42 protein-coding genes (1 of these 42 running past the window's edge) are annotated in these 53720 nt (G+C 41.2%); 23 read left to right on the top strand and 19 right to left on the bottom strand.

Features of this window, described 5'->3' with window-relative positions; all coding sequences use genetic code 11:
- Window positions 1-748: 748 nt before the first annotated feature.
- Window positions 749-1906: a DcaP family trimeric outer membrane transporter gene (locus ORI98_RS04010; RefSeq protein WP_261298500.1), complete on the top strand. Its 1158-nt coding sequence runs from the start codon at window positions 749-751 to the stop codon at window positions 1904-1906.
- A 78-nt stretch (window positions 1907-1984) separates the two neighbouring features.
- On the opposite strand, the gene ORI98_RS04005 is transcribed toward ORI98_RS04010, so the two are convergent.
- The 3 genes from ORI98_RS04005 to ORI98_RS03995 form a co-directional block, all read right to left on the bottom strand.
- Complete coding sequence (locus ORI98_RS04005; protein WP_261298501.1) at window positions 1985-2245, bottom strand: GrxA family glutaredoxin; 261 nt, start codon at window positions 2243-2245, stop codon at window positions 1985-1987.
- 238 nt (window positions 2246-2483) lie between these two features.
- Window positions 2484-4271 (bottom strand): DEAD/DEAH box helicase, encoded by a 1788-nt coding sequence (locus ORI98_RS04000; protein ID WP_306134330.1) that lies wholly within the window; start codon window positions 4269-4271, stop codon window positions 2484-2486.
- Between the two features lie 50 nt (window positions 4272-4321).
- Window positions 4322-5173, bottom strand: a complete 852-nt coding sequence (locus tag ORI98_RS03995) for a LytTR family DNA-binding domain-containing protein (RefSeq protein WP_306134329.1) — start codon at window positions 5171-5173, stop codon at window positions 4322-4324.
- Window positions 5174-5362: 189 nt separating this feature from the next.
- Here ORI98_RS03995 and ORI98_RS03990 point away from each other — a divergent pair, with 189 nt between their 5' ends.
- Both ORI98_RS03990 and ORI98_RS03985 read left to right on the top strand, forming a co-directional pair.
- Window positions 5363-5881 carry a DUF2141 domain-containing protein gene (locus ORI98_RS03990; protein ID WP_261298504.1) on the top strand — a complete coding sequence of 173 codons (519 nt, stop codon included), beginning with the start codon at window positions 5363-5365 and terminating at the stop codon, window positions 5879-5881.
- A gap of 67 nt (window positions 5882-5948) precedes the next feature.
- Window positions 5949-7463 (top strand): carotenoid oxygenase family protein, encoded by a 1515-nt coding sequence (locus tag ORI98_RS03985; protein WP_306134328.1) that lies wholly within the window; start codon window positions 5949-5951, stop codon window positions 7461-7463.
- A 247-nt stretch (window positions 7464-7710) separates the two neighbouring features.
- On the opposite strand, the gene acs is transcribed toward ORI98_RS03985, so the two are convergent.
- Window positions 7711-9663 carry an acetate--CoA ligase gene (gene acs, locus ORI98_RS03980; RefSeq protein ID WP_306134327.1) on the bottom strand — a complete coding sequence of 651 codons (1953 nt, stop codon included), beginning with the start codon at window positions 9661-9663 and terminating at the stop codon, window positions 7711-7713.
- A 278-nt stretch (window positions 9664-9941) separates the two neighbouring features.
- Here acs and ORI98_RS03975 point away from each other — a divergent pair, with 278 nt between their 5' ends.
- The 6 genes from ORI98_RS03975 to ORI98_RS03950 all read left to right on the top strand — a co-directional run bounded on the left by ORI98_RS03975 (window position 9942) and on the right by ORI98_RS03950 (window position 19069).
- Window positions 9942-13373 (top strand): PAS domain-containing hybrid sensor histidine kinase/response regulator, encoded by a 3432-nt coding sequence (locus tag ORI98_RS03975; RefSeq protein WP_306134326.1) that lies wholly within the window; start codon window positions 9942-9944, stop codon window positions 13371-13373.
- Window positions 13374-13426: 53 nt separating this feature from the next.
- The gene (locus ORI98_RS03970) at window positions 13427-14029 is read left to right on the top strand and encodes a glutathione S-transferase family protein (protein ID WP_261298508.1); all 603 of its coding nucleotides are present in this window, start codon (window positions 13427-13429) and stop codon (window positions 14027-14029) included.
- A 528-nt stretch (window positions 14030-14557) separates the two neighbouring features.
- Window positions 14558-14905, top strand: a complete 348-nt coding sequence (locus tag ORI98_RS03965) for a hypothetical protein (protein ID WP_306134325.1) — start codon at window positions 14558-14560, stop codon at window positions 14903-14905.
- 87 nt (window positions 14906-14992) lie between these two features.
- The gene (locus ORI98_RS03960) at window positions 14993-15226 is read left to right on the top strand and encodes a MerR family transcriptional regulator (RefSeq protein WP_306134324.1); all 234 of its coding nucleotides are present in this window, start codon (window positions 14993-14995) and stop codon (window positions 15224-15226) included.
- A gap of 164 nt (window positions 15227-15390) precedes the next feature.
- A complete protein-coding gene (locus tag ORI98_RS03955; protein WP_306134323.1) occupies window positions 15391-17715 on the top strand; it encodes a methyl-accepting chemotaxis protein in 2325 nt (774 codons plus the stop codon).
- Window positions 17716-18229: 514 nt separating this feature from the next.
- Entirely contained in the window at window positions 18230-19069 is an 840-nt protein-coding gene (locus tag ORI98_RS03950) for a 4'-phosphopantetheinyl transferase family protein (RefSeq protein ID WP_306134322.1), read from the top strand.
- On the opposite strand, the gene ORI98_RS03945 is transcribed toward ORI98_RS03950, so the two are convergent.
- Complete coding sequence (locus tag ORI98_RS03945) at window positions 19066-20652, bottom strand: S10 family peptidase (protein ID WP_306134321.1); 1587 nt, start codon at window positions 20650-20652, stop codon at window positions 19066-19068. The genes ORI98_RS03950 and ORI98_RS03945 overlap by 4 nt on opposite strands.
- 423 nt (window positions 20653-21075) lie before the next feature.
- The gene (queF, locus tag ORI98_RS03940; protein ID WP_306134320.1) at window positions 21076-21930 is read right to left on the bottom strand and encodes an NADPH-dependent 7-cyano-7-deazaguanine reductase QueF; all 855 of its coding nucleotides are present in this window, start codon (window positions 21928-21930) and stop codon (window positions 21076-21078) included.
- Window positions 21931-21984: 54 nt separating this feature from the next.
- On the opposite strand from queF, the gene syd reads away from it, so the two are divergent.
- Entirely contained in the window at window positions 21985-22635 is a 651-nt protein-coding gene (syd, locus tag ORI98_RS03935) for a SecY-interacting protein (RefSeq protein WP_306134319.1), read from the top strand.
- 10 nt (window positions 22636-22645) lie between these two features.
- Here the strand turns inward: syd and ORI98_RS03930 are convergent, their stop codons facing one another.
- On the bottom strand, window positions 22646-23419 hold the full coding sequence (locus tag ORI98_RS03930) for a Zn-ribbon-containing protein (RefSeq protein WP_306134318.1): 774 nt from the start codon (window positions 23417-23419) through the stop codon (window positions 22646-22648).
- A complete protein-coding gene (locus ORI98_RS03925) occupies window positions 23419-23745 on the bottom strand; it encodes a hypothetical protein (protein WP_261298516.1) in 327 nt (108 codons plus the stop codon). The genes ORI98_RS03930 and ORI98_RS03925 overlap by 1 nt, the downstream gene beginning before the upstream one ends.
- Window positions 23746-23923: 178 nt before the next feature.
- On the opposite strand from ORI98_RS03925, the gene ORI98_RS03920 reads away from it, so the two are divergent.
- On the top strand, window positions 23924-24310 hold the full coding sequence (locus ORI98_RS03920; RefSeq protein ID WP_261298517.1) for a DUF3192 domain-containing protein: 387 nt from the start codon (window positions 23924-23926) through the stop codon (window positions 24308-24310).
- A 5-nt stretch (window positions 24311-24315) separates the two neighbouring features.
- On the opposite strand, the gene ORI98_RS03915 is transcribed toward ORI98_RS03920, so the two are convergent.
- A complete protein-coding gene (locus ORI98_RS03915) occupies window positions 24316-24555 on the bottom strand; it encodes a DUF2789 domain-containing protein (protein WP_261298518.1) in 240 nt (79 codons plus the stop codon).
- A gap of 153 nt (window positions 24556-24708) precedes the next feature.
- Between ORI98_RS03915 and ORI98_RS03910 the strand changes: the two genes are divergently transcribed.
- From ORI98_RS03910 to ORI98_RS03900, 3 genes are all read left to right on the top strand, one after another.
- A complete protein-coding gene (locus tag ORI98_RS03910; protein WP_261298519.1) occupies window positions 24709-25335 on the top strand; it encodes a GNAT family N-acetyltransferase in 627 nt (208 codons plus the stop codon).
- Between the two features lie 10 nt (window positions 25336-25345).
- Window positions 25346-25675 (top strand): DUF962 domain-containing protein, encoded by a 330-nt coding sequence (locus ORI98_RS03905; RefSeq protein ID WP_306134317.1) that lies wholly within the window; start codon window positions 25346-25348, stop codon window positions 25673-25675.
- A gap of 160 nt (window positions 25676-25835) precedes the next feature.
- On the top strand, window positions 25836-26741 hold the full coding sequence (locus ORI98_RS03900; RefSeq protein WP_306134316.1) for a LysR family transcriptional regulator: 906 nt from the start codon (window positions 25836-25838) through the stop codon (window positions 26739-26741).
- Window positions 26742-26745: 4 nt separating this feature from the next.
- On the opposite strand, the gene ORI98_RS03895 is transcribed toward ORI98_RS03900, so the two are convergent.
- Complete coding sequence (locus tag ORI98_RS03895) at window positions 26746-27633, bottom strand: TIGR01777 family oxidoreductase (RefSeq protein ID WP_306134315.1); 888 nt, start codon at window positions 27631-27633, stop codon at window positions 26746-26748.
- Window positions 27634-27708: 75 nt separating this feature from the next.
- On the bottom strand, window positions 27709-28080 hold the full coding sequence (folX, locus tag ORI98_RS03890; protein ID WP_261298523.1) for a dihydroneopterin triphosphate 2'-epimerase: 372 nt from the start codon (window positions 28078-28080) through the stop codon (window positions 27709-27711).
- A gap of 88 nt (window positions 28081-28168) precedes the next feature.
- Between folX and ORI98_RS03885 the strand changes: the two genes are divergently transcribed.
- The 9 genes from ORI98_RS03885 (at window position 28169) to ORI98_RS03845 (ending at window position 37384) form a co-directional block, all read left to right on the top strand.
- Window positions 28169-29299: an AI-2E family transporter gene (locus ORI98_RS03885; RefSeq protein ID WP_306134314.1), complete on the top strand. Its 1131-nt coding sequence runs from the start codon at window positions 28169-28171 to the stop codon at window positions 29297-29299.
- Between the two features lie 89 nt (window positions 29300-29388).
- The gene (locus ORI98_RS03880) at window positions 29389-30297 is read left to right on the top strand and encodes a class I SAM-dependent methyltransferase (protein ID WP_306134313.1); all 909 of its coding nucleotides are present in this window, start codon (window positions 29389-29391) and stop codon (window positions 30295-30297) included.
- Window positions 30298-30695: 398 nt separating this feature from the next.
- Window positions 30696-30854, top strand: coding sequence for a periplasmic nitrate reductase, NapE protein (locus ORI98_RS03875; protein WP_261298526.1), 159 nt, complete (start codon window positions 30696-30698; stop codon window positions 30852-30854).
- A gap of 37 nt (window positions 30855-30891) precedes the next feature.
- The gene (locus tag ORI98_RS03870) at window positions 30892-31149 is read left to right on the top strand and encodes a chaperone NapD (protein WP_261298527.1); all 258 of its coding nucleotides are present in this window, start codon (window positions 30892-30894) and stop codon (window positions 31147-31149) included.
- A gap of 2 nt (window positions 31150-31151) precedes the next feature.
- Window positions 31152-33641 carry a nitrate reductase catalytic subunit NapA gene (napA, locus tag ORI98_RS03865; RefSeq protein WP_306134339.1) on the top strand — a complete coding sequence of 830 codons (2490 nt, stop codon included), beginning with the start codon at window positions 31152-31154 and terminating at the stop codon, window positions 33639-33641.
- A gap of 11 nt (window positions 33642-33652) precedes the next feature.
- Window positions 33653-34123 carry a nitrate reductase cytochrome c-type subunit gene (locus tag ORI98_RS03860; protein ID WP_261298528.1) on the top strand — a complete coding sequence of 157 codons (471 nt, stop codon included), beginning with the start codon at window positions 33653-33655 and terminating at the stop codon, window positions 34121-34123.
- A gap of 20 nt (window positions 34124-34143) precedes the next feature.
- The gene (locus ORI98_RS03855; RefSeq protein ID WP_261298594.1) at window positions 34144-34731 is read left to right on the top strand and encodes a cytochrome c3 family protein; all 588 of its coding nucleotides are present in this window, start codon (window positions 34144-34146) and stop codon (window positions 34729-34731) included.
- Window positions 34732-34899: 168 nt separating this feature from the next.
- Window positions 34900-36672 carry an ABC transporter substrate-binding protein gene (locus tag ORI98_RS03850; RefSeq protein WP_371931109.1) on the top strand — a complete coding sequence of 591 codons (1773 nt, stop codon included), beginning with the start codon at window positions 34900-34902 and terminating at the stop codon, window positions 36670-36672.
- Complete coding sequence (locus ORI98_RS03845) at window positions 36659-37384, top strand: ABC transporter substrate-binding protein (protein ID WP_306134312.1); 726 nt, start codon at window positions 36659-36661, stop codon at window positions 37382-37384. Before ORI98_RS03850 ends, ORI98_RS03845 begins: the two co-directional genes overlap by 14 nt.
- A 40-nt stretch (window positions 37385-37424) precedes the next feature.
- On the opposite strand, the gene ORI98_RS03840 is transcribed toward ORI98_RS03845, so the two are convergent.
- From ORI98_RS03840 to ORI98_RS03805, 8 genes are all read right to left on the bottom strand, one after another.
- A complete protein-coding gene (locus ORI98_RS03840) occupies window positions 37425-38429 on the bottom strand; it encodes a D-alanine--D-alanine ligase (protein WP_306134311.1) in 1005 nt (334 codons plus the stop codon).
- 265 nt (window positions 38430-38694) lie between these two features.
- On the bottom strand, window positions 38695-40728 hold the full coding sequence (gene recD / locus ORI98_RS03835) for an exodeoxyribonuclease V subunit alpha (protein ID WP_306134310.1): 2034 nt from the start codon (window positions 40726-40728) through the stop codon (window positions 38695-38697).
- 1 nt (window position 40729) lies between these two features.
- The gene (gene recB / locus ORI98_RS03830; protein WP_306134309.1) at window positions 40730-44491 is read right to left on the bottom strand and encodes an exodeoxyribonuclease V subunit beta; all 3762 of its coding nucleotides are present in this window, start codon (window positions 44489-44491) and stop codon (window positions 40730-40732) included.
- A gap of 81 nt (window positions 44492-44572) precedes the next feature.
- Complete coding sequence (gene recC, locus ORI98_RS03825) at window positions 44573-48190, bottom strand: exodeoxyribonuclease V subunit gamma (protein ID WP_306134308.1); 3618 nt, start codon at window positions 48188-48190, stop codon at window positions 44573-44575.
- Between the two features lie 236 nt (window positions 48191-48426).
- Window positions 48427-50526, bottom strand: a complete 2100-nt coding sequence (locus tag ORI98_RS03820) for a DUF3488 and transglutaminase-like domain-containing protein (RefSeq protein WP_306134307.1) — start codon at window positions 50524-50526, stop codon at window positions 48427-48429.
- Window positions 50516-51592: a DUF58 domain-containing protein gene (locus ORI98_RS03815; RefSeq protein ID WP_306134306.1), complete on the bottom strand. Its 1077-nt coding sequence runs from the start codon at window positions 51590-51592 to the stop codon at window positions 50516-50518. The genes ORI98_RS03820 and ORI98_RS03815 overlap by 11 nt, the downstream gene beginning before the upstream one ends.
- Window positions 51593-51604: 12 nt before the next feature.
- Window positions 51605-52516, bottom strand: a complete 912-nt coding sequence (locus ORI98_RS03810; RefSeq protein ID WP_306134305.1) for a MoxR family ATPase — start codon at window positions 52514-52516, stop codon at window positions 51605-51607.
- Window positions 52517-52550: 34 nt separating this feature from the next.
- Window positions 52551-53720, bottom strand: partial view of a transglycosylase SLT domain-containing protein gene (locus tag ORI98_RS03805; protein ID WP_306134304.1) — the 3' portion only. The gene runs 768 nt beyond the window's last position; 1170 of the gene's 1938 nt are visible here — the last part of the coding sequence; its start codon lies beyond the right edge, outside the window — the gene reads right to left on this strand; the stop codon is at window positions 52551-52553.

Genomic DNA, 53720 nt, shown 5'->3' with positions numbered 1-53720 from the left:
GTTAGCTCAGTCGGTAGAGCAGTTGGCTTTTAACCAATTGGTCGAAGGTTCGAATCCTTCACGACCCACCACTTTTTTAAATCGTGGCTAAAGAATTTAAATCAATCACTGCAGTTAATATTTCATCAAGTCGTTACCGTCTTAATATTTTAATACCCATTCCTAAATTCAAATCAATATCTCTTAATAAGTTTTAGTCCTCAATACTACAAAACCGATAAACTTCAAATAACTCCTTTCATTCTTTAATTATTAAACTATCTAATTTTCTAAGATTAAATTCGTTTCACCACTGGTTAACAATCTGAATGACTTTAGACGTCGATATTCAAGATTTTAGATTTAACCTTAAATTTTACGCTGTTAATTAAGTTGAAGTTACGTATCAATAGCAAAGTTCACCTAGGTGAACTTTGTTTTTTGGCATAAGTTTCTGTTTTATAATGCTTTATATATTTGATTGCGTTGGTTGTGCATTCTGTATATTCGTTGCTGCTTTACCAAGCTCCCAGCTTTGCTTAATGGCAAATCGACATTCCTACCGAACCAGCATCAGACTGGTTAAGATTACGTTTGTTGAAAAATAAATGGCTAATTACAATTGATAGCTATTTTTGTTGATTTGCGTATTTTGTCCTAGTTTAGTGTTTACTTCTCTACTTTTGTCTTATAGACCTATTGCTAATGTTTCATTTTTGTTAATTAAGACATATTGCTCAAGATTAAAACAATAATTTGGAGAGCACGGATGAAACATCTTAAACTTGCAGCATTGATTTCTGGGGCGATGCTGGCTATGACAGGTACTGCGTATGCTAAAACTGACATGACCTTTGGTGGCTATATTAAAGCGGACGTTATGTTCAGTGATTACGGTAATGGCGCACCGGATTCAGGCAGTTTATCTCGCCAGTTTTATGTCCCAGGTACTATTTACGGTGAAAAAGGTAATGGCAAACAGGTTGTCGACTTTCAAGCTCGCGAATCACGCTTTAATTTTAAAACCGTCACGGATTTGGAAGGTGGTCACTCGTTAACGGGTTTTATTGAGTTAGACTTTATGACTCATACCGATGGTAACGAACGTGTATCAAATAGTTATTCTCCTCGGATCCGCCATGCTTTTGTGACGTATGACAATTGGACCATAGGCCAAACCTGGACCACATTCCAAAATCCGGGTGCTTTGCCTGAAAACTTAGATTTTGTTGGCGCAGCTGATGGTACGCCTTTTGTTCGCCAAGCATTGATTAAATACACTAGCGGTAATTTCCAAATCGCATTAGAAAACCCCGAAACTACACTGACCCCTAATAATACAGGTGGTGCACGTATTACAAGTGGTAGTGGCGTTGTTCCTGATGTGATCGCCCGTTATAACTTTTCTCAAGAAGGTGGCGCTGCGTATTCATTAGCGGCTATTGTGCGCCAATTGAATGTTGAAGAACTTCAAGGCACAACACAGTTAGATTCTACTGATGTGGGTTATGGTGTTAGCTTTGCAGGTGTGATCCCCGTAGGTAAAGATGATTTTAAATTTACCGCGACTTATGGTGAAGGCTTAGGCCGTTACATGGCCTTAAACTACGCTAACGCGGGTGTGCTAGACAGTAATAATGAAATCCAAACCATTACTTCATATGGTGGTTTTGTTTCTTATCGTCACTGGTGGAGCGAACAATGGCGTTCAAGCTTTACTCTATCAGGTTTCTCTGCCGATAATGATGTCAACTTAACTGGTGGCAGTGTTAACAAAGAAGCGTATTCTGGATATGTAAACTTACTGTACTCTCCGTCTAAGCCATTAACCTTTGGTGTTGAATACATGCACGCATTAAATGAAAGAGAAGATGGTGTTGATGGCGATTTAAATCGCATTATGTTCTCGGCTAAATATGTTCTTTAATCCCTTCAGGGGAACTCTTTAAAGCCATAAAAAAAGGACCCTAACACTGTTAGAGTCCTTTTTTATTATCAATAAGTCTTAATCAAGCAAGCCATTTTGACGAACATATTGATCAAAATCCGTGTATCCGCCAATTGGAACTTCATCAACAAAAATCTGTGGCACGGTTTCAACCGTTTTGCCGACACTTTTAGATAAATCTGCTTTAGAAATCCCTTCTGCGTGAATATCCACATACTTAAATTTAAAATCTTCACGGTGTGCAGTTAATTTTTCAGATAATTCAACTGCACGAACACAGTATGGACAGCCTGGGCGACCAAAAATAACAACAAACATAATAACTCCTACTTTTCGATTTGTTGTGTTTATAGCACAACTATTTTCCAATTCATAACCTGATGAAGTGAATTTGGCTTAACCTTCGTCTAGGCAGATCAAATGTGGATGCAAAAACAGCAATTAAGCGTAATAGAGATTGCTTGGCTACGCACATACGTTGATTTTTAGAAACGGATTGGTGCGAGTCATTAATTGTCATTTTTAGCCAATCACTCTAGGCCAAGGGGCATTACCGTTAACTAAAATCGGTTTTATATTTACCTTGATAGTCAAAAAAGAGATCAACTAATTTCCAATGCTGCTTTTGTTTTTTCAGTAATAATAAATCAGGCTGTCTGAATCTAAGTTGATCGGCTAAAACTTGTCCAACATTATCATATTTAGGATGGGGCATCCCAGGTGTACGAGTATGACTAAGCACAAATGCAGCATAAAAAGCTTTCTTTTGTGGTGATGTGTCAAACTTGAAATGTTGCTTAAAATCATTACCTTCAATATCAATGTATTGAATGACTAGGCAATTCTTATCTTGGGTAAACAGCATTTGCTGACACTTAAATAAGTGATGGTGTTGTGATTGTAAAACTTGCTTAAGTCGCTTATCTGGATCGATTAAGGTTGAGTTACAGTTTTGGCATATTCTGGCGGCAATATCATTTTCAGCACCGCAATCTGGACAAGCTTTTGAACGAAAGCGAAAGTCGCATTGTATTGCAATGTTGGCTTCATCAGTCATTAATCCCTGACAACGTCGTCCAAAATGTTCAATGATATCGCCATCGTTATCTACCAGTCCCCAAAAAGTGTTGGCAAATTGGCAGACTGGACAATGCACCTGCACTGGCACGGATTTACTATTGGGTTTTATCTGGCCCACCTCAGGAAAATATAAATCGAAACCATTAGCCGCATAATCAATTACCAGGCAATCAGCTTTATCTGGTGCTAAACGAAGCCCACGCCCCACCATTTGCTGAAATAAGCTAACTGATGCTGTCGGTCTTAAAATAGCAATTAAGTCCACATGGGGCGCATCAAAGCCTGTGGTGAGAACGGCGACATTGACTATGTATTTAATCTGCTGCGCTTTAAAGGCATCAATAATGGTGTCGCGTTCATTATGGGGAGTAGCAGCAGTGATTAATGCCGCTTTGGTTGGCGTGGCGGCATTGTCGATAAGCTTGTTTAATAAGCCAATAATTTCCTGCGCGTGACGCACCGTTGCAGCAAAAATAATTACCCCTTTACGAACATTTGCCAGTTGGACGATTTGTTTGACTATCGCGGTTGTGGCACGACCTTGATGGTTGAGTATCGATTCCACTTCTTGCTGATTAAACTCGCCGCTTTCTGTCGGTTCAAGTTGACTAAAATCGTACTGGGCACTGAGGCCATCAAATAACTTAGGCGCAGTTAAAAAGCCTTGCTTGATAAGCGGGCGCATGGGTAATTCAAAGATACATTTATCGAACACAGCATTGTCAGTGTTGCCAACTTTACCGTGGTAATGGTGATGATATATCCAGCCAATGCCCAAACGATAAGGGGTCGCGGTGAGCCCTAGAATTTTAATCGCAGGGTTTTGCTTTTTTAGGTGTTGTAGAATTTGCTGATACTGGCTGGTTTTTTCATTACTGACACGATGGCATTCATCAATAATCACCAGCGAAAAAGGCTGGTTGAATTTATCTAATGCCCGCGCTGCTGACTGTACGCTGGCGACGACGGTTTTGCCGTTAGCTTTTTTCTGGTTTAATCCGGCAGAGTAAATATTGGCAGCCTGGGTGAGTAAGCCGACTTTTTCAGCATTTTGCGCAACTAACTCTTTTACATGGGTAAGTACTAATACATTGCCGTTGGCGATGCGAGCCAGTTCAGCAATTACAATGCTTTTACCTGCACCCGTTGGCAAAGCCAATACGGCAGATTGTTGGCTGCTGCGAAAGTGCTTGATGGCGGCGTTAACCGAATCCTGTTGGTAATCGCGCAGTTGCAAAGTAGGTGCGTCAGTAGAAGCTTTCAAATATTAGGTTCAACATACATTGGGTTAGCTATGGTTGGATAATATCATGGTTATAGGGCCAGGTTAGCTTTAACGGCTTCAACAAAGGTTCTGGAAACTGGCACTTCAAGGTGATTGGTTAACAACAATGACATTTTTCTATTTTCTTTATTGACCGACACCACGGCATGGTTTGCTACCCACCAGGAACGATGTGTTTGCAAGCCAGGAAACCCTTCTAGCTGCATTAAGGCATCTTTTAAGCGCATTAACAGCATATGTTGGCCTTTATCTGTGTGTACTTTTAAATAGTGATCATCCATTTCTAAACACAGCAATTGTCCGCGCTTTTCTAATGGTAATAAGCCCATAAACTGTTCAATTTGAATGGTATCTATATCACGACTTTGTTGATGCTGTTCAATGACCTTTTGCGATTGCTCAATGACGTGTTTTGATTGTTCAAGTTGCTGTTTTTGATGATTAACATGATTTTGTAACATGCTGACAAAGGTAATAATGCTGCCAATAACCAGGGTGTTAGGCAGCGCGAGTAGAAAATTATCAGCTAATTGTAATGTGTGTTCAAAAAACAGCCAGCCAATAAAAGGCACAATTAGACTCATTATTAGGCTGGCTAATAGTGATGATATTGCTACCCGTTGCCAGAGCGTAGTGATGCTTTTTGCTAAGTATTTATGGCCTAAATTGATCAGTGGCATATAAATTAAATAGCCACAAATACAGGTAAACACCCAGTAACTCATCGACAATAATAGGGGGAATTGATCCATGCCGAAGGGGCGCATAAAGCCAATAAATAATCCAATAAACACCACAATAAGCAGTTGGCGCAGTAATTTGTTTTTAGTGGGCTCAGATTTTAGTTGTTGATTATTTGAGGGTATTTCACGATTCGTCAAAGGTACACATTCCTTTTTAGTTACATTTTACGAAGTTTTTGGGTCACTTTACGAAAAGCGACTTTGATTTTTTATCGCACCATTCTATCGTCTTTTCAACACGAAGCAATGGCGAGGTTGGCTCGGTTTATGTCGAGGCTAACGGCCATTTGAAATAGCACATTTATCACAGACGATAGGAATATAACAATGCCGATATTCGCGACTAAACTGGCTCGACCATTGACACATAATGAAGTGACGTTATTGACTCAAACCAAGGGCGGCAAAATGGGTAAATCATCCTTATTAGCGCTTTCGGTGTTATTTGCATCTATGTGGGTTAATTCCTCCACTTTTGCCGCAGATATTAAGCTTGAGATTGCAGGGGTAAATGCCCAGCAAAGTAAGATTTATGTGCAGCTGTTTAAGGGTGAAGATAATTACTTAAATGACAATGCGCTAACTGCGACTTACATTCAGGCTAAAGCGGGGCTTAATTTTGTGTCTTTTACCGATGTTCCGGCTGGGGAGTATGTGGTGCGCTTTTATCAGGACGAGAATAATAACGGCACGTTAGACACCAATTTATTTGGCATGCCATCTGAAGGGTATGGTTTTTCCAACAATGCTAAACCTAATTATGGCCCTGTTGCTTATACGGACGCTGCTTTTACGGTCACTGAAGACCCATCAACCCAGATTAACCACACACAGATCATTTATTAAGCCACTCATTTTGAAGATGACAATTTTGCAGATGGTAATTTTGAAGGTGACAATTTTGGAGATGAGCATGCAACGCAGACAATTTTTAAAAGGGATGAGTGTAATAGGGGCATCAAGCATGTTGCCCGGTGCAATGAATGCGCTGGCATCATCTGCCCCTGTTGTGGTGAATATTAAGCAGCAATTTAATCAGGCGCTGGCACAGCACCCTGAGTTAATTGGTTTTGCTAATGTTGAAGCCAATTTTGAGCCGCAACCGCTGACGATTGAAGGGCGTATACCTGCCGACTTACAAGGTGTTTTTTATCGTAACGGCCCTGGCAAATATGAGCGTGGCGACATTCGTTATTTACATGCCTTTGAAGGCGACGGTATGTTGCAGCGCTTTGAGATTAGCGACCAAAAAATAGTCCACCGTGGCCAATTTATTAACACGCCTAAGTTTGCTAAAGAGCAGCAGGCACAGCGGTTTGTTTACTCGGGTCCTGATACTAAAATTGCCCATGCTTTGCCTGTGACCAACGCTGATATGGTTAATACCGCGAATACTAATATTATTGCTGTGGGGGATGATCTTTGGGCGCTGTGGGAGGGAGGATCACCGTCTCAAATTGACCGAGATACCATGCAATATACTCAACAGGTTAATTTAGGCGCGGGGTCAAAATATGAAAACAGCTTAAAAGGACTGCCTTTTTCAGCGCACCCTAAAATTGACCCTAATGGGGATATTTGGAATTTTGGGTTGCATCCATCAGGTCAGGTGGTGATTTATCAATTAGCGGCTAATGGCAAAGTTAAAAATGTAGGGCTAATTAACAGCCAATACCGTGGCGGTATGCTGCATGATTTTTTGATTACCGATAAAAGTGTGCTAATTATTTTACCGTCATTGTTTGTTGATAAGGCGATTGAAGGCCATTTTGCCCGCACTCAATATAATCGCGATATGTCAATGAGTGTATTGGTGATCAATAAGCAGTCTCTTAAGGTGACTAAACGCTTTGAGTTACCCGCAGGTTTTGCATTTCATTATGGTAATGCGTGGGAAGAAGCCAATGGCACCATTCACTTTGACGCTAGCTTGTATCCTAATGTTGATGTGCTGCATAAGTTGGCGAATGTGATGCAAGGTAAGATGTCGCAGGCAAGTGTTAAGGCGCAAACAGCGCTGTTTAGTTTATATATTGATGGCACTTATGATATGCAAACCGTGGGCGATAGCAGTGAGTTCCCGCGGGTATGCGACCATCTTGTGGGGCTTAAAAATCAGTATTTGTATCACTTGTCAGCTAAATCTAGCAGCTTATGGAGCGATACCTTGTCGTCTTTGCACATTGATACCGGTGCAACGCAGCATTATCATTTTGGCGATGATTATTTAGTTGAAGAGCATGTTAGTGTGTGCCCAAAAGGGGTTGAAGGCAGCGGCTACTTAATGGGCACCGCATTGCATGTGCCGAGCAAACGCACTTGCTTGAATATTTTTGCGGCGAATGACTTAGCATCCGGTCCTTTAGCTCGTGCCTGGCTTTCTCATCATCTGCCACTGGGCTTTCATGGTAATTTTGTCGCGGGTTAACAAAACTAACTCATATCTAACTGATTAAAACATAGCTGGGCAGGTGTGCTGTCAGGTTTGTGCAGGTTATCAATTTGCAGAATCAAATAAGCACTAGCCAAAAAAAGCCCCTCATAATGAGGGGCGAAAAAGAGAAACTGGTTAGTATTTCTCTAGGGTGGATGGAAATAACAAATGGAAATAAGCCGATCGTGTTTATGCGAGCAAAAGGGTTGAACAGTGGGTTTCTGTTCAACTCAGTTTGTTGCTACTCAGTTTTGTTTAAACGCGTTTCAATTAAGGTATCAATAACCGCTGGATCGGCCAGTGTTGAAGAATCACCTAAATTGGTTACCTCGTTAGCGGCAATTTTACGTAAGAAACGACGCATAATTTTGCCTGAACGGGTTTTAGGTAATCCTGTTGCCCACTGAATTAAATCCGGTGTAGCTAACGCGCCAATTTCTTTACGAACCCATAAACGCAACTCTTGACGTAACTCTTCAGTAGGTTCGACATCACGCGTTAAAGTGACGTAGGCATAAATACCCTGACCTTTAATGTCATGTGGGTATCCCACTACCGCGGCTTCTGCTACTAGTTCATGTGCAACTAAAGCGCTTTCAACCTCAGCGGTACCTAAACGGTGACCTGATACGTTAATGACGTCATCCACACGACCAGTAATCCAGTAATACCCGTCCTCGTCACGGCGAGCACCGTCACCAGTGAAGTACATACCACGGAAGGTTTTAAAGTAAGTTAGAGCAAAACGATCGTGGTCGCCATAAATGGTACGCATTTGTCCTGGCCATGAATCTAAAATAACTAAATTGCCTTCTGTTGCACCGTCAACAATGTTACCCATGTTATCGACTAGGGCAGGTTGCACACCAAAGAAAGGACGTGTTGCGGAACCAGGCTTAGTATCAGTGGCACCCGGTAATGGGCTAATCAAAATGCCACCGGTTTCAGTTTGCCACCAGGTGTCTACAATTGGGCATTGCTCATGTCCAATCACTTCATGGTACCAACGCCATGCTTCAGGGTTAATTGGTTCACCAACTGAGCCCATAATGCGCAGTGAATCACCTTTATAGTCACTGAATTGCTCTTTACCTTCAGCCATTAACGCACGAATTAACGTGGGTGCAGTATAAAGAATATTCACTTGATGACGGTCAATCATTTCACCTAAACGAGAAGGTGTAGGTGAATTAGGCACGCCTTCATGTATTAGCACAGTGGCGCCATTAGCGAGAGGACCATAAACCATATAGGAGTGGCCCGTAATCCAACCCACATCGGCAGTACACCAGTAAACTTCACCAGGTTTATAATCAAACACATATTCATGGGTCATTGATGCATAAACCATGTAACCACCCGTGGTGTGTAACACACCTTTAGGGTTACCGGTTGAGCCAGAGGTATACAGCAAGAATAGTGGGTCTTCTGCACCCATTTCTTCATATTGGCAATGTTCTGATGCAACATCCATCAATGCATTCCACCAGATGTCACGGCCTTCAACCCAATCGATGTCTCCGCCGGTACGGTTAAGTACAATGACCTTTTCAACACAGTTCACATCTGGGTGTGCAATTGCTTCATCGACACTGCGTTTAAGTGGAATTTTACGTCCGCCACGAATGCCTTCATCGGCTGTGATGATAACTTTTGATTTACCGTCAATCACGCGAGAGGCGATCGAGTCTGGGGAAAAACCACCAAACACGACAGAATGAATAGCGCCAATACGGGCACAGGCCAGCATTGCTACAGCTGCTTCAGGTACCATAGGCATATACATGGTAACCACATCACCTTTAGTCACGCCTTGGCTTCGTAGGGCGTTGGCAAACTTACATACATCAGCATGCAGTTCAGCATAGGTGATTTTGCGTTGCTCACTGGCGTCATCGCCTTCCCAAATAATTGCAACAGTGTCACCATTTTTTTCAAGATGACGGTCTAAACAGTTGGCAGAGGCGTTTAATGTGCCATCATAAAACCAATTGATTGATAAATTGTGATCGTCAAACGAGGTTTTTTTCACTTTAGTGTAAGGCTTGATCCAATCAATGCGCTTACCATGTTCTCTCCAGAAACCTTCTGGATTAACAATGGACTCCTGGTACATTTTTTTATATTGATCATTATCGACCAGTGCATTTTCAGCGATAGCGCTAGGCACTTTGTAGAGAGACTGCGAGCTCATAGGGGCTTCCCTTTCTATAAATGGCGTGGTGAAAGTATCATCTGCAACAGGCTTATAACACTATTAGACCTTGGTCTAGTTTAATAAAGTCCTTATTATTTAACCTGTTGCACGTGCTAAACTGTTGTACTTTTAGACATGTATGTTGTGAATTCTATTGCGCATCATGATATTGCTTGTTTAATGGACAATCATTGAAGGCTTTGAAAAGATAACCAAATAACAACAAGAATGATATCGGATGACTCATTCAATAATTCAAGGTAATAAATCGCGTTATGAATTTAACTCTTTTTGTGGCAATTATTGCCGTGTGTTATGTGTCGCTGCTGTTTATTTTGGCGTGGGGTGCAGAACGTTGGTTCACTAAAATCACCCAAAAAGTGCAAGTGTGGATTTATGGTTTGAGCCTAGCGGTTTATTGCTCATCTTGGAGCTTTCTTGGCACTGTTGGCCAGTCTGCCAATAATTTGTGGTCTTTTTTACCGATTTTTATTGGCCCGATCATCATTTTTACCTTTGGTTTTGGGTTGCTTCGCAAAATGGTGGTAGTGTCTAAAGCGCAAAATATTACCTCGGTGGCTGACTTTATTGCTGCTCGATACGGTAAGTCCCAGTTACTTGCGGCGTTAGTCACTTTGATTGCTTTATTTGGCATCATGCCGTACATCGCTTTGCAGCTCAAAGCCATGGTGTTTTCGCTGAATTTATTTCAACCCGCAGATGCGCCTTTAAACCAGCAGGGCGTGCCTTTACTGATCACCTTTATTTTGGCTGTATTTGCCATTTTATTTGGTACTCGCAAGTTAGATGCCACCGAACACAATCCTGGCATGATGGTCGCTATTGCCTTTGAGTCATTGGTGAAGTTAACCGCATTTTTGCTGGTGGGTGTGGTAATCAGTTTTGGTTTTTTTGATGGCTTTGATGATATTTGGCAGCAGGCAAATGAGCGTGATTTAATTGAATTTGGCCAGTTAAGAATTGAGTCTCTCTTGCCCGAGCTAGTGGTTGGTATGGCAGCTTTTTTGTGTATGCCAAGACAGTTTCATGTGATGGTAGTTGAGTGTGGTGGAGAATCTATTCTCAAAAAAGCCCGCTGGATATTCCCAATTTATCTAGCATTATTTGGTATTTTTGTCGCGCCTTTAGCGCTTGCGGGTAAAATATTATTAGGAGATAGCGTCGCTGCCGATACTTATGTGATTAATTTACCGCTGGCGTTAGACCAGCCCATATTGGCGGTCATTGCGCTATTGGGTACCTTATCAGCCGCAACTGGCATGGTGATTGTGGCTGTGGTCACTATCAGCGTAATGATCAGTAATGAATGGCTAGTACCAATCATGCTGCGAACCGGGCAAATCAGGCAGAAAAATTTCAGTCAATTCTCGCAGTTACTCCTTAATGCCAGACGTTTGGCAATTGTCATTATTCTTGGATTTGGCTATATCAGCTACTTAACCTTCGTTGATAGTGATTCTCTGTCACACTTGGGGATGATGTCGTTTGGCGCGTTCGCCCAGCTTGCGCCAGCCTTAATTGGTGGTTTGTATTGGAAATACGGTAACCGTAATGGGGTGTACTTAGGCTTAAGTGTGGGCTTTAGTTTGTGGTGTTACATTCTGTTTTTCAGTGACAATGATGTTAGCGCACTGGCCCATTTGGGCGCCAATCAGGGTATATTAGACACCATCAAACCCAATGTCAGTGATATTCTAACCGCGCTATTAGCCAATATAATTTGTTATGTCTTAGGGTCTTTATGGTTCAGAGCTGGTGTTGCTGAGCGAATTCAAGCCAGTAACTTTGTTAAACCCTGGCATTTAAAACAAAATGACAGTAAGCGTCAGGGGCCGATTGCCCAGCAGGATTTACTGATCCTCGCCAGCCGCTTTGTTAGCCCAACCCGCGCCTATGAAAGCTTTAGCCGTTTTTCAGCCGACGCCGTTAAAAGTGACAGTTGGCATAAAGCTGCGCCCGATGAACTTATCGCCCATACAGAACACATGTTGGCTGGGGTACTAGGTGCATCCAGTGCTAAGTTGGTGATGGACTCTGTCATGCAGGGACGTGACTTGGCACTAGATGAAGTCTTTAGCTTAGTGGATGAAGCCTCATCAAAAATCATTTTAAGTCAGGACATGTTACGCGGCGCAATTGAGCATGCCTATGAGGGCATGAGTGTTGTTGATAAAGATCTTAATTTGATGGCATGGAATTTCAAATATGCTGAGCTTTATCAATATCCTGAAGGCTTTTTGAAACAAGGTATGCCTATTAGTGAAGTGGTGAGATTTAATGCTGTCAGGGGCTTTTGTGGTGCGGGGGATATTGACCATCAAGTCGAGGTGCGTGTACAGCACATGCGCAATGGCACGCCTCATATTTCAGAGCGTGAACGCAAAGACGGCAAGGTCATTAAAATTCAAGGCAATCCGATGCCTGATGGAGGCTTTGTCATGACCTTTACCGATATTACTCAGTATCGTTTACAGGAAAAAGCCTTAAAAGAGGCCAATGAAACATTAGAAGAAAGGGTTAAAGAGCGCACCTATGAGTTGGCGCTACTTAACAGTGAATTGCTTGAAGCCAAAGCCCAAGAAGAACTGGCTAATGCTTCTAAAACCCGCTTTTTAGCGGCCGTTGGTCATGATTTAATGCAACCTCTTAATGCGGCAAGGTTATTTACCGCGTCTTTATCTCAATATCCAAATTTAGATTTAGAAGCCCGAACCACGCTTACTCATGTTAACAGCTCATTAAAAACGGCTGGTGAATTGCTAACGGATTTGTTGGATATTTCTAAGCTGGATTCTGGCATGGTTGAGGTTAACCGCCGAGACTTTGCTGTGGGCGAGGTGCTTAATGCCTTAGCAATCGAATTTGATGCTATGGCGCAAGATAGCCAAATTAAGTTTACTTTAATCCCCTCAAAATTAACCGTTAACTCAGATCCCGCATTACTCAGACGTATTTTACAAAACTTCCTCACTAATGCTTATCGTTATGCAAGAGGCGGCAGGGTGTTAATGGGTTGTCGCCGCCGCGGCGATCATATTGAAATTCAAGTGTTCGATACAGGATGTGGCATTGGTGCCGATGACATTAAAGAAATATTTCGTGAGTTTAAACGCTTAAACCATCCAAGTAGTCGCAATGTTAGCGGCCTAGGTTTAGGATTAGCTATTGCCGATAGGATCAGCAAAGTGCTTGAACATGACATTAATGTCACATCACAATTAGGTGATGGCTCAATGTTTTCAGTCTTGGTGCCATTAGGTAAAACCGTGCATGAGCTTGAAACCAAACCCCATTCCAGTTTGTTGCAGCCATTAGCGGGTGTAAAAGTATTATGTATTGATAATGAAGAAGCTATTTTAGCGGGGTTAGAATCATTATTAACTCGTTGGCAATGTGAGGTGGTTTGTGCCAAAGATTTGGCCGATGCACGAATTAAACTCGGTTTGAAAGGGATTGCGCCTGATATCGTACTGGCAGATTATCACCTTGACGATGACCAAAACGGTGTGGATGCAATGGATGGTATTCGAGCCCGCTATGGGCAACATTTACCGGGTATTTTGATCACCGCAAATACCAATAAACAGTTAGTTGAAGATGTTGAAAAACGTGGTTATCACTATATGGCTAAAATGGTTAAGCCTGCGGCATTAAGAGCGCTTATTTCCAGTCTGGTGAAAAACTGATCGAGCTTATAACCCCTTTAGTGGCATAAAAATGTGTGGAGTAAAGGCAAAATATGTTAACAGTATATGGTGATATCAAGTCCGGAAATTGCTACAAGGTCAAACTGGTATTAAGTCTGCTTGGCATACCGCATCACTGGCATGATATGGATATTTTACAGGGTGATACACAGGACGATTGGTACTTGCAAAAGCACCCATTTGGCAAAATTCCATTAATTGAAACCGCCAACGGCCAAATATTGTCTGAATCTAATGCCATTATGGGTTATTTAGCTGAAAACTCTGCACTGATCCCCAATGATCCTTTTGATAAAGCCAAAATGTATCAATGGATGTTTTTTGAACAATACAGCCATGAGCCATACATCGCCGTCGCCCGCTTCATTCAGTATTATTTGGGTATGCCAGAAGACAGGCTAGATGAATATAAAGCGATTCATAAAAAAGGTTATAAAGCATTAGACTTAATGGAGCTCACCCTCAAAAACTCAGCTTTTCTAGTGGGGGAACAATTCACTTTAGCTGATATTGCTTTGTTTGCTTATACCCATGTAGCTCATCAAGGTGGATTTGATTTAAAAAATTATCCATCAATTAAACAATGGCTTACCAATGTTGAGCAGCAAAGTGGGTTTGTTGGGATGATAGCGTAATGTTAGCCACGTACGATATTGTTGACATAAATTGCCACTAGCACTGGCAGAATTCAGCACAGTAGCCACACATTGTGAGTTCATTCCTAAAAGCTTGTCTATATCTGCCATAGAGGTTCACCGCATTTCTGATTGTTGATGTTGCAGATTAACAATATGATTGGCAATAGATTTTACTTAACAGACTTACAGTGTTTATTGCTAAGTGTATTAGCCCAAAGCTTGCCCAAATTCGTTGAAAGTTGTAACTAGAACACATTACTGTAATCTATGAAAGTAGACTAAGCGAACTTACAGGTGATGGTCGATTTTATTCACTGGAACATGTAAAAAACTAATTCATTTCGTTTTAAGTGATGATGTTACGCGATAAGCTATGCTGGATGAAAAAGCAATTTAGAGTGATTGCTATCTTCCCCCCAAAGACTTAATGATTACAATCAGCTCTTGGCTTTCTGAAAATCGTAGTAGCTAAGATTCTGATACAAAAGGCTTTGGTCACGCAAGTGTAAAGATAAAAGGAATATCATGGACGAATTAATTCTTGATTTGCAGCTGCACAACCTTCGAGTTGAGCGAAAAAAAACGAAACTTCAAATTAGGCTAAATGGATTAGCTAATCCAATCTATATTTCTAAAGATATCCCTACAAATACGTATATTCTGAATACGTACGATTGGATTTCAGTTTTGAGTTCATCCGCCCTGATGTTCGGTGGGATTGTTTCTTCGCGGTCAGAAAGTCTATTAGGAGCATTGATGGTGGCGATGGCAATGTTTGGCTATATATCCGTAATTCTTACTGAACTTAAATCGAAAGCGGTAAGAGATGTGCTATATAAATACAACCACCAAGGTGCCTCACAAAGCGATTAATTTTGTTGCCCTAGCATAAATACGCTCGGATCACGGTACGTGAAAAAACCACGACAATTAATTTCGCACTAGGTGCCCAATTAAACAATGTATATTGGTGAATTTGCAAAATTAACCGGAACAACACCTAAAACAATTAGATTTTACGAGTCTATTGGTTTGATGCCAGAGCCTTTGAGAAAAGGAAAGTATCTGGTATACGACCATACATACATTGAAACTGTTAAGCAGATTAAAAGGGCTCAAGATTCAGATAGCGTTAAAAATCTACAAATAGTGTTAATTCTTAATTTGATTTTCGCCTCAATATTATCTTCATAATCCCCCTAAGAGATGATAGGTCTTCTTTTATATTTGTAAAAATACGTTTTAACTCCTAATGTTAACTGGGTTTAGTTTTTTGGGTATGTAAACTTTTTATAAATGCAGTCGGTTAACTTAAATAAATATAAAATGAATATGTTGATTATTTGAAAAGGACATTTATGAACATAAGACGAAAATTAGTACTTGGTGCAACTGTCATTGGTTTTGTTCCAGTATTAGTGGCAGCTCTTGTGCTTTCTTGGGTGGCGAATATTACAGGGAAAGTACTACTTGAAGCGCAAGCAAACAATCAGCTGATATCCGTTAGAGATGTGACCTTGGAAAATGTTGAAACCTATTTTGACTTAGTGAAAAAAAACATCAATTCAATAACAACGAGTCAAACAACAATTGAAGCCATGGCAGACTTTAGTGGCAGTTTTTCATCGCATGCCCAAAAAGCAGATTTACCTGTCGTGAAAACAACTTCTGCAGTCTTTCAATTTTATCAGCAAAAGTTTGCGCCATTATTTAAAAAATATAATGCAGAAGACCCACCTATCTCGACTAGTTTTAATAAAATGAATGCAAATGCTATGGCATTACAATATAGCTATATTAGTCAAAATGATGCTGATTTAGATAAAAAACATGCCTTAGTTTATTCTCCAGATTACTCTGCTTACTCTGAGTCCCATGGTTTTTATCATGTTAACTTCCGTGAATTAATTGCAAACTTTGGTTATAAAGACTTAATACTTATTGATCCTAAAACCTCTGATATCGTCTACTCAGTATCAAAGAATATTGATTTTGCGACAAACTTGAAAAACGGGCCATTTGCTAATACTGGCTTAGCACAAGCTTACAATGCCATTGTGGCAAACCCGGTAAAAGGTGAGGTATCAATTACGGACTTCTCAAGTTATGAACCCAGTCTGGGTTTTCCTATAATGTTTATCGCCGCACCTATTTTTGATATGGATAACTTCATTGGCGTGATAGTTGTTAAGTCTTCAATCAAACAATTAAATGATATTTTTACCCATCATCAATCATGGCAAAATATTGGTCTTGGTGGAACTGGCGAAACATATGTCGTAGGACAGGACTCAAAACTGAGAAGTGTCAGTCGTTTGTTTATTGAGAATCCGGATAAATACCTATCTGTTCTAGAGAGCCAAGGAATGTCTAAGCTTGATTTGAATAGAATTAAATTGAGTGGATCGCTTGTTGGGGTTGTACCGGTAAATACTGACGCTGTCCAACTTGGATTAAAAGGTGAAATTGGTTCGACTCGATATCAAAATTTGGCGGGAGATGGAGTGTTATCTGCATATCGTCCGTTTAAAATTGGTGATGCGAATTGGGTTTTAGTGAGCGAAATTAATGAAAATGAAGCTTTTGCAGCAACGGTTGAGCTGCAAAATGCTATTTTGAAAATTTCGATAGTGGTTATTTGTATTGCTTTAATTATGTCTGCGTTAGCGGGTTATATTTTCTCGAAATCCATGACAAGCCCAATCATGACAACGATCAATACGCTTAAGAATATCGCTGAGGGCGACGGCGATTTGACTCAACGTTTAGATGACAAACGTCAAGATGAAATGGGTGAGCTATCAAGGGAGTTTAATCGTTTTATTTCTAATGTGCACAATATCGTACTTCAAGTAGCTTCGAACTCTGCCAGTATTAAAAGCAATATTGATAAGTTAAATGAAATTAGCCATACAACCACACTTGCCATGGTTGAGCAACGTAAACAAACTGATAATGTTGCAATTTCATTTGGTAATTTGAATACCACTTCGCAAGATACTGCTGAGGTGACATCTCAAGTGATGCTTTCGGCAAAAGAAGCGGCTTTAGTGACTGATGATGGACGGCAAGTTGTTAAAAATAATCAAGAAACGATTCTTAGTTTAGCCACAAGCCTTCGGGAAAGTTGTGGCACTATTGAGGCGTTGGGTAAAGAGGTTGAGAATATAGGTAGCGTACTTGCGGTAATACAAAGTATTGCAGAGCAAACCAATTTATTAGCTTTGAATGCCGCAATTGAAGCTGCAAGAGCTGGAGAGCAAGGAAGGGGTTTTGCAGTTGTGGCCGATGAAGTCCGCTCCTTGGCTGCTAAAACCCAAGATAGCACAGCTGATATTCAAGAAACGATAAACAAATTAAAATCTACAGCAAGTATGGCGACGAGAATGATGCACCAAAGTGAACAAATTGGACTAGACACTGTTAAGCAAAGTAGTCATGTTGAAAATGCGTTAAATGATATCTCAACTTTAATTAACCAAGTGTCTGATGCACTAGAAAGAGCTGCAGCAAATACAAAAGTACAATCCGGCTTAGTGTTTGAAATGGATAATAACATTCAATCTATCGCTATTTCTGCAGAAAGTGTTTCGTCGCAGGCACTCAAATCTGAAAACTTAAATGCAAATATTCAACAACATTCAGATCGATTATTTGAATTAGTCGGTCGTTTTAAAACATAACTTAAAATATGTATTAAACTGAACATTGGATTGTAAATACTTATTAAACAGCCACTTGCCAGGTGGCTTTGTTGTGTTTACTTCTCATAACTCGTTAATGTCACGTCATTTGGCCTTGTTACCAGTGGGAAATTCAAGTTTGAATGTAACATATTGAACTTAGGCAGCTTCAAACCTCATGTACTTATCTGTTAACCAAAGCAGAGATAAAATGTTCATCATCAATTAACATAACTATTTATTGGATAATTAGTGATTTTCACCTCACTTAATTGGATGTATATACTATTGCAGCATAGTAAAAATACAGGTGACATAAGAGGTTAAATTTAGCTCACCAGTAGCATGATGGTACAAGTCTGTTAATGAGGGAAAAGATAAAGGGCTTTACAAACTATGTTATTACAAACACACTTGTGCTCATTATCAGTAACTCAGTGTGTTAGATAATATTAACTAGATTAACGACTTAATCCTCTATATTCACTATGACACTTGTTCAAATTGAGATGTAATGATGATCCAACCTCACGTTTATTTTATCCCATTAAATAACCAGTTTAGTCGAATTCAGTTTCAACAAGGGTTGGCTTTAGGTTGGTTAACTGAGGATGAAATAAATAAGGTACATCGTTATAAAGCTGAGCAGGCTCAGCATAATGCACTACAGGTTCGCTTAGCATTGCGGGCTGTTTTATCTATGCACAGTGATGTGCTGCCGCAGCAGTGGCAATTTGAATATGGTGATAAAGGTAAGCCTAGTCTGTCAGTGGAGCTATTTACGCAAACGGGGCTGCATTTTAACTTAAGCCACAGTGGTGACTGGTTGATGATTGGCGTGTTGTCGTGCGCAAATTTAAGTCCCACTTATGCTGCAGATAACGCGGTTTTATTTGGTCTTGATATCGAGCGTCTGCGAGCCAGCACCAATATTCAGCCCATTCTAAATCACTACTTTACTGCCAATGAAGTGGCTGATTTAGTCGCATTACCTGAAGTATTGCAGCGGCAGCGTTTTTTTGATTTATGGGCATTAAAAGAAGCTTACATTAAAGCGACCGGAAAGGGATTGGCGCAATCATTAAGTTCATTTTCGTTTTCATTTACAGATAATCATGTGTTTCAAATAGATAGCTTTTCAGTATCGCCACCGTTACCCAGATTATGCCGCCATGATGAGATCCACTTCACCGCTCCGGTTACCGATAACTGCCGATGGGTTTGCCGCTTTGGGCGTTTGACTGAAACCTATCGCTTCAGCTTTTGTATCGGAATTAATGATTTAGCAAATGAAGTGAATATCGCTGAGCCCAAAATGGTATTAACATCATTGGCTCAGCTGTTAGTGGCTTAATATTTAGCCGCTTGCTCAGGATTAGGTAAACTGGAAAGAATAAATTCGCGTAAATCTTGATTAGATTGCTTTAAATCCTCATAGCGTAAATACATCATATGGCCACTACGATAGCCTTTAAACGATAGTCTGTTTTTCATATGACCGCTGCGGTCTAACTGCCACATGGTGTATTTGGCATCAAAATAGTTGGTGGCGCCATCATAATATCCTGATTGGATCATAACATTCAGGTAGGGATTTTGTGCCATCGCTAAACGCAAGTTCTCACCAGAATGATCATTACTTCTATCCCACGGATGAACTGGACCAAACATGTTGTATTTGATATCCGTTCGGTAATTTAATTCGGTGCGAAGATAATCATTAATTGCCGGTGTAAAGCTATGCAACCACGATGTTAGCTCAGCGTTGTAATCAGGGCGCGCACCGACGGTCTTTTCATCAATCCCTAAGTAACGAGAGTCTAATCGTCCAACCGTTTGCTGGCGATCACGCAGTAAGGCTTTCCAAAAGTAGTCGGTATCAATATCTAGATTACTTTGCAGTACTTCAGTCACACTCAGACCTGAATAATGGGCCACTTGTTGGGCAATACGCTGTTTTTCGGCATCATCAATAAAACTACCCTTGGCTAATGCTGGCAAATACTGGTTAATGGTAAAGTTTTCTACCTCGGCTAATAGCGGGGTTAAATCTTGTTGCTGTAGACCCTCTTCTAGTGCTTTATGGTACCAGGCGGTTGCGGCAAAATAGGGGAGACGATTAGCGGCTTTTACCGGCCCATTACGTTCAATACCTATGTCGGTAGGTGACACAAGGATGACGCCATTAGGGTACATCCACTGGTTTTTTTGTAGCTCTAGTGCTAAGCCCGATACCCTTGTGGTGCCATAGCTTTCACCAATTAAAAACTTAGGTGAACGCCAGCGCTCGTTTCGTGACACAAAGGTGGTGATCCATTCTGCTAAATAACTCACATCGGCATTCACACCAAAAAACATTTTTTGTTGTTCATCTTTTGAAGGCATTTTGCCTTCAGCATCGGGCAGAACGCGCGAGTAACCAGTATTCACCGGATTAACAAAAACAATGTCGGCCACATCTAAAATAGAATAATCATTACTTTTTACTCCATATGGTTGTAGTGGGTAGCCTTCATTATCAACATTGAGCACCCGCGGCCCGGTATAGGCTACATGCATCCACACCGACGCCGAACCTGGGCCACCATTAAAAGAGATAACTAGAGGGCGGTTGCTATTATCTTTAATATCAGTGCGTTGGTAGTAAGTATAAAATAGGGTGGCTGTAGGATTACCCAGCTCATCCCAAATCGGTTGCGTCCCTGTAGTGGCGCTATAAGCAATTTTTTTATCTAATATCGTGGTTTTATGCTGAGTGATAACGTACTGATCTATTGGGATTTGACGTTTTATTCTGTTGACGAGGTGATTGCTGTTGCTAGGGGTGTTATTGGCGCCACTATTATTGCTGTTGTCGGCAGCATGACTGACAAAAGTGAATAAACTAAATTGCATGCAAAATAGCACTGTGCAGAATGTGATCAGAAGTTTGCGCATGGTAACGTCTCATTTTTATTAGGATTTGACTGAAGATTATCATGTAACTGAGCAAAGTTAGTTTAGTCTGTATCAGCAATTTGTAACACTTTATACCCAATCAACTTGAAGATGCTCGAATTCAGGTTGTTTGGGTATATAACAAAAAGCCGTCATCAAGATAAATTGATAACGGCTGTTTATTCGGCGCAGAGCTTATTGGCTAAAGTTCTATCAAGATAAAGCTAGCCAATTGTTAAGTGAGCTTACCATCGCCAGTATGACAACATCATTTGATTAATGGCTAATGCAGCCGCTAAGTAAATGATTAACATTTCTTCTGGTTTATCAATCAGTATTTAAAGCGGTTTTTTACAATAAAGTTGCTGATAATAGACTGCTACGACGCAGAAACCTTATCGCGACAGATTAACAGTGCCTAGTTTATTGCCTCGCTAAGCGATTTGATTCCGGCGGGTGTTCAAAATCACTGCGGTAAGGATTGATGTCTAAACCGCCTCTGCGGGTATAGCGAGCATAAACCGTCAATTTTGAACAACCACAATACTTTTTCAAATCAACAAAAATGCGTTCAATGCATTGTTCGTGGAATTCATTGTGTTGACGGAATGAAATTAAATAGCGAAGTAAACTTTCGCGGTTTATTTTCGCTCCTTGATAGCGGATCATCACGCTACCCCAATCTGGCTGCGACGTAATTAAACAATTTGATTTTAACAAATTTGAATTTAAGGTTTCTGCTACGTTCTTTTCTTCAGTGCTATCAAGTAAATAATCGGGATTAAATCCATAGTCATCCACTTCGATATCTAAGTCATCTATGCAAGTACCTGGTAATTCAACAATGCGTTCAAGATTAAACTGCTTCGGCTCAATTACTTTGACTGAAACCTCACCTTGGGCGCAATCCGACAGGTCCTTCTTCAGGGTTTCTTCAACCACATCGACACTGTCAAATTTGGTTTGATTGAAGCTATTTAGGTACAATTTAAATGACTTAGATTCAATTAAATTGATGCTATTGATGTCTAATTGCACTTCAGCTATCGCCACCATAGGTTTACCTTTGCTATTCAGCCAAGATAATTCATAAGCCGTCCAAATATCGGTGCCATGAAAGGGCAGTTCACCGGTTAATTCAATTGCGTCACGGTTAAGTTTACGCGGGACCCCTTGCAGCAGTGATGCATCATATTCAGCTTGATATGCAGTAGATTGCCCTAAAGTTAAGCCTTTAAGCGCTTCTGCATCACTATAAGGATCGTGATTTTGTGTCATCTAATCGGTTTCCATGTCAAAATATGGCTTTATTATAAACCACGAGAAGCACTAGTGTCTTGTTCAAACGCACTTGAAATTTTTATAAATAAGTATCTTATTGCCTATCAAGATGCTTTATCAGAGTTGCCCCGTTATTATGCCATGGGAGAAGATTCAGCCTGTGTTCAAGGTCAGATAAGTGATGACCATGACAAGGCTGTATTTTTTACGCCATTTAAGCGCAAAGCGTGTGCAGATTTTCATAATGTTGAACATGCACTCACATTATCGCTTCATACTGATATTCATGCGTTTTACGGGCAGTTTTATAGCGCACCGTTGATGTTCACTTCTGAATGGGGTGAGGGCGAATTACTACAAGCATGGAACCAGCAAGACTTTGAGTATTTACAGCAAAATATGATTGGTCATTTGATGATGAAGAAAAAGCTGAAACAGCCACCGACCTGGTTTATTGGTGTGTTAGGTGATGGCGATCAAATGCTGACGGTGGATAATGAAACCGGAGCCGTTTACATTGAAATTCCTGGTGAGAAACCCGCGGACAAATTAGCCGATTCGCTTGAGGTTTTTTTAACGACTATTACTCCAAGAATAACGCCGCCAGTTAAGCCAGACACCTCGGAAGATGCACAATGGCAACATCCGGGTATTTGGCAACGTATCAAATTAATGTGGCAATATTTATTACGTAAAAAGTAATCCGCGGATATTATTGATGATCCCACGATAGGTTAGAAATAATCCGGCAGGGTTCACAACGAAACTGGAACATATCGAGTAAAGGGCTGTCCAGTTTCCATTCTGCACTGCCACATTTAGGGCAAGGTCTATTTAATTCACTTTGAAGGCTTTGCCCACCCACACGGTACAAATAATAATATGTTGGAATTTGGGTCAAATATTCAATTCTGCCTCGTATGTCCCAACCCCGTCTAAACATATCGCTGTCGACTGAGCTGATCTCATCCAGTGCAGCAAACTCGGCTTTTGTGGCCGCCGCCATTTGTAATTCATCGCATGCTTGCCATTCACTTTGCCATTTAATAATGCGTTTATGGTCGCCATTAAATGTCGCGGGGATCTGGTAGAGGGGAATAGGCAGTAAATTGCCACCGCTTCTGAGGGGGGAGCACATATGTACGTAACTGGTATAAAGCAGTTGCCAACTGGCGGGCTCTGTATTACTGACTTCTGAGTTGATGTCTTGGCCTATAAACTTTTCTCTTGGCGCGAGCAGTTTAGCTTCTGTTAAGCCGCTTAATGTTGCTTTAACCCAAGGGCTATTATGCCTATGCGCTAAACTGGTTTTTTCTGGCATCATTAAGCGTACTTTAAACTCGCCATCATTGTATGCCACAGCAAATTCACGTCCTAGAATTTGTCCGTTAGCCCTTAATGCCTCTAAGTATTGATTAATGGCTTTTTCTGCCAAACTAATCGTGGTATCGGCAAAAGGTTCAAAACGTAATTCAATTACAAACATTATAAGGCCTTGTCTTTCAGCTGTTGCTCTAGAAGTGCAACTCGTTGAAGTAATTCATTCAATTGTTGCTGCATGACTTGTTGTTGCGATGCAATCACCTCAAGGCTAGGGTGTTCATTTGCTGTAACCCCAAGTTGTTCTGGTGCAACAAAGTCAGCAATGGTTTGCCATTCTGATTTTGGTAATGCTTTAAATTGCTGAAGTCCTTGAACAATGATTGGCATGGGGATTTTTCCCACTCGCCCTTTGATTAGCGCAACACTGGGTGTGTGACCATTGATGGCGATAGATTTCGCCGCCGAAATAACGTGTTCAATTGGACTCATAAATGGTGAAAAACCTCAGTTGTGGGTGGTGTAAATAACTAACTTTGTAGCCTGTTCAATATTAGCCCTTTAAAATCAATTGTTTAAAGTTGGCATAAAAATCGCATTCCGATAAGTCACACATTGAGTCAGATACGACTTAAACATGATTCGTTTATTCTAACAAAAAGGACATCACATGAAATCAAATTTGATTAACGCAGCATTGATCACCGCTATATCTTTAGGCTTGAGTGGTTGTGTATTAAACGTGGGCGACCATGAATCAGGTAAGAGTCACGATTACTGGGAAGTACAACAAGAAAAAAATCGTACTAGTTTGACCAAGCTATCCTTGGGGATGACGTTTGAACAAGTTCAGATAATTATGGGCACGGCTGATTTCAGTGAAGCATTTGTCAGTCAAAATAATGCTCAGTCAGATCAAGAACAAGTGAAAGTGTTATTTTATCGTACACAATGGGCTAAAGGCGATGGTAAAACGACCAAAGATGAATGCACACCGATTGTATTTAAAAATAATGAGTTAATTGGTTGGGGCGACGCCGCTTACAAGCAAATTTAATCCATTTAAGGTTTTTTATTTCTCAACATAACGTCCAATTGGTCTATCACTTCAGACCATTGGGCGTCTTCATTTAATGCTTCCAATAAAAACGTTTTTTGGGCAGACGTCCAAAATGGCGCTTCCGTTAAATGTGTTTCTGCTGGCAATTGATGTACCTCGATAAAATGGGCTATATCAGCAGATTTATTTGATAAACCCAGTTGTTTAAATAAATGTGTTAAATCAGTTTTTGTCGTATCCATGATGCTTTCCTTGCCCCTTGAAGTTTAGTGCACTTTGTTACTATAGAGTATTATTTACTATTCAGCTTGTACTAACTTAATTTGGTGATTGTTTCAATCTTGTTAACTTGCTAAGTTAGTTTTGAACGTAAAATAGTCAAGGAACAAACAATAATGGAAAATCAGACCTTGGAACACTACAAAGCAGTTTATTTAACAGCAGAGGATTTACGTGTCGCGGCTTCAATTATTTACAATGCATATTATGATGATCCTTTTTTTCTAGAAGTATTTGGTCGAGAAGATAGCAGTGTTTATGAGCAGAAGTTAAGAGCGGCAATCCGTGAAGAGTTAAACACTTTATGGCAACAAGATCAGCCATTAATTGGCTTATTTGACGGTGAAAGGTTGATTGGCGTTGCGTGTGTTATTACCCAGCAAATACCTATTGGACAGTCGCGATACTGGCATTGGCGTTTAAAAATGGTGTTAGGTACTGGCTGGAAATCAACCCAGGGTTTAATGGAAAAAGAAACCTGTTTATTGAGCCATCTTCCTTCTGAAAAATGCGGTATTTTGCAGTTTATTGCGTTAACACCAACGGAACAAAAAAAGGGTAATGGGGCTAAGTTAGTTGAAGCCGTATTAAGTTGGTGTGATGAGCAGCCGAATTTAGAGGGTATTGGCGTATTTGTTAATGATCCAAAGCATCATAAAGTTTTCTCCGCTCAAGGTTTTAATAGTTTAGCCAATGTAACTATTGGGCACGTTAAAGGCGAAATTTTGTTTTATGCCAAATGAGGCTGGTGGAATGAATAAACGATATCAAAGCTTTAAAGAATTTTACCCCTTTTATTTATCCCAGCACCAAGATCCTATATGTCGGCGATTACATTATCTCGGCAGCACGATAATTGTGGTGGTGTTAATTAACACATTCATTAACCAACATTGGTGGCAATTAGTCTGGTTACCTTTTATCGGCTATGGTTTTGCTTGGTTAGGGCACTTCGTGTTTGAAAAAAATCGTCCCGCAACATTCACTTATCCGCTATATAGCCTAATGGCCGATTGGGTCATGTACTGGCAAATGTTAAAAAACACCCTGGTGAGTGTCTTTGCTAAAGAGAATAACTCGTAAGTTGAGATGTTGTAGCCTTTAAAGCCTTTAAAGCATTTAATGTTAGCGACGGTGAAATGCTGGCCACGGTTAAGTTAAACTCTATAACTGAATAATAAAGTGTTATCGTTATCCGTAATGTTGATAATCTTTCAGAATATATCCAAGTGAGAATCAATAGATGCTAAATCAACAATGGCTAACCACATTTATCACGTTAGTGGAGCTCGGCCACTTTACACAAACAGCTGAAAAGCTTTTTATGACTCAGCCTGGTGTCAGTCAGCATATAAAAAAGCTTGAGCATCAGGTGGGGTGCGCCTTAATCAACCGCATTGGTAAGCGATTTGAGTTAACCGAGGCCGGTATTGCTATCTACAAATATGCATGTGATCTACAACGTCAACAACTGGAGTTATTAAGCCTTTTAAATGTGGATGAGCCTTTTGCAGGTGAGTGTAAAATTGGTTGTTCAGGCTCAATGGCGGCGCTTTTATACCCTTATTTGATTAAAGAGCAGCAACGTTATTCTGGGTTAATCATGCAGCTTGAGGCTGGCCCGAATAAACGCACTTTGGATGGCATTTTATCTAATCAATTAGATTTAGGAATTGTGACCCAGCAAGTACTGCAACCTGAACTGGCCAGTATTGATATTGGCAAACAGTCTTTGTGCTTGGTTATCCCCAAATGTGTATCGGGTAAAGCTATTGATGCTAAAGTCAATTTTGAATTACTCAGCCAACTAGGGATGATAGATCACCCTGATGCAACTTTTTACTGGCAGCAAATAAGTTCAGCGTATTTTAGTTCTGAGTCCGGAAAAAATATTAGAAAATCAGGATATGTTAATCAGTTGAATCAAATTTTATTGCCAGTGGCAATGGGGTTAGGTTTTACAGTACTACCTGAGTTTGCTGTGAGGTGTTTTACACAATATGAGGACATTCAAATAGCTTCTATCGATAATGATAAACCGATAATATTATTTGAGCCTCTATATTTAGTACATAAGCAGCACCGTAAATTAGCCAAACGATATCACGGTATTATTCAGCTCATTGAATCACTGGTTAACCCAGATTAACACGTTAAACAACGCTTTTTAATGCTTCATCCACGTTAGTAAATTGAAATGTAAACCCTTGTTCAAGTGCGCGAGTAGGCAATACGAATTGACCTTCTGTCAGTAATTCAGACATCTCACCCATTGCTAATCTTAAGGCTAGAGGAGGGGTAATGATTCTTGCGGGACGGTTTAAGGCTTTGCCTAAGGCCTGTGAAAATACGGCATTGCTCACCGGATTTGGCGCAGTGGCATTATATATTCCTTGAGCACTTGGTGTATTAAGCATCCAGATAATCAACGCGATTAAATCGTCTTGATGTACCCAGCTCATCCCCTGTTTACCTTTACCTATTGGGCCACCTAATCCAAGTTTAAAAGGAGGTAACATTTTGGCTAAAGCCCCGCCATTTTTGCCTAAGACAATGCCAATGCGTGGAATGCACACTCTGGTGCTAGCGGATTGAGCATCTAGTGCCAATTGTTCCCATTTATGGCAAATATCATGGCTAAACTCATCATGAAAAGGACTATTTTCATCTACAGGCTCATTACCTTGTCTTCCATAGAAGCCGATAGCTGATGCACTGATAAATGTTGTTGGAGGGGTTTGGCTAGATTTGATCAGTTGGCTTAATTGTTGAGTGATATTCCAACGACTGTCACAGATAGACTGTTTTTGTTTTTTACTCCAGCGCTTAGCGACGATGGGTTCTCCGGCTAAATTAATAACAGCATCAAATTCGTTTAAATTACTCAGCTGTGTAAGGTCTTCAATATAGACGTGCTGCTTACCCAATGACTTTACTGCGTTGTCAATATTACGAGAGAGAATGGTTAACCTGTGCAGGGAAAGTTTGGCAACTAAATGTTTGCCAACAAAGCCTGTTGCACCAGTAATTAATATATTCATACATCCTCTCTTGTCATTAACTTGGCAAATATAACTATTATTTACATACGCTTTAGTTATTTGTTTTGATCAATTTCAGCTAGGTGATTTTTGATAACTCAGCTCCATTGAAACAGAATCAGCAAACCTTAGGGCGTGGGGTTTATCTATTTCGACACTGGCGAATTCAACCCAATCGTGCTCGCTGGCAATCGCCAGGGTTTGATTGGTTAAGTTTTCCAGCAGTGAGAAGCGATTGTTTTCAATTAAAGCAATGATTTTTTTCGTTATAGTGCGATAATTAAGTGCATCAGCCACATTGTCGCTGTTTCGTGCTTTATCTGCACAATAATGAATCACGACATTGATAATGACATCTTGTTGATTTTGAATTTCATCTTCTTTGATCCCAATATAGGTGCGTAAACGAAGATTTTTTATGCGTATAATAGCGGTTTCTGGTTTCATAGCGTCTTCTATTATTAAATATTGTTTTCAATAGGTAAGCTTAACATAACTAATTTGGGTCTTAGGTAGCAATAAGGATTTTTCTTCTATGAAGGGTATACATCAATCGTCTATGGCGGTGCGTAGTTTTATTGTAATGGCGTGTGTTGTCATTGTGCTTGCAGGTATAAAAGCGGCCAGTCCGATTGTGGTACCTTTTGTACTGTCAGCATTTTTAGCGATGATTTGTAATCCAGCCATTAGGTTAATGAGTCGTTTTAAAATACCGAAAGCGTTATCTGTATTGTTGTTGATGTTATTTATTGTATTGCTAGGGCTTTGGTTGGCCAGCCTTGTGGGGAGTTCAATTAATGAATTTTCAAAGCAGTTACCCGTTTATCGAGCGCAACTGATTGAACAATTTGCATGGATGCTCGATAAGTTACAATCGTTCAATATTCATATTTCTCGCCAAAAAGTTTTAGAGTATTTCGACCCTGGTATGGCACTGAGCATGACAACGAATATGTTATCAGGCGTTGGCAGTGTGATGGCGAACCTGTTTTTGATTATTTTGACTATCGTATTTATGCTATTTGAAGCACAGGATATGCCGAAAAAACTGCATTTGGCACTTGATGATCCTGATATGCGTCTAAAGCAGATTGATAAGTTTTTACATTCTGTTAATCAATACATGATGATTAAAACCCTAGTCAGCTTAGCAACTGGTGTGATTGTGGGTATCGGCCTGTCTATCATAGGTATTGATTATGCTTTGCTGTGGGCTGTCATTGCATTTTTGTTTAATTACATCCCCAATATTGGTTCTATTATTGCTGCAATTCCTGCTGTTTTACTGGCTTTTATTCAATTTGGCCCCGGGGCAGCAGGTGCAACAGGTTTGTTATATTTAGGCACCAATATGGTTATGGGCAATGTGATCGAACCTAAGTTTATGGGTAAGGGGTTAGGCCTTTCTACCCTAGTGGTGTTCTTATCATTAATTTTTTGGGGGTGGTTATTAGGTTCTGTCGGCATGTTATTGTCTGTTCCACTGACGATGGTGGTTAAAATTGGTATGGAGTCAAGCCAGTCAGGCATGTGGCTGGCGATATTATTAGCTGATAATGTTGAGGAGGCTGAAGATAAAATGTCGGCGTTAGATGCTAATCCTTTGCCTGAAGCAACATTATTAACCAATGAACATGATGTAAAAAAAGACAATGGCCCAGAGTAAAATAACCCAAGTATCAAACACATTAAAACTAGCCTGAAAAAGTTAAATACTTCTAGCTAATTGATATTTAAAGAGAATGTAGCATATTTATGTCGGGACTAATTTCAGCGCTAAACGAGTTTACTTTTAATAACGAAGTACAACGCATTTTTCATGGCCGTGGCGGTTTATTTAAAGGAGAGGAGCACCTGTGTTTAGACTGGTATCCACCCGTACTTTTACTGACAAGCTTTAAATCATTAGATGAAACACAACAGCAGTCCTTGTTTAGCGCAATTACCACTCAAGTTCAAACCTTAGCGCCTGAACAACCGATGAATCTGGTATTTCAACATCGTAGTGGTGGTCAAACAGTTACGGATTTGATCAGTGGTGAAGTGCCTGATCATCATGTGGTAAACGAAAACGGAGCATTGTTTAATGTTCATATTTTACGTGGCCAAAATCATGGCTTGTTCTTGGATATGGCTAACGGACGTAAGTGGGTAAAACAGCACGCAAAACACAAAAATGTGCTCAATTTATTTGCGTATACTTGTGGGTTTTCGGTTGCGGCATTACAGGGCGGCGCTGATGAAGTCGTCAATATGGATATGAGTAAAGGCGCGCTGAGTATCGGTAAGCAAAATCATGTGTTAAATGATCTCCCCCATGGTGCACGATACCTAGGCCACGATATTTTTAAATCTTGGGGTAAATTAACTAAGTTGGGCCCTTATGATTTAATTATTGCGGATCCGCCAAGTAACCAAAAAGGCAGTTTTGTTGCCACCAAAGACTATGAACGTTTGTTAAAACGTTTACCGAGTTTATTGGCCGAGGGTGGGGAAGTACTGTTATGTTTAAATGCCCCAGAATTGAGTAGTGATTTTTTAATGCAGCAAGTAGAAATCACTGCTCCACAATTGCAGTTTGTCGAACGAATTGCTAATCCACAGGTTTTTGCTGATATTGATGAGCAAAAATCGTTAAAAGTATTACGCTATTCTCTTGCTTAACTTTGCTCTCCCTTTGGTATTTTTACCAGGGGGGACCTTTTGTTTTCAAAACCCATCTTAGAATTCCACGCATCTCACCGATTATTCCCGATATAGATCACGCTTTTATCGAAATTTGAACTTATCTCACCATTATTTGTGAAATTATTGTTAATTAGCGCTATGCTTGAAGGCGTAAAATTTTTATTAAAGTGATTCAATTTAATCGATTTTTACTGTCATAAATTGAGAGTTAAGTAATAGTTTGTGAATTTTGATGATCTAGATCAACTAAACACCTGTTTACCAATTTGTGAGTATATAGATCACAATTTGTTTAACGATAGAATTCACGTAAATCGAACAAATGACAAAAACCAATAGTTTATGTCGTCATTCTAACCACTCTTGGAGGCTCCATGAGTAATGAGACCGCAAGTGAGAAAAGTCTAGAATTGAAGATCTTCATCTTCTTGACTGTATTTCTAGCCCCCATTTTATCTGTACTGCTTGTTAGTGCCTTAGGATTTAGCATCTGGTTTAGCCAAATTTTAACGGGTCCTCCAGGCGTAAGTTAATATAAAAATAAATAATAAATTGATGTGAGTGTGATTAATGAGCAATGAACTTCACGTAACCAGTTTAATTGTCCAAGTTCAGCCAGACAAAATGGCAGATGTAAGACAACAAATAATGGCAATCGAAAACGCAGAGCTTTCAGCAAACAACGAAGTTAAATTAGTTGTTGTTATTGAAGGACCTAACCAAAAATCATTATTGGATGATATATCGACCATTAATGCATTACCTGGTGTGTTATCTGCAACCATGGTTTACCACCAAAGTGAAGAGCTTGAAGAAGGTGAGATATGAAAATGAATAGACGTGATTTTATGAAAGCCAATGCCGCAATGGCAGCGGCGAGTGTTGCCGGGTTAGCGTTACCCGCAGCAGCAAGTAACTTGATTACAAGCTCTGAACAAACCAAATTAGAATGGAACAAGGCGCCTTGTCGTTTTTGTGGTACAGGTTGTTCAGTCATCGTGGCTACACGTGATGGTAAAGTGGTTGCAACCCATGGTGATGCAAAGTCTGAAGTTAACAAGGGCCTAAATTGTATTAAAGGCTACTTCCTGTCCAAAATTATGTATGGTCGTGATCGCATCCAAACGCCGATGTTACGTATGACCGATGGTAAGTATGACAAACATGGTGAATTTACGCCTATTAGCTGGGATCAAGCATTTGATACCATGGCTGAAAAATGGAAAGCGACCATAAAGGCTAAAGGCCCAACAGCTGTTGGTATGTTTGGTTCTGGCCAGTGGACAGTATTTGAAGGCTATGCGGCTCTCAAATTAATGAAAGCCGGTTTTGGTTCAAATAACATCGATCCAAATGCTCGCCACTGCATGGCTTCGGCTGTTGTTGGTTTTATGCGTACTTTTGGTATGGATGAGCCAATGGGCTGTTACGATGATATGGAAGCGGCTGACGCTTTCGTATTATGGGGCTCAAACATGGCAGAAATGCATCCAATTCTTTGGACCCGTGTGACCGACCGCCGTTTAAGCGCACCACATGTTAAAGTTGCCGTGTTATCAACCTTTGAACATCGTTCATTTGATTTAGCGGATTTACCGATTATATTTACACCGCAAACTGACCTTGCCATCCTAAACTTCATTGCTAACTACATTATTCAAAACGATAAGGTTAACAAAGACTTTATTAGCAAGCACGTTAACTTCCGCAAAGGCACAACCGACATCGGTTATGGTTTACGCCCGACTCATCCACTAGAACAGCAAGCTAAAAACGTTGCAACTGCGGGTGATTCAACTCCGATTGATTTTGAGCAGTTTAAGAAGTTTGTTGCTGATTATGATGTTAAATCTGTTAGTAAATTATCAGGTGTGCCAGAACATAAATTGATTGAATTAGCAGAGCTTTATGCTGATCCTAATCGTAAAGTAACTTCTTTCTGGACCATGGGCTTCAACCAGCACACTCGCGGTGTATGGTGTAATAATCTTATTTATAACATCCATTTATTAGTGGGTAAGATTTCAACTCCTGGTAACAGCCCGTTCTCGCTAACAGGTCAACCATCGGCGTGTGGTACAGCTCGTGAAGTGGGTACTTTCTCACATCGCTTACCTGCAGATATGGTTGTAACAAACCCAGAACACAGAGCAACTGCTGAGAAAATTTGGAAGATTCCAAGTGGGATCATTCCACCAAAACCTGGTTATCACGCAGTAGAGCAAAATCGTCGATTAAAAGATGGTGATTTAAATTGTTACTGGGTGCAAGTAAACAACAACATGCAAGCTGCCCCTAACATGAATGAAGAGGGGTTACCGGGTTACCGTAATCCTGAAAACTTCATTGTTGTGTCGGATGCTTATCCAACGGTGACAACCCAAGCCGCTGACTTAATTTTACCTGCGGCAATGTGGGTTGAAAAAGAAGGTGCTTACGGTAATGCCGAGCGTCGTACTCAGTTCTGGCATCAGTTAGTTAAAGCGCCTGGTGAGTCAAAGTCAGATATGTGGCAGTTGATGGAGTTTGCTAAACGTTTTACTACTGATGAAGTGTGGCCTGCTGATGTGTTAAAAGCGAACCCACAATTTAAAGGCAAAACCTTATACCAAGTCTTGTATCAAAACGGCAATGTTGACAAGTTCCCAATGTCAGATTCAGATCCTAAGCATTTGAATGATGATGGTGAACATTTTGGATTCTACGTGCAAAAAGGCTTATTCGAAGAATATGCCACCTTTGGCCGTGGTCATGCCCATGATTTAGCAGACTTTGATGTATATCACAAAGAACACGGTTTACGTTGGCCTGTTGTTAATGGTGTCGAGACTAAATGGCGTTACCGTGAAGGTGCAGACCCATATGTGAAACCAGGTAAAGGTTTCGAGTTTTATGGTAAGCCAGATGGTAAAGCGGTTATTTTTGCTCTGCCATATGAGCCACCAGCAGAAGCTCCTGATGAAGAGTTTGATATTTGGTTATCAACAGGTCGAGTATTAGAGCATTGGCATTCTGGCTCAATGACCCAGCGAGTTCCAGAGCTTTATAAAGCATTCCCAGATGCAGTGTGTTTTATGCACCCAGATGATGCTAAAAAGCGTGATTTACGTCGTGGTGATGAAGTGAAAGTGATATCTCGTCGTGGTGAAATTAAAACCCGTGTTGAAACACGTGGTCGTAATAAGCCGCCAGTAGGATTGGTATTCGTTCCTTGGTTTGATGCTAGCCAGCTCATTAATAAAGTGACGTTAGATGCGACAGATCCTTTGTCGAAGCAAACAGACTTTAAAAAATGTGCGGTTAAGATTGTTAAGGCCTAAGGAGAATAACCATGAATGCTCGTAAATTGATATCAATGGTAGCGCTATTAGGTTTGTCCTTTGGGATAATGGCTGCCAGTGTTCCTGAAGACAAAATTGCTACGTTACGTTTAGCACCGTTAAATGTTGAGCCAACGCCTCCTGCAATGCAGCAAGTGATCAACACAGACGTGAAACAAGTGCGAAACTACCCAATGCAGCCACCAGTGATCCCACATAAGATTGATGGTTATCAGATTGATCTTAAAGTGAATAAATGTATGCAGTGTCATGCTCGTACTAGTACTGGTCATTCACAAGCTCCTATGGTGAGTGTGACTCACTATATGGATCGTGATAATAACTTCTTGGCAGATCTTTCTCCGCGTCGTTATTTCTGTACCCAATGTCATGCACCGCAATTAGATGCGAAACTACTGGTTGAAAATGACTTCGTAGATATTGACCATCTCATTAAAGCGACAAAACCTGCTAAGCATTAGGAGCGATTATGTTGGCTAAATTGTTTGAAAAGCTGAAGTTAGTTTGGACGGTCGTTAACCGCCCAAGCGTTCACTACAGTCTGGGGTTTCTGACATTAGGTGGATTCGTGGCAGGGGTTATCTTTTGGGGTGGATTTAACACCGCTTTAGAAGTCACTAACCAAGAGAAATTCTGTATTGGTTGCCATGAGATGGAAAACAATGTCTATCAGGAACTGCAAAGTACAATTCACTTTACTAACCGAAGTGGTGTACGTGCAACATGTCCTGATTGCCATGTTCCACATAACTGGACTGATAAAATTGCCCGTAAAATGCAAGCTTCTAAAGAAGTATGGGGCAAGGTTTTCGGTACGATTAGTACTCGTGAAAAGTTTGAAGCTAAGCGCCGTGAATTGGCAGAACACGAGTGGGACCGTTTAAAAGCGAATGATTCACTCGAGTGTCGTAACTGTCATAACTTCGATTATATGGACTTCACTCGCCAATCTAAGCGTGCATCACAAATGCATTCTACGTCACTGGCAAGTGGTGAGAAAACCTGTATCGACTGTCATAAAGGTATCGCACATCAATTACCCGATATGGCTGGTGTTGAAGGTTTCTAACTAAAGCTTCACAGAGTGATATAAAAAGACCAGCTTGCTGGTCTTTTTTTGTTTAATAAAAATGTACTTATTCCTTCGTCTTATTATTTTTCAACTATCATTAACATGCCTTAGGTGGTTATTTAATATCGACTTCTCTGTTCGAACAAGACGAGGGATTTAATCAGCGTGAAATTATCTTTATTGAAAAAATTTAAACTTTGTCCACCCATATTTGGGGTGATAATTTCGCTTTCGGCGCAGGCTCAAATAAACACCCCCGCCCCTAAAATTAGTCAAGTCATTGACCACAAGCTAACGTCAGTTGCAGATAATACCGCCATCCCAAAGTGGATCATCCAAGAGCTACAACCCAGCACATTATCATCAGATGAACAGCAACAAGAATTGCAGTGGTTTAAATCTCAAGCAGAACCTTTTGCAGGATTAACTATTCGGGTGGTGTCAGAGCACATTGATACGCACGTTTATGAGTCTGAAGTGTTGGCCAAGGCATTTTATGATTTAACCGGAATTCATGTAATTCATGAATTAACTGGAGAAGATGATGTCATAAAAAAGTTATCAGCACAGATGGTAACTGGCTTAAACTTATATGATGCCTACATAAACGATAGCGATCTTGTTGGTAGCCATTTTCGAAGTGGTGCGATAACCACTATATCTGAACTTCTCACATTCAAGTCTGGTCAATACACTCTGCCTACACTGGATTTAAATGATTTTATTGGTTTGCAGTTTACCCGCGATCCGTTCGGGGTTATGTATCAATTACCCGATCAACAATTTGCCAATTTATACTGGTATCGTAGTGATTGGTTTGAAAACCCTAGCTATAAAGCGCAATTTAAACAGCAATATGGTTATGAATTAGGCGTGCCTCAAAATTGGCAGGCGTATGAAGATATCGCCCGTTTTTTTAGTGATGATATCAATACTATTGAGGGGGTTAGAGTATACGGGCATATGGACTATGCCGCGATAGACCCTTCTTTAGGGTGGCGAATTTCAGATGCCTGGTTGTCGATGGCAGGTGTTGGTGATCCAGGGTTACCGAATGGTTTACCGGTTGATGAATGGGGCATTAGAGTTGAAAATTGCCATCCTGTTGGCGCGAGTGTGAGCAGGGGAGGCGCATTAAATAGTCCTGCTGCGGTATATGCACTAGAGAAGTATGTGGACTGGCTTAAATATGCCCCTGATGAAGTTAAGTCGTTAACTTTTTCTGAAGCAGGAAAATGGCTAGCCACGGGTAAAATAGCCCAGCAAATATTCTGGTATTCCGCTTTTGTTGGTGACTTAACCCAGCCTGACTTGCCCATTGTCGATGCCCAAGGTATTCCTAAGTGGAAAGTGGCTCCGTCACCTGTCGGAAAATATTGGCAAAAGGGCATGAAATCAGGATATCAAGATGCAGGTTCATGGACATTTTTAAAGAACACCCCAAAAGATAGACAAATCGCGGCCTGGCTGTACGCGCAATTTTTGGTGTCTAAATCTGTTTCACTTAAAAAGACCTTAGTTGGATTTACGCCGATCCGTTTGTCAGATCTTGAATCCGATGTGATGACTAAAAAAGCACCTTACCTTGGAGGGTTAGTGGAGTTTTATCGCAGCAATGCTAGAAATGTATGGACCCCCACAGGCAGTAATGTGCCAGATTATCCCAACATGGCTGGCTTTTGGTGGCTTTATGTCAGCAAAATCGTTGATGGAACTTATAGTCCTAAGCAAGGTTTAGATGCTTTTGCAGCCCATGTAGATGCCCATTTAGCACAACTTGAACACACTATGGTGAACAGTCAGTGTGCCCCCAAAATGAATCCCATAAAAGATGAGTCATTTTGGTTATCTCAGCCAGGATCACCTAAACCGCTAAATCAACAAGTGATAAAAGGCCAGACATTGCCTTATGAGGAGGCTATTCGTGTTTGGAATTAAATATCTGTTAATTGGCTTCTTATCAATGTATTCATTGGCGGTATGTTCAGCCGATAAATTGACTTTAATCACTTACTCTGAAGTGCCATTTGCGACTCAGGCTGGCGATACAAAACAAGGGCTGGTTATTGAATTCATTGATGCGTTATTCAAGCAAGCAGATTTAGAATACGAGATTTTGTTTTTTCCACTAAAACGTGGCATGTTGATGGCGGAATCGGCAGTTAATACCTGTGTTTTACCTATAGAGCGAAATCAACATCGAGAGGTACATTACAGTTGGATTGGACCTGTGATGGTGTCTCGTTATGGATTATTCAGTGCTAGTCCATCTCAGCCACCTTTAGTCAGTTTAAATGATGCTAAGTTTGCCAGCATTGGTAGTTTTCTGGGGAGTGGTATTGGTGAGTATCTCACCCAATTTGGTTATCAAGTTGATTTAACCAACAATGACACCTTAAATGTTAAGAAACTACAGCGTGGACGAATAGACTTTTGGGCTGCCGATCTTGTGAGTGCCAAAGCGATAATGCGCGATAATGACACTCATTTTGGTGAGCCTAAGATTATATTTTTTACATCGATTAGAGCCATGGCTTGTCATATCGATTTACCGATGGCAACCCAAAAACGATTAAACGATGCGCTACAAGCACTCTATAAAAGTGGCTATATGGCGCAATTGCACCAAAAATACGGCTTATCATTATAAGGCAGTCCGCAAACTGCCTTAGATAGCTGATTACAATGACTTATCTTAGTTGTGATTCAATAATTTGAGTTAAATAGACACTGAAATCATGCCCGTGATGCTCTAACATTTTTGGAAACATTGAAATTGGTGTTAACCCTGGAAAGGTATTAATTTCATTTAACAAAATTTGATTATCTGCGGTTAAGAAGAAATCAATTCTCGATAGGTGGCGTAACTTTAAACCTTTAAACGCTTTGATTGCATAAGCGCGAATTTGATTACTGATGTCATCAGAAATATTAATGGCTTCAATGTAGGTTTTAGCCTTACTGTTGGTGGCATACTTTTCATCAAATGTGTAAAAGTTATTGGTATCACACACAATTTCACCCGGCTTGGTAGCAACCACTTCACCTTGGTATTCATAAACTGCAACTTCCAACTCTCGTGCCACTATGGTTTGTTCAACTATCACATAGGGAGAATAGCTGAATGCCTCCTTCAAAATGTTAGCTATGTCGGCTTTATTGTCGACCTTATAACAACCTACAGAAGAGCCCTGAGAAGCTGCTTTGATAAACAATGAACCCCATTGTTCAAATGCCGCATTAGTTTGCGCGATGGCTTCATCATCAAATTGATGTAAGAAAATATAGGGCGTATTGGGTACACCTAATGCACTAAACCACATTTTTGCAGTGATTTTATTAAAGCAGTTACTGGAGGCTTCAGACTCACAGCCGAAGTATGGCAGTTGAATTAAATTAAAATAAGATTGTATGTCACCGGTTTCAGCTGGGTAACCATGAATACAGGGGATCACATAATCCACTGGCCATGCAGCAATAGCATCATCTTCAAAGCGGACTTCACGACGGTTAGTTAACTCACATACTTTGCCGTCTTGGGTTTTATAATGTCCTTGTTTATCAAGTTCTAAGCGTAATACCGAGAATTTATCTGACTTTGCTAGCGATGATTCAAAAAACTTAACTGACATTAATGAAATGTCGTGCTCTGCACCACCACCGCCACATAAAAGTAGCAGATTTATTTTTGGCATGATTGCTCCTAAAAAGAATAAAGTTGGGCAGAATGAATGCGCCCGAAAATGACCTGCTTATGATAAAGAGCCTAACTAGGTTCTGGCAAGTGAGGGTTAACAATATTTCAGGGATTTACCTCATCTGGCAAGGTGAACTGTGGTTAGCTGCATCAAAATATGGAATATCGCTCCATAGCCAGCAGATAATGGCTCCAATTATTGCCGCATCACCAATATCATCAGTTAACATCAGTTAACATCAGTTAGTTCACCATGACTTAATTTAGTGCCACAATCGCAATGCTAATCCCGATGCTCGGGTGGTCACTTGTTTTGCTGCCCGCTCAAACACCGGAGCACTGCCTAAACAGTAGAAATGATTTTTTGCACGGGTGATGGCGGTATAAACTAATTCTTTGGTTAGTAATTGCCACTGCGCAATACTGGGGCGAGGTGGCAGTACAAAGCTGACTTGATCAAACTCACTGCCTTGCGATTTATGTACTGTCATGGCGAAGCAAGTGTCGTGTTTAGGCAATCTTGCAGGTAACACTTTTAATAAACTGCCGTCAGCTTGAATAAAATGCGCCATAAGGCGTTTGGGATTGTGTTGATCCTGTAAAATTAAGCCGATATCCCCGTTGAATAAACCTAAGTTGTAATCATTATTTTGGATAATAATGGGACGACCAAGATAAAATTCCTGCTTAGGTTCGATAAGCTGCGCCTGACGTAAACTATCGGTGATGGCAATGTTCATGCCTTCAACACCGTATTCAGAAGCACGCGTTGCGCATAACATACGATATTGATTATATTGCTCAATAATCTGCTCGGCACCATAAACGGCGGTATTGGGTAGATTGTCGGCAAATACGCCCTGATTGAAGTGGATCATCTGCAAATAGGGTTGATAAGCACTCACCGATAAGGCTAATAATTGTTGCTTACCTAAGTTGTCTTGGTTGGCATTGATTTGATGCTCAAACCAATTCAGTTCATTATAACCATGCTGCCAAACCTGACGTATTTTCATTATGTCGGTGCCATTTACGGCATGGGCCAATTGACCAATTCCCGCATCACCTTTAAAACGGTGGCTATGCATTAACATACATAAGCTGTCACCGAATAGGCTTTTATTATCAATATACTGACTGACATCTTGTTGGGTTAAGCGTTGGATGTTGTCTGCTTGTTGTGGGCTATAACGCATACGCCAGAATGAAGCGACGGTCGGTTTTTCAATTGATGTTGAAACCTGTAAGCCTTGACAAATATCGGCTAGCACAGCACCTGCCTCAACAGATGCAAGCTGGTCTTGATCGCCTAGTAAAATTAATCTTGCATGACTAGGTAAAGCACTCAGTAGTTTATACATCATAGGTAAATCGACCATAGATGCTTCATCTATCACCAGTAAGTCAAGGCGTAAAGGGTTATCTTTGTTATGCCGAAAATGATGAGAATGCGGAATAACCCCTAATAATCTGTGCAGCGTTGCAGCTTCTTCGGGGATCGCTTCTAATGCCGCTAATAAGGCTTGGGGTTGGTTGTTTGCAACAAGACTTTGTCTTAGACGGTTTTTAGAGGCTTTAATCGACTCACTTAATCTCGCCGCCGCTTTACCCGTCGGTGCGACTAACCTGATGGTCATATTCTGCTGCGTCAGTAACAGCAGCAATAATTTGGTTACCGTGGTAGTTTTACCTGTTCCAGGGCCACCCGTAATCACCGCAAGGGCTTTGGTTAATGCGGTTGCCGTTGCAATTTTTTGCCAATCAAATTGGCCGAGATTATGAGGTTCTGGTGGAAATAAAGCATCCAAATAACCGGGCAATAATGGATTGTCGACAGTAATATTTACTTGGGTTAACTGCAGCAGTTTGTGCGCGACCTGGGTTTCAAAAAAATAGTATTTATTCAGATAGAGCCTATCAAACTCAATAATCATTGGGGTATTGTCCCCAGGCTGCCCAATGGCAATAAATGTTCTGATCTGAGTAATCAACTCAGCATGACTTTGCTGAATTTGGCATGAGGATACCGTGGCTATTGCAAAAGGATGTGTGCCAATATCTTCAGCCATAGGGTTGTCTAGCACAATATTGTTCAATACTAGGCAACTGTGTTGGCTGGATAATTGCTGGCTGAGTAAAGTGCAAATTAATAAGAATAAAGGGTAGCGTTCATCTACTGGATTAATATGCTCAATTGCGGCTAGCTCAAGGGCAAAATGCCTATCTAATGCGGTTATTAATTTTGCGTCTTGCCATTTTTTCAGTAAAAATTGCATTGGCTGAGTCGTGGTTAACATATTATGCCTGCTCCATTTCAACGTCTAGGGCATGCTCATCACTAACAGCTTGTGAGAATAGCGCATCAAGTTGTTCAATTAATTGTGCATCAGGCTTATCAAAAAACACCCCAGCACCGACAGCCTCAGGGCTCATGCCACGCAAGAATAAATAAAAACATCCACCAATGTGCTGATGGTAATCATAATTAGGCATACGCAGTCTTAAATAGCGGTGTAATGCTAAGGTGTAAAGTATGTACTGTAAATTATATCTATGGCTGTTAATGGCTTGGGCCATGGCATTATGGTTGTAATGTTGCAGCTGATGCCCTAAATGGTTTGATTTATAATCGGCGATAAAGAATTGCCCCTGATGTTCGAAGGTTAAATCGATAAAGCCTTTTAACATGCCTTTGAGGGTGTCAAAACTAAAATCATTAACATAGCCATATTGGCCTAATAAATTATTAAGCTTTGTGGCGTGTAGTTGATTAATTGGCAGATAAAACTCCATTTCAACTAAGGTGTGTTGCGGTGATAATTGTTGTAAACACACCTGAGATTGATCAGGCTTTATTAACGGTGTCGCAAGAATTTCATGATACCAACGCATTAATGGCGCTAACCAAAGTTGTTGATCAAATCCGTATTGCTGCATGGCTTTAATTAATGCAGGCTGTAATTCGGTTTCAGCTTGAGTGAAATCAAACAGTTCCAGCACTAAATGCATAAAACTACCCGCGTTTGCACCGCGCTCAAAACTAAATCGGTCTAATATTTGAGTTGTGTTGGGGTCAATTTCAGCCAGTATCTCTTCACTAAAATCTTCATCGTCAGCACCTGGAACGGTTTTTTCATGGGGAAGGTGCTTGACCAACCCAGAATAACTGCCGACTCGCCAAGGTAAGCCTAATTTTCTGTTGCTGTTTTTTGCCACAAAGGTTTGCAGGGGGTCTTGATTATCACTTAATGCCTTCGAGTCAATATTCTCGGCGACGGTTTCAACGCTAATCGCATTCATTGTGGCAAGTTGAGCCACTTTTGTAGCCATGTGTTCGCCATCGCAACTTTTGTCAGTGATCCCCAGTAAATAGCCGATGCCGGTTTCATGTAATTGAGAACTGATCCCAGCTTTTAACATGCGCGATTGATTGGCAATGTATAAGTAACACGCATAAACCGGGCGGGTTAGGGCCACATAAAGTAGGCGTAAATCTTCAGCCAGTGCTTCACGCTTGTATTGTTCCCAGCCCTCGTCACTGCCATGAATATCCCAAATTAATTGGCCATTATTGTGATACAGCATAGGTTCAGGGCGACGATTTGAACCACGGGCTAAACTAATAAATGGCACAAAACAAATGGGATACTCAAGTCCTTTAGATTTATGAATGGTGACGATTTGCACCAGGTTTTGCTCGCTTTCTAAACGTAGCTGTTGCTCGTCTTGATCTTGATTACCCAGTAGTTGTTGTTCAAACCAGTTTATTAATGCGCTGCTGCCATCCAGTTCGGTAGCTTTTTGTTGTAATAACTCACCAAGGTGGCGAAAATCAGTTAAGCGGCGCTCACCCGAGGCACTGATACTGATAAATTCATCATCATCGGCAGAGCCAGCCAATTCAGCCAGTGGTTGCGATGTATTGTTGCTAACCTTGTTGGTGGGTTTTGCAAGCAACCGATGCACTAAACGGGTGTCATTCGCTAAGCAAAGTAAAGCCGGCATAATGCCGCTCGATAGCCAAAACTGATGCCAATGATTAAACAAATCCAGCACTTTTTGGCGCAGTGCTTCATCTTGATTAAACTGGTGAATATGATTGGCGTTATATCCCATCAGTTCAGTAGCAAGTGCCGCGCGAATAGCTCGCTCATCTTTAGGGTTGGCAAGGGCTCGTAAAATGAGGGCCATTTCTCGGGCTTCTATTGTATCAAATACGCTGTCTCGGCTGAGAAATACCGCGCCAATGTTTCGGGCACTCAATGCCGCTTTCACCACTGCCGCTTCGTTGCGATCACGGACTAATACTGCAATGTTTTTAGCGATTAAGGCCTCGCCATTAATACGACAAAGGCCTGATTGTGCTTCGGTCAGTAGTCGAGTGATTTCAGCAGCTGTATCATTGGCAAGAATTTGCCTTGCGCTGGCTTTATTAAGACCGCTTTCTGATGACTCTTTGAGTAACTTTATCCTCAATGCGGCAGTCTGCTCAGTGGCTTCAAGTAATACTTTATTGCGCGCTGACTCAGGGGTTTTTACTGCATCATAGGGAATGGCATCGCTGATGAAAGGGTCTTCGTGTTGCTTGAATAATTGATTAACACCATCGACTAATTGTGCTGATGAACGATAATTCGTATCAAGATGATAATGTGCTTGGGTTTGCTTGCGGGCGTTAATGTAAGTGAAGATATCCGCGCCACGAAAAGCATAAATTGCTTGTTTAGGATCGCCAATCATCAACATACCTAATGCCGAGTGATACTCACTGTGTTGATGCGCTGATTGTTCAATCACGTTTTGCGCATCACGCCCCGTTATCGCCGATAAGTCGGGCGTTTGATAGACACTGCTGAAAATTTGAAATTGTAATGGGTCGGTATCTTGAAACTCATCAATTAATGCAATGGGGAAACGCTTTGCGATAGCGGTTGGCAGTGTATCGGCATTGTTTTCAAGAGCCTTTGCAAGACTTGTTAATAGATCGTCCGGCGTCATCAAATTACGTTGCTGTTTTTGCGCCATAAAACGCTGTTTAATCCCCGCTTGAGCCCTGACTAAAAATGCGGGGATCACCTCATCGATTAAGGTCGCCAATCGTTCAATATGATCGAGTAATGGGGCATCGGTTGCCGATGGGATTTCGCCACCTTTATTGAGTTTTAGTGCTGATAATGCCAGACATTCCATCGGTTTTTGCGGCGGTAGGCCCTGGCCATAACTTACCCAGTTGCTTAATTCATCAAACAATTGTTGTAGCTTGGGATAACCATCGGTTTTTTTGCCGAATCGCTGGCCATTCAATGGCAGTTCATTCAATAGGGCAAAGGTGGCCTCTTGCTCGGCAGGCCAGCGCAGCTTAAAGCGCTGTAAACTTTGAATTAACGACTCAGACAGGCTGATAAATTCTTGTGGTGTATCAGAAGGTGTTGCCTGGCTTGCTCCCAGCAGTACGCGTACCTTTTGGGCTAATTTTTCGGGCTCACCAAAGGTATTACTGATTTGTTGGGCTAGCAACAAGGGGAGTGGGTAACAGGCTTCACGCCAAAAATCACGCACCGCGTGGTGCAAGTATTCGCTGTCATCTAAAGTAAATTCTGATTCAAATAGCAGTGATGATTCGAATGCCATATCGGCAAGAATACGCTGACAAAATCCATGAATAGTAAAAATGGCACCTTCATCTAGGGATTTAAGTGCCAAATCAAGGCGTTTCAACCCAATGGCGCGCTCACTTGGTGGGATATCAGCATAAAGTTGCTCAACAAAATGGTCTTGCGTTGCGACGCCTAAAAAACGTTTGTAAGCAATCTGAATACGTTTACGGATCCTATCACGCAATTCTTCGGTCGCGGCATTGGTAAAGGTGACCACTAATATTTGTTCACAGAGTAGGGGGGGCTGACCACCATGACCTAACAATAAACGTAAATATAAGCCTGATATAGTGTAGGTTTTTCCTGTACCGGCACTGGCTTCTATTAAGCTGGTTCCGCTAAATGGCAAATGAAGCGCATCCAGTGCTGAAACGGTTATATTAGCTGGTTTGGCATTATTCATAAGCAGTGCGTTTTGCTCCAATACAGGGTAATGGCCATTGGCAAAATGTTAGATTAGTCGATAAAGCAGCGAAGTATGCCATTATAAATCCATCGTTTTTGCGATTTCAGTGGCATGCTGGTTAACGGCATCATCACTGACAAAGTCATCTAATTCACTGAGTTTGCCTTTGTGGTATAAGCTCACCATTGGTTGCAGTAGGCTTTGAACTAATACACCAAATGTTTGCTCGCTAAAATCATCGGGAAACGTAAACAAGCGTTGATGATGAGGCTCAAACCCTTCACCTAATTGAGTTTGTTCATCACGCCATTGTTTTTGCGCGCCAAATAATTTCTCATTGTGGCAGCCATCCGTTTGGGCATACATCCAGGCGGTGCGGGGCGCAAAGCATAAAGGTTGCTGTTGACCATTAACAAACGCTTGAACAAATTGGCAGAGCTTTTCGAGGGCATGATTGGCGTTGATAGGCGCAAAACAATGAAAATGTCCCATATCAAGCAGGTAACTGTGTTTCATTACTCCCTGCGCATTTAAACACAAATGACGGATATAACATTGAATTAAATCTCTGCCGTGTGCGGTACCAGGGCGATAATTTACCAGTCCTTTTGGGCTAACATCATCGATACGACCGACAAGGTTTATTTCTCTTTCGTCCAATTCACTTAGGTTAATTTCGTGCTCATTAGTCCGCTTAGGTATGCTAACCTTAACCGTTAAATCAATATTCACAGAATCACTTTGTTGATCATTTTGCAAAAAGTGCAGTCGGTTTATTAAAGGCGCAATATCACGTTGATATTGAGATAGTAAAATATCATCAAAAGGGGCCATAGGTAGGCCGCCACTGGCTTTTAGCTCAGTTAATAATTCAATGTCTACATCATTATTCGCTTGATTAAGCGCGGAATCTATTAGGCTAGATTGCAACTTATAACGCCCTAGGCCATCAAGATTAAATGGTTCGTCGTTATCATCCGCTTGCAGATTTAGGTTTAAATCGACTTTTAAACTGCGATTAAAGAAAAACTGTGCTGGGTTGCGGAAAAATCGGATCAAGGCCGATAATTCAAGCTCAGTATTATCTTCAATAGGTGTGCTGGCAGCATTGTCTGCTTGCTCAACAAATAGTGGCTTTTGCGGATTAAAAAAGCGCTTATCATAAACCTGATCTAATGCGGGAGGGCACCATTGCTGATGGTAACTTTGCATCGGATTGTTTGGGGTAAATAGTTTATGGTCAAATGGTTGCAAGGGATGTGCTTGGATCAACTGTTCACTGACGGCTTGCTCGATAAGTTCAATGTCATCAAAGGTTAACGATTTCGCTTCCAAGTGGGCGGGTAAGTAGCTCATTTGACAAAACTCGACTAATTCAGCAATGAGCATTGAAGGGATACGCTCGGCATTATCGCGTTCGCTATGGCCAATATAGCTAATATAAAGTTGTTCGCGAGCAGACAAAAGAGCTTCTAAAAAAAGGTATCTGTCATCTAATCTGCGTGAACGGTCGCCTTTTTGGGCGCCAAAGTGAGCCATTAAGTCAAAGCCAACTGGGTGCTGTACTCTGGGGTAAACACCATCGTTCATGCCTAATAAGCACACTACTTTGAAAGGGATTGAGCGCATTGGCATCAGAGTACAAAAATTAATGCTGCCGGCAAGATAGCGCTGACCCACACGGGAATCATTCAAGGTTTGGTTAAACCATTGTTTCAATACTTCTATATTCAGCTGACCTTGATGGCCTGCTTCGGTGAGTTCTTCTGATAAGGATGCAAGCGCATTTCTGATGGTTAATATTTGGCTTTGCTCGTCGTCGTTAGTTTTATAAAAGTCTTCTATTAATTGATTAATTTGTTGCAAGCGCTCTGTGGTTGAGCAGGCATTTATAAAGCCTTGAGTATGTTCATCAATGGCTTCTAAAAAATTAAGCAACTTGCCTAATGCTTGTGCTGATTGGCCTTCAACGCCGCTGACGGGAAGGGTGCCTTGGTACATTGGCGACTCATCATTCAGTGCGTAACCCAGTATTAGTCGCTTAACACCAAAAGCCCAGGAGTTTTGGTTAAATGCTGGCAATCCTAACTGGCTGCGGCTATGTTCATCCCGTCCCCAGCGAACATTGGCATGATCGAGCCAGCGCTTTATAATTTCAAAGTCATCTTCATCTAATTCAAAACGCCTTAAAATTGCTGGCACCTCTAAAATAGACAACACTTCCGTTAACCCAAACCGACTTTGGTTAATGTTCAATAAGGTTAAAAAGCTATTAATTAATGGTGATTCCTGTGCTGCACCGCGATCGGCAATGGCATAGGGAATGGGCTGTTGCTGTGGGCCTTTATTGGCCCGCTGAAAACTTGAATAATATTGGCTGTTAACCGTGCCAAATACCGCATCGATATAAGGCGCGTATGCTGCAACATCCGGCATCATCACGACAATGTCTTTGGGTGTTAATTCTGGGTGAGCATCAAATAAACTTGCGAGGTGATCATGTAGGGTTTCCACTTCTCGCAATGGACTGTGGCAACTGCGAAGCGTAATTGAATCATCTGTAGGCTCTAGCGTGCGACGTAGGTCTATTTGTTGGTATAGCTCAGCATCAGGCCCCAAAGCTTGGCCTAGGGTTTCCATTTGTAAAATGTCGTATTGCACGCCGTGTAAAAGATTATCGGGCGTTGGCTCGACATAACAATCGTAATTAAAATTGGTGTTTTCGGGGGGTAAACTGAGCAGTAAATCTAATAACTCACGCCCCATTTTGCCATTATTGGCTAATAATGGGTTACCTACCTCTAGTTTATCTTCCCAATTTTCGGCTAACTGTTTTTTATGGGTGTATTTCAGTGCCATTCTTGCTCTGACTTTTGGGTCAATGATATCCCCCCAGTAGTGCTGACAAGGACTTAAGGCAAGCATTACCACTTCAATACGTTGTGCCAGCGCATTAATCACTTCTAATGTTTGGGGTGGCATTGACGAAATACCAAATACAAACAAACGGCTAGGTAGCATGCTGATATCGGAAGCTTGCTCGGCAAGCGCATCGAGTAATAATTGATGCAAATTAGCCCTGTGGTATTGGCTTGCCTGTAAGGTATGGTGGTTGTAATCCACTAATGCTCGCCAGAGTTTGGGTTGCCATAACTGATTGGGGTCTAATTGAAGTTGTGCATTTAGCTCAGACAGAGGTTGGTTGTTTTCCCATGCCTGGATCCAATCGGGTCGATAAACAAGATATTGGTCAAAAATATCGGCGATTCGATTACAAAGCTGGTAGAGCTTAATCGCATCATGTTGGTTTGATACATGATCTTCGCTGTGCTGGGCGTTACCATTGAATAAATAATGCTGCAATGGCGCGTAATCAATATCACTGAGTAAGTTTGGTAATAAATCCATCAACTTCCAAGTCATCGCGGCTTTGGTAAACGCGTTTTCTTTGGGCACGTTGGGCAGTAATTGATGGCAAAGCTGCCAAATAAAACTTGATGGTAATGGAAAGGTCAGTGCTGCTGCGATTTGATTATGTTTCGCCACTTCAAGTCGAAGCCAGGTCGACATCCCCGGACTTTGTACTAGCACTTGTTCAGTGGTTAATAGATGGGCGTTACTCAAAGGGGTTGCCAACATTCTTGCCAGTTGTTCAGACAACACTTCCATTTGATTAGATTGAATTAATGACAGCATAGGGCACTCACTATTGAACATCTGTAGCCATTCTATGGGGTTAATCGGCTGGCATCAATGACAAAGCTGTTTATGGGGACATAATCGAACATAAATAGGACGAATATCAAAAAATTTAGGGTAAAAGTGATTATTAAACAGTTGCTTATTATTTGGGGCTGGTGATATTTAGTCGTAGTTTAATTGCGATTGAATTTGTTGGGCATTAACGACCATGTTAAATGCTGATAAACAGCTTACTTTATCGGTTTACTGGTGAATAATGCTAGGTATAACGTCCAATATAAACGATTAAATTGGCGTAAATGCTGAGTATGCTGCTCTGTGGTTAGCGGTTGATATTTAAGAGCAACAAACTCGTCGGTAAATTGATTAAAACACGGCAACCATTGGGGGGCAGAACTCGGCCATTGGGATAATAGTGCCTGAGCATAAGCCTTGGGTGGCAGCTGTGCTTGATCTAGTGCTCCTTTTAACATCATTTTTTTAACGATCGCTTGGTAACGGCGACTCAGGCGATCAGGCTTCGGCTTGCGTTCAAATAAACCCGCAAAATAAGCAATAAACAATAAGATAACTGTGATACAAATCAGCATAGCAATGGCCATTTTACTGGTGCTAACATCACCCAGTATTTTTTTTAATACGGCTTGTTTACGTTGTTCGTCAAAGCCCAATACCCATACACTCCAATAGTAATCCATGCTGGCGATCTGGTTACGAATGTTGTTTAACCAAGGATATTGTTTAAGACGTAAGGTACTAAATGGGCTGTCTATTAGGTAACTTGATTGGCTATCAAAAGTTGCATCAAAGCCATCTAAAATTCGTTCGGGGGCAATCATTGCTGTGGGGTCAAATCGTTGCCAGCCTTCACCTTCAAACCATACTTCTGTCCACGCATGAGCCATATATTGATAAACACTATAATAACCCGCTTTGGGATTGTATTCGCCGCCTTGGTAGCCTGTTACCATTCGTGCGGGTATGCCACTTGCGCGAGCTAAATAAACTAAGGCTGATGCATAATGGGCACAAAACCCAGCGCGATTTTCAAATAAGAAGTCGTCAATTTGCTCACTTCCAATAGCAGGGGGGCTTAAGGTGTAGTAATAAGCTTGATCGCTAAAATAATTCATCATTGCGTCAATACGCGCTTTGGGCTGCGGGTACTGCTGGGTAAATTGTTGTGCTAATTGCCAGGTTTGTGGATTAGCATTTTCGGGCAAGGTTAAATTAATATCACGAATATTGGCGGTTAATTTTGTATCCATTTGACTATTAGGATAAGACACTACGCGATAGCTTTGGCGTTGATCTAACGGACGCATTGCATAAAGAGTGTAATCAGGTAATTCGACAATGCTGTTATCCTGACTGAAGGCTTGATCTAATCCATACAACCACCGCTGGTGGCTAGGTTCACTGATCACCACATAGTCGAGTTTACTATTTTGTAGATGGGCTTGTTTATCATCAGGTTGAGTGACTAATGGCTCTATTTGAGGCAATGGTCTTTTGCTTGGCTGGTAAAAAGACTGGCGCTGCATCTCTTTGATGCTTGGGTGCTGACGCCATGTTTTGCCGTCATAGTTCTCCATGACTAAAGTTCGCCAATATAAATCAGCGTTTGCCGGACCTAATGTACTGCCGTCGCTATTTTCAAAGCCAACCCGAAACGCCAGTTCATCTGAGCGAGTTAACTTGCTGATATCCCCGAACGACATTTCATCGGACAATCCTGTTTTGGCAGACTTCATACTAGGGACAAGCCATAGTGGGCCGAGGCGCGGAAATACCACAAATAGTACTATTGCGAGCGGTAAACTGTGCAGCATAATTTTGAAGCTGAAACGCAGATTAGCGCTCGGTTTACGGTTATCCTGATATACACTAACCAGCACGCAGGTATTGATAATGGCCACTAAGGTTAAGTGCACCGTATTCATAATGGCTTGTTGGTCAAGCAACGTCAGCGCAATAATAAAGTAGCCTACGAGCACCACTGTTTTAACATCTCTTAACTTGCGCATTTCAATGTATTTTAACGCATAGCCTAACAACAAAAGGTTGATTAACGCATTGAGTAAGCCAATTTGCGACGATACTAATGCTAGGGTGGTAGCTGCGCCGATGGCTAATGAAGTCACTAATAATTTAGGGGGAGCTGCCACTTTGCCGTAATAAATGCCCATACGCCAAACAAAGCAAATTGCACAAATGGCTGTAGTCCAGGGGGTAGCGTGTTCAAATTGAGGTGAGAGTACTGCCACATTGGTTATCAATAACCAAAATAAGGTATTGCGGCTAATGATACTATCAAAGTTATCCTGCATTTTGACCTCCTAAGTGGTTATCACTTTGGAGATTAAAACTTGGCCGATATAACGCCAGCGCCTTTTGGCAGGCGATACGATGTGCTTCTCCCGAACTTTGATTGAGGGTGTGATTATCAATGATCAAACCAAAAATCTGGTTTTTGCGAGCCAGAGAATTAACTTGCCAGCTAAGTTTACTCAGACGTTGTTCAAGATCATGACCTTGGGTGTCAGCAAGCGATAACCAAACAGGTGCGCCCTCGGGTTCGTTAAACTCTTTAGTGAGCATGCCTTTATTCTGCGCCCATTGTTTCCAGGCGACCTGTTTTAACGATTCACCAGCCACATAGCTGCGAAGTCCCGTGTAATCATCAACTCCCGGACGAATTTTACCGTGGCTGATATCGTTATTGTCTTCTGCAGCTTGGCTGGTTAAATGAATATCGCATTCAAGTGGCGCGGCAAAAACCACTTGATGTAAATCTAAATCAACATATGACCAGGCTTTAAATAAGCCTAAGGGAAAGTGTGACCACACTTTAATTCGCCCTGGAGTCAATAAACCGCGTTGTGGATTGTCATATTGGACGGTTGCAATCGTTTGTTCTTCTGTCTGTTGTAACCTAACATGGCGCTGCCCACTAAATTGCATACAGATTTGTTGATGTGTGGTGTCAGCGCGTTTCTGATTAGCATGTCCGGTCAGCATTATCGGAAAAGTATGGGGTTGTTCAGCATAGGCATCGGCAGGTGCGACTGCATTAAATGTCAGCCCTGCTAGATTTTTATAACTGTAAATAATACAGGTGTGGAACACACTGGCGAGTAACAGGCTAAGGCCGATGACTAGGTTATTTTGATAATTGGTGCCAAACAGATACAGCAAAATAATTAATGCTAACCACGCCAAACCAAAGGCACTAGGTAAGATAAAAATACCTTTGTGGCTTAGGGTGACTTTCTCTTGAGGAGGCAAACGACGTCCTATCCAACGCGACCACTTTTGCTTGGCTGTGGCAGGAATAAGCCTCATTAACCAACTCGTTTGGTTAGCTGGCTTAGTCTTTGCTTTACGGCTAAACACAGTGCATCACCATTAACGGATGGGGTTAACGCTGGCGAGTAGGGTGTCAGATAAAGCTTTACCTTGAAAAATACTGTGGGCGCTAATTCTATGCTCAGCCACTGCATGAAATACTGCTTGAATATCCTCTGGCACCAGATAGTTGCGCTGTTCAATAACAGCCCAGGCTTTAGCCGCTTGTAATAAGGCCAAACTTGCTCTAGGCGATAAACCGGTAGCTTGTTTCTGTTCGCGTGACATTTCTACTAACGCCAGTAAATACTTCAGTACCGCATCTGAAGTGGACACTTGGTTGACTTCGGCTTGTAGTGTTAACAAATCACTAGGACTAATACATTGTTGAATGGGTGCTTGCTTGTGCCCATGCTGCTGGTTTTTCAGCATGGTCATTTCTGCTTCTGGGCTTGGGTAACCAATAGAGATGCGCATCATAAACCGGTCTAATTGTGATTCAGGCAAGGCAAATGTGCCAGATTGATCCTGTGGGTTTTGAGTCGCGATCACAAAAAATGGGTTGGGCAATGGATAGGTGGTGCCATCTTGAGTGATTTGCTGTTCTGCCATCGCCTCTAATAAAGCACTTTGGGTTTTAGGGCTGGCACGGTTAATTTCATCAGCCAATAACATTTGATTAAACACAGGCCCTTTGTGAAAGGTAAATTGCTGCTGAGTTTTGTCATAAATCGACACACCCAAAATATCAGCGGGGAGCATGTCGCTGGTAAACTGGATTCGTTGATAACTCATGCCTAAACTAGTGGCGATGGCATGGGATAAACTGGTTTTTCCCATGCCGGGTAAATCTTCGATTAACAAATGCCCCTTTGCCAAAATACACGCCACAGCTAACTTTATCTGCAAAGGTTTACCGAGCAAGATGTGTTCAAGTTGGTTTATTAGCTGTGTGATAACGGTATGCGACACTGGCACTCCTTTGTTATTATTTTATTCAATCGTTTTAATAAATGTAATTTAGCTCTTTGTCAGTAAACATGCTGGCATTAGGATTATCTTGCTGTTGGTAAATCATCCTATAACTCAACACAGCTTGAACATATTCACGGGTTTCAGTAAACGGAATGGTTTCAATAAAGCTGATAGCATCTAATGAGCCATTTGATACTTTTAACCAACGTCTAACACTTCCTGGACCTGCGTTATATGCCGCAGTTGCCAGTACGCGGTTATTATCAAATTGCTTTAATAATTCAGCATAGTAAGCACTGCCTAACATGACGTTAACCTGAGGCTTGTATAAGTCTTGTACGTCATTAAAGCGAATTTTGTTCTTTTTAGCCGTTTGTTTTGCCGTGGCGGGCATTAATTGCATTAAACCACGCGCACCTACACCCGAGGTGGCGTAGTGGTTAAAGGCGCTTTCGCGACGTGAAATTGCACGGATCTCATTAATATCGACTTTGTATTTTTTACTGGCACTCACAAATTCAGCATCGGCAGCTTTAGGAAAACGTAAGTTAAGCGCATCCCACTGTTTACCTTGAATACTGGATTCAACACTTAAATCATACCAACCCTGTTCCAGCGCATATAAACCATATTCAGCGGTCATTGGGCCATCATGACGGCGCATGAGGTAAATCCACTCGCTGCGAGAATCTAAGAATTTATCCAGCGCTCTTAATTCAACCACTCGAGCCAAGCCAGCATCATCAAAGAGTTTAGCTCGAAGATTTTTATCAGACACTAGATTAGCATCGTTAAGCGACAAAGGTTTTTTGATTTGTTTAGCTGCGTTAAAGCCGTAAAAATCACGTTGCTGAGCCAATGATAAAAATTGATTTTCTGACTGTTGCTGGTCGGCATTCATTTTAGCTTGCCAATACTGCCAGCGTGAATTGGTCATTGCCTGATCACTCAGTAAAGGGAGGTAGGTATTGAGAGTGGCAAGATCTTGCTGACGAATGGCCCAGCGCATGCGCATTTCAAACAGTTCGTCCGATGCTAATGACACTAGAGAGCCATCAATATGACTTTTAAGGTTATCGTCTTGGTTGATTAATGCACGTCTGACCAAATAATGATTTAACTGTTTGCTTTGGGCATCCTTAAAACGATTTGCTTTGTCATATTTCACATAGAGTTTGATTGCTTGCTGAAGATCTTTTCT

Origin of the sequence: Shewanella sp. ULN5 (genome assembly GCF_030731885.1) — a bacterium.
Classification (GTDB): Bacteria; Pseudomonadota; Gammaproteobacteria; order Enterobacterales; family Shewanellaceae; genus Shewanella; species Shewanella holmiensis.
This window is presented reverse-complemented; position numbering and strand designations above follow the sequence as displayed.

Coding starts and splice junctions, on each gene's coding strand:
- ORI98_RS03970 (WP_261298508.1), top strand. CDS start 13,427: ATGTTAACAGTATATGGTGATATCAAGTCCGGAAATTGCTACAAGGTC.
- ORI98_RS03985 (WP_306134328.1), top strand. CDS start 5,949: ATGCAACGCAGACAATTTTTAAAAGGGATGAGTGTAATAGGGGCATCA.
- ORI98_RS03945 (WP_306134321.1), bottom strand. CDS start 20,652: ATGCGCAAACTTCTGATCACATTCTGCACAGTGCTATTTTGCATGCAA.
- ORI98_RS04005 (WP_261298501.1), bottom strand. CDS start 2,245: ATGTTTGTTGTTATTTTTGGTCGCCCAGGCTGTCCATACTGTGTTCGT.
- ORI98_RS03875 (WP_261298526.1), top strand. CDS start 30,696: ATGAGTAATGAGACCGCAAGTGAGAAAAGTCTAGAATTGAAGATCTTC.
- ORI98_RS03885 (WP_306134314.1), top strand. CDS start 28,169: ATGAAGGGTATACATCAATCGTCTATGGCGGTGCGTAGTTTTATTGTA.
- ORI98_RS03840 (WP_306134311.1), bottom strand. CDS start 38,429: ATGCCAAAAATAAATCTGCTACTTTTATGTGGCGGTGGTGGTGCAGAG.
- ORI98_RS03965 (WP_306134325.1), top strand. CDS start 14,558: ATGGACGAATTAATTCTTGATTTGCAGCTGCACAACCTTCGAGTTGAG.
- ORI98_RS03950 (WP_306134322.1), top strand. CDS start 18,230: ATGATGATCCAACCTCACGTTTATTTTATCCCATTAAATAACCAGTTT.
- recB (WP_306134309.1), bottom strand. CDS start 44,491: ATGAATAATGCCAAACCAGCTAATATAACCGTTTCAGCACTGGATGCG.
- recC (WP_306134308.1), bottom strand. CDS start 48,190: ATGCTGTCATTAATTCAATCTAATCAAATGGAAGTGTTGTCTGAACAA.
- ORI98_RS03900 (WP_306134316.1), top strand. CDS start 25,836: ATGCTAAATCAACAATGGCTAACCACATTTATCACGTTAGTGGAGCTC.
- ORI98_RS03880 (WP_306134313.1), top strand. CDS start 29,389: ATGTCGGGACTAATTTCAGCGCTAAACGAGTTTACTTTTAATAACGAA.
- ORI98_RS03860 (WP_261298528.1), top strand. CDS start 33,653: ATGAATGCTCGTAAATTGATATCAATGGTAGCGCTATTAGGTTTGTCC.
- ORI98_RS03905 (WP_306134317.1), top strand. CDS start 25,346: ATGAATAAACGATATCAAAGCTTTAAAGAATTTTACCCCTTTTATTTA.
- ORI98_RS03975 (WP_306134326.1), top strand. CDS start 9,942: ATGAATTTAACTCTTTTTGTGGCAATTATTGCCGTGTGTTATGTGTCG.
- ORI98_RS03820 (WP_306134307.1), bottom strand. CDS start 50,526: ATGCAGGATAACTTTGATAGTATCATTAGCCGCAATACCTTATTTTGG.
- queF (WP_306134320.1), bottom strand. CDS start 21,930: ATGACACAAAATCACGATCCTTATAGTGATGCAGAAGCGCTTAAAGGC.
- ORI98_RS03915 (WP_261298518.1), bottom strand. CDS start 24,555: ATGGATACGACAAAAACTGATTTAACACATTTATTTAAACAACTGGGT.
- ORI98_RS03955 (WP_306134323.1), top strand. CDS start 15,391: ATGAACATAAGACGAAAATTAGTACTTGGTGCAACTGTCATTGGTTTT.
- folX (WP_261298523.1), bottom strand. CDS start 28,080: ATGAAACCAGAAACCGCTATTATACGCATAAAAAATCTTCGTTTACGC.
- ORI98_RS03920 (WP_261298517.1), top strand. CDS start 23,924: ATGAAATCAAATTTGATTAACGCAGCATTGATCACCGCTATATCTTTA.
- ORI98_RS03930 (WP_306134318.1), bottom strand. CDS start 23,419: ATGTTTGTAATTGAATTACGTTTTGAACCTTTTGCCGATACCACGATT.
- ORI98_RS03960 (WP_306134324.1), top strand. CDS start 14,993: ATGTATATTGGTGAATTTGCAAAATTAACCGGAACAACACCTAAAACA.
- ORI98_RS03870 (WP_261298527.1), top strand. CDS start 30,892: ATGAGCAATGAACTTCACGTAACCAGTTTAATTGTCCAAGTTCAGCCA.
- ORI98_RS04010 (WP_261298500.1), top strand. CDS start 749: ATGAAACATCTTAAACTTGCAGCATTGATTTCTGGGGCGATGCTGGCT.
- acs (WP_306134327.1), bottom strand. CDS start 9,663: ATGAGCTCGCAGTCTCTCTACAAAGTGCCTAGCGCTATCGCTGAAAAT.
- ORI98_RS03990 (WP_261298504.1), top strand. CDS start 5,363: ATGCCGATATTCGCGACTAAACTGGCTCGACCATTGACACATAATGAA.
- recD (WP_306134310.1), bottom strand. CDS start 40,728: ATGTTAACCACGACTCAGCCAATGCAATTTTTACTGAAAAAATGGCAA.
- napA (WP_306134339.1), top strand. CDS start 31,152: ATGAATAGACGTGATTTTATGAAAGCCAATGCCGCAATGGCAGCGGCG.
- ORI98_RS03910 (WP_261298519.1), top strand. CDS start 24,709: ATGGAAAATCAGACCTTGGAACACTACAAAGCAGTTTATTTAACAGCA.
- ORI98_RS03895 (WP_306134315.1), bottom strand. CDS start 27,633: ATGAATATATTAATTACTGGTGCAACAGGCTTTGTTGGCAAACATTTA.
- ORI98_RS03925 (WP_261298516.1), bottom strand. CDS start 23,745: ATGAGTCCAATTGAACACGTTATTTCGGCGGCGAAATCTATCGCCATC.